We start from the raw sequence: 57,671 nt of genomic DNA on the forward strand, positions 1-57,671 counted from the left end.
GGGATCGGGCCAAAACCTGCTATTGTTGCGCTATTTTTGTACGCGCTGTTGCCGATTATCCGAAATACTTATACCGGCATTACCGAAGTAAATGCAACGGTAAAAGAAGCAGCGCGCGGCATGGGCATGAGCAGCTGGCAGATATTATTTAAGGTAGAACTGCCGTTGGCGATGCCGGTTTTGCTGGCTGGGATACGCACGGCAACGGTGATTAATGTTGGCGTGGCAACTTTGGCCGCTTTTATTGCGGCCGGTGGTTTGGGCGAATTTATTTTCGGCGGGATTTCCCTCAATAACAGCAACATGATTTTGGCCGGGGCGATTCCTGCGGCTTTACTGGCGATTATTTTAGATTTTTTACTTTCCAGAATCCAAAACCTCAGCCTAAAAAAAGTTAAAGTTTTTTTGTGGGCGGTCCCGGCGGCGATACTTCTTTTATCGGCTATTTATTGGATTCCTTCAACCCAAAAAAATAAATTGCTGGCTGGTTTTACGCCCGAATTTATGGGCAGAAGAGACGGAGATCTGGGTTTGCGACAGATTTATGGCCTGAAAATAAAAACCGTTGTCATCAGCGATGCCGTGATGTACAAAGCCGCTTACGAAAAAGAGCTGGACGTGATCAGCGGATACAGCACCGACGGCCGTTTAAAAGCGTACGATTTAACAATTCTGGAAGATGATAAACATATTTTCCCGCCCTATTATTGTGCGCCGGTGGTTCGGAAAGATGCGCTGCAAAAATTTCCGGAGTTGGAAAAAACCTTGAATTTATTATCCGGGGCAATCAATGATTCTGTGATGACGGATTTGAATTATAAAGTTGATCAGCTTAAGCAATCCCCGGAAAAAGTAGCGCATGATTTCCTGTTGCAAAAAAAGCTTTTTCGAAATCCTCAAAACGGAAATAATGGAACGGTTCGCATCGGTTCTAAAATTTTTGGCGAGCAATACATTTTGGCAGCCATGTATGCGGATTTGATAAAAGGTTATACCGATTACGCAGTTTCCACAAAAACCGGTTTGGGCGGCACAAAAATCTGTTTTGATGCGCTGACGAACAATCAGATTGATTTTTACCCGGAATATACAGGCACAGGATTGCTGGTTATTTTACAATCGTCCCAGAAAATAACCGATTCGATTGGTGGCAGCAAACTCAAAGTTTATAATTTTGTTAAAAATGCGTTTGAACAGCAATATGCGTTAAAATGGTTAAAGCCGGTTGGTTTTAACAACGCTTATGCGCTGATGATGAGAAATAAACAAGCACATGAGCTACATATTAGAACCATCTCTGATCTTAGAAAATACCTCGACGGGAAATGAATTACTTGACCGCTATATAACCGTTCGCAATCGCTCAAAACAAATCTGCGCGCCGCTGCAAACAGAAGATTATGTGGTGCAGCCCGTTGCAGATGTTAGTCCGCCGAAATGGCATCTGGGCCACACGACATGGTTTTTTGAAACGTTTATTTTGAAACCTAATGTAATTGGTTATCAGGATTTTAATGCTGAATACAATTATGTTTTCAACAGTTATTATGAAAGCGTTGGCGTTAGGGTAATCCGTACCAACCGCGGCAATTTAAGTCGGCCAACCGTTCAGGATATTTATGCTTACCGCGATTATGTGGATGCCGCAATGGAAAATCTGCTGCGTTGCGAAGTTTCTGCGGAATTGCATGAACTGCTGGTTTTAGGTTTTTACCACGAAGAACAGCATCAGGAATTGTTGTGGACAGATATCAAATATATTTTAGGCCATAATCCGTTGCTGCCTGCTTATGCCGAAAATTATCCCGGTAAAAACAGTATGCCTAAAAACGATGCTGTTTTTATCCCTATAAAATCAGGATTATATGAAATCGGCCATCAGGGTGAAGGATTTTATTTTGATAATGAATTGGGAAGACACGCGGTTTATTTGCCGGATTTTGAGATTAGTTCTGAGCCGGTAACTAATCAGGAATATTTAGAATTTATCCAGGATGGCGGCTATCAAAACTTCCGTTTCTGGCATGCCGAAGGCTGGGATTGGGTAAAAAACAACGAAATTAAAGCACCCTTATACTGGCATTTTATAGATGGTGAATGGTGCAATTATACGTTGGGCGGCATCAAAAAAATCGATTTGCAAGAACCGGTTTGCCATGTAAGTTATTATGAAGCATCTGCTTACGCCAGTTGGAAAGGCTTACGTTTGCCAACCGAATTTGAGTGGGAAGTGGCTTCGGAAAAACTGAATTGGGGCAGCGTTTGGGAATGGACAAATAGTGCATACTTACCTTATCCCGGCTTTGTTACCGCGCCGGGTGCAATTGGCGAATATAATGGCAAATTTATGGTAAACCAGATGGTTTTGCGCGGAGCGTCAGTGGTTACTTCGCCGAATCATAGCCGCAAAACTTACCGCAATTTTTTCCAAACCAGCGCGCGCTGGCAATATATCGGAATCCGTTTAGCCAAATAACTTATGGACACAAACATTTATATAAAAGACGTAACATTTATAATAACTGAAACAGAAGAAGAATCCGTTGAAAGGGAGTTGAAAGCTTCTTTTAGCCAGAATATTTTAGCCGGATTAATGGCCTCGCCTAAAAAACTGCAATCAAAATATTTTTATGATGCGGCAGGCGATCGGCTTTTTCAGGACATTATGCAAGCTCCGGAATATTATCTCACCAATTGTGAAATGGAGATATTTTCGGAACAAACAAAAGAAATTGTAAAAACACTGACTGCCTGTTTTAATAGTTTTGATCTGATAGAACTCGGTGCCGGTGATGCCACCAAATCTGTTTTTTTGCTGAAGGAACTGTTGGCTCAAAAAGTTGATTTTACCTACCTGCCGATCGATATTTCCACAAATGTTATCGAGCAATTGCTTTATAAATTACCAAAACAACTGCCCGGTTTGCAAATGCACGGTTTAAACGGCGATTATTTTGATATGCTAAAAGAAGCATCGCGGCTTTCCGGCCGCCCAAAAGTGGTTTTGTTTATGGGATCGAACATCGGAAATATGCCCGTAAAAGAAGCATTTGTTTTTTGTGTCGAATTGAGAAAAGCGTTATCGCCCGGCGATTTGGCGATCATTGGTTTCGATCTGAAAAAAAACCCAAAAACGATCCTGGCCGCATATAATGATGCGGCCGGGATCACCAAAAACTTCAACCTAAACCTTTTAAAACGCATAAACCGCGAATTGGATGCTGATTTTAACCTTGATCAGTTTGACCATTATCCGCTTTACGATCCGCAAACGGGTGCCTGTAAAAGCTTTTTGGTGAGTTTGGTTCAACAGGAAATCCGCATAGGTTCAACCAAAATTATGTTTGAAGAAAACGAATGGATTGATATGGAAGTTTCCCAAAAGTATAACTTAGAGGAAATTGACCAAATGGCATTTTCAGGCGGATTTGAACCTGTTCGGCATTTTTTTGATGCTAAAAAATGGTTTGTGGATGCGGTTTGGAAATGCGTTTAGGTTAAGTTACAAAGCCTATTTTTTATCGTAACAATCTTTAAAACAATTTATTTGATGTAGATTGTAATCCGAATGAACTCTACAGCTTTAATTCAAAGGATTAATCAGATTGCGCCGCTTTCTCAAATGCTTGAGGATTTTATTGTTTCCAGTTTAAAAGAAGAAAAATTCTGCAAACACGATCTTCTTTTAAAAGAAGGACAGGTTGCACGACGGATTTACTTTATACAAACAGGTTTTTGTCGGTCGTATTATCTGCAAGACGGAAAAGAATACACAACTTGGTTTATGGGTGAAGCTGATATTATGATTTCCGTGTATAGTTTTTTCACACAGCAGCCTTCCGCAGAATTTATTGAAGTTTTAGAAGACGGAATATTCCTCTCCATGTCCTGGATACAATTGCAGAAAATTTATGCTGATTTTCCTGAATTTAACCTTTTTGGCCGCATCATCACCGAGCATTACTACATTAAAAGTGAAGAAAGGGCAATTGCTTTGCGCACTTTGTCAGCCACAGAACGTTATTTATCGCTGATCAAAAGTAATCCGACTATTCTCCAAAAAGCAGCTTTAGGGCAAATTGCTTCCCATTTAGGTATGAGTTTGGAAACTTTAAGCCGAATTAGGGCGAAGCGTATTTTTTGACTTTTGTCAAATTTATTGTAATTTTTATTTGGTCATTTTAAGTCATCATATTAAACTTAAAATAGATCATGAAAAAAACTTACTTATCCTTAAGGCATATATTTGCCATTATGCTTTTACTTACAACTTTTGTTATCAGTTGTCGTAAAGAAACGGTTCAAAAACCAGTAAACACAGAACAAAACGCTACAAAATCATTAAGTGTTGCTAATGCCAAAGCGTATCTCGACAGTGCCCTTAAAACAGACGCTACAACCATTAAGCTCTCCAGTACAGACGGCGGTTCCAGCCTTGCAACGTTTAACGGTTTTCTGTTTTGGGGCAAGGCCAAAGCGTTTTTAAACAGCCGGTTTGAAGTGGTAGAAGTACCAGTAGCACTGGACTATAGGATAACAAACTTCTACAAACTTGGAGGCGACACTTCTGCCTATGATATGGATACCGCCGTTGCCAAAGCTGCTTTTACACGGGCCTTGATCTATCGGGACAGCAGCAAGAAGATAATCGACAAACGCATCATTACATATATCCCCGACAAAAGTTATTTGGCAAAAAACCCTGACCCCTCAAATAATAACTGGCTAAACGGGATGGACAAAAAGTTTAGCGGCTACATCGAATACCGTAACTGGGACAACGAAGTAAACATGGTAATACGGATATCTGGCGGCAAGCCAAGGCACCTGTACAATGTAACAGTTCAGTCCAACGCACCTGGTATTCTTAAACCACAAGGCTTAAAAACAAATTCTACCATGTCCTGCGTTATATTTAGGGTTCCGGATTTGGTGATAGTTTGTTCTAATTCTGGTAGTTGGTGCAGCGAACCGCGTTTTAATGGCACCTATAGTTATTTCCAAGTATGCCAGAATATGGACGATGATGATGAACAATTTGGAAAAAACAGGCCGCCAATCCCACCAAATGCAGAACGTGTAAGTGATAATGGCAGTGGAGGCGGTGGAAGTAGTAGTTCTTCAAGCCCTACTGTTTCAAATGGAGATATTGCTAACTCTATCTATGTTGATAATGGTAAACTTCCGATTGATCCTAAAAAACGCGTTAACTGTTTTACAGATGGCAAACCAGCAAGTCAATATAAAATGACTATTTATGTTGACCAACCCCTGCAAGGAAGTAATGAGCCAATTTCAATTACTAAGTATAGTGGAGAAACTTATAAAACACCAAATGGTACTTTGTATAATGTTGGACATACATTTGTTGGTTTTACTAAAATAAATACGGATAGGACATCAGTTACACAAGTAATGGGCTTTTATCCTGGTGGTGGGGTTAGTATTCGTCCCGATGGGGTTGTAAAAGACGATGGAGGTCATGGTTATTCGATAAGTTATACTTCTACGGTAAGTGCAGTAGAGTTTAATGCAGCATTACAGCTTGTAGTGGACAACGAAAGTTTAGCACATTATCAACTATCTACAGTTGGTGGAATAAATGAATATAATTGTACTGATGCCGCAATACATTGGATGTGGGAAGCAAATGTTAATGTTCCATCTGGTACACCTAATGGAAGTTTAAATACATCACCGGGCCAGTATGGTCAAGATTTGCGCTCTGTGTCTGGAACAAATACCACACCTGGATATGCTCCTAATAGCCACGGGGATTGTAACTAAAATTTACACTATAAATTATTATGAAAGGTCTAATTCTATTATTAATTGTCTTATCATTTATTGTAGGTATTCCCACCAATCTTGGTTGGTTTGGATTGTTTAGTAGTGAGTTTTTAGGTCCAATATCAGAAATCACAGGTAAAGTGATTGCGCCTGAACGAATGATTGCTTGGTTCATATTGTTAATGTCACATTTAAGCTTGGTGTCTTTGGTGTTCCTTGTTAATAAGCCTTACTTTAATACTTTATTATATTTTGTTCCACCAACTTTCTTTATAATATTTGGCCTTTTTGACTTTTTTGCCTGGTTCTTTTTGATACCTTTTGTTATTGTATGGATCATCTCGCTTTTTAAACAAGGCAGAAGATCAAGTTTAGCATTAAAGTAAAAAATGAAAGTGTTAGTTTTTTTAATGATAATGTTTTCAACAATAACAGGTGCAACAGGAAATTTAGGATTTATATCTTTATACAATATTGAATTTATAGGTCCGATTGCAATTTTAAAATCAGGAAATTATAATTTATCAACGTTAGTTTTGTGGATAGTTCTTGTCTTATCACACCTTGCTCTAATAAGCTTAATTTTCTTGACAAAATCGAATTACTTTAAAGCACTTTTGGTTTGGGTTCCTTTAATGTTTTTAGTAATTTTTATTGTGTTTATCTTTTGGTCATTCTTTTTACTCACCCCTTTTATAATTGTTTGGTTGATTGCTTTATTTAAACAAAGTAGAAAAGAGGTGAAGCTTAAACTATCAATTTAAATCAAACATTTCTCTCGTTTTTGATGTAATTACCGTTAATTAAAAAAACTAGAATGAGCGCACAAGCAAACATCGAAACCCAGAAAAAATTCGGTGAAGCCGTAAATACTGGCCAATTAGAGTTATTACGTGATTTAATTTCTTCGGATTCTGTAGATCACGATCCGTCGCCAAACCAGGGAACCGGCCCGGAAGGTTATATCAGGTTTTTTACGATGATGCGCAGCGCGTTCCCGGACATGAAGGTAACGGTAGAAACTTTGCTGGCAGATGAAGATAAAGTCGCTTTTGCTTACACGCTCACCGGTACGCATCAGGGAACTTTTATGACGGTGGAACCAACCGGAAAAACCATTAAAGCGCGCGGTATGCAGATCAGCAAGTTTGAAAACGGCAAAATGACCGAACGTTGGGGAAGCTCGGACGAATTGGGTATCCTGAAACAATTGGGCGTACAACTGAAAGAAATTTAACCTGAAAATATTTCATGCAAAAATCCCGGAAGCAACATCCGGGATTTTTTTGTGCCAAATTTTTCGTTTTCAAAAGGTTTCATCAAACAACAAAGCTTAACTTTAAGTTATCAATCACTTATAAAATATTTATGGAAATAAATGATTTTTCCCGCAGAAAATTCCTCCGGCAGTTGAGTATCGGTGCCGGGGCAATTAGTTTAGGCTCAGCACTTTCCTCTTTTGAAATGCTTCTTTTAGCACCTAAAAAACTGGGTATTGCATTGGTTGGTTTAGGAAATTATGCCGGCGGACAATTAGCACCTGCTTTGCTTCAAACTAAAAACTGCTATTTGGCCGGTTTGGTAACGGGCACTCCGGAAAAAGCAAAAAACTGGTCGGCAAAATATAACATTCCGCAGAAAAATATTTACAACTACGAGAACTTTGATTCCATCGCCCAAAACCCGGATATTGATATTGTTTACGTAGTGCTGCCGGTTTCGATGCACAAAGAGTTTACTATCCGTGCAGCAAAAGCGGGTAAACATGTGATCTGCGAAAAACCAATGGCCTTAAACGCTGCCGATTGCCGGGAAATGATTGCTGCCTGCAAAAAGGAAAACCGGATGCTTTCCATCGGTTATCGTTTGCATTTTGAACCGCATAATCTGGAAGTGTTGCGGTTGGGCCAGAAACAGATTCTGGGAAAAACAACGCAGTTAGATACGGCAAACGGCTTTGTTTACGGCGGCGACCCAAATGCCTGGCGGTTAAAAAAAGCAATGGCAGGCGGGGGCGGATTGATGGATATGGGCATTTATGCCATACAGGGCGCGCGTTACACATTGGGGCAAGAGCCGCTGTTTGTAAAAGCAACGCAGGAAAAAACAAAGCCCGAATTGTTTAAAGATGTGGACGAAACCGTTTTCTGGGAACTGGAGTTTCCGGGCAAATTTGTAACTCAGGGAAAATCAAGCTATAACAACAACTGGGGTTCGTTAAAAGCGAAAACGGAAAAAGGTTTTTTTGAACTGGAACCCGCTTATGGTTATAGCGGAATTGAAGGCAGGACATCTAACGGGCCGATGAATTTGCCAAACATCAACCAGCAGGCGGCACAGATGGACGATTTTGCAAATTGTATCAACACCAAAATACCAACACGCGTGCCTGGCGAAGAAGGTTTGAAAGATATGCTGGTTGTTGATGCCATTTACCGCAGCCTGGATTCGGGCAAAAAAGAAAAGATCGGATCAGTTTGATGCTTCTTTTATCGCCCATTTTTTGAGCACAGAATCTTTTTGTACAGGTTTTAACTGATAATTATATTGGTACAAAGCACCTTCCCAATCGCCGTAAGCCGGGTTTGGCAGCACAATAAATTTTTTGCCAAATTCGGCTTGATGAGTTTTGGCATTTTGGAGCCGGTCTTCATAAGTTTTCCGTTCAAACATCGCCGAAAAATCATTCAAATTATCACCCAAAAACAACACAACATCATAATTTTGAAGCACTTGATCTCTGCGGATTTCTTTACTGGAAGTGTTTTGTTTCAGCAGCAAATGCGTATCATCTGCATTTGGCAAATTAAATTTTTGCAGATTTTTTAGCGTTCCGGCACGTTCATCTTCATCGCGATTGGTGATGTAAAAAATTGCTACATTTTTTGAAGCCGCGTATTTCAAAAAAGCCGCCGCCCCGGCAATTGTATCAGCTTCTGCTTTGGCCGTCCATAGTTTCCAGGTTTTCAGGTCGAAATCTTTTCCTGCCAACGCTTCGGCCATATCGTGCGGACTATTATCTAAGACGGTTTCATCAATATCCGTAACAATCGCTTTAGGTTTTGCAGAAGCTGTTTTCAATGCTTCATCCAACCGAAATTGCGCCAAATTATAAGCCTGAAAACACAACGCTTTATATTCTGCCGAACGCTGCATCCAAATATTGGCCATAATTTTACCGTTTGTGTTGATTGGATTTGCCGTTGCAATGCTTCTTTTATCGGGTAAAATTTGGTGTTTTTGCAAAGAACAGGCACTTAGCAGCAAAATCAAAAATGGAAAAAAGTTCTTTTTCATATTCAAAAAAATCCGCCATAAAAATAGCCATAAAAGAAGCATTCCAAATTTATTGATCTTCCGAAAACAATTGTTATTATAGCATTGTGAACAACGATTTAATCCTCCAAAAACCGCTCAAAATATTACAGGCTTCGGCCGGTTCCGGCAAAACGTTTAGCTTAACGGCGCATTATTTAACGCTTTTGTTTGATAACGAAGTGAAATACCGCGAAGTGCTGGCCGTAACGTTTACCAACAAAGCCACCGAAGAAATGAAAAGCCGCATTTTAAGCGTGTTGCGTTCGTTGGCTTTAGGTGATGAAAGTGCAGCTGTTTTTAGGGGCATAATTTTGCAGGCGCATCCGCAATTAAATCTGGAAATGTTGCAGGAGCGGGCGCACCAGATTTACCGCCGGATTTTGCACGATTACAGCCGGTTTGCCATCAATACCATAGACGGTTTTGTGCAGCAGGTGATCCGCAGTTTTGCGTTTGAACTGGGTTTGGATGCCGGTTACAAGCTGGAAATGAACCTGGACAAAGTCAAACAATCGCTGGCCGATAAACTGAACGAGCGGCTGGACGAAAAACCCGAACTGCTGCAATGGATCATCAGTTTGGCGCTGGACCGGGTAGGAGACAACAAAAGCTGGAACTATCGCCGCGAACTGCTGGATTTGACCAGCGAGGTTTTTAAAGAACGTTTCCAGCCTTTTGAAAACGCGCTGAAAGAACTGGATCCGGTCACGCTTTTTCAGGATTTGATGAAGCTGACGCGCGCGCGGATTGCGTATTTTGAAGAAGCTTTTAAGGTTGCTGCGGAAGATGCTTTGCAGGTTTGGGAAAAATCCGGCGTGCAATTGGATGGACTGAAAGGGAAATCCCGACATCCGTTTTCCAAACTGCATAAACTTGCTGCCGGTGACCATGCTGTTTTTACCGACCTAAAAAAGGTAATTGATAACCCGGAAGAATATCAAAAAGGTGGAAATTTAACCGCTTCGGCTGCAAATTTATACAATCAGCTTAATCCGGTTTTGCAGGATTTGCAGGATTTTTTCTCCGCAGAAACCGGCAAATACGAAATGGCCAAAGCCATTAACACCAACTTGTATTATTTGCGGCTGATGCAGGAAATGGCTTCCTTATTAACCGATTATCGCGAAGAAAACCAGGCAATGCTCATCAGCGATGCGCAGTTTTTGCTGAAAGGGATTACAGCCGATCAGCAGGAAAACCCTTCTTTTATCTGGGAAAAAATGGGCAACCGCTACAAAAATTTTCTGTTTGACGAGTTTCAGGACACTTCATCCTTTCAATGGGATAACTTTTTGCCGCTGCTGCAAAATACCATCAGCGAAGCCAACGGAAAAATGTTCGACAATTTGATTGTGGGCGATGTAAAGCAATCCATTTACCGCTGGCGCAACGGCGATTGGCGCATTTTGCTGCACAAAGCCAAAGCAGATATCGGCGCAAATAATGTGCTGAGTGATTCGCTGGAGGAAAACTACCGGAGCGCGGCCAATATCATCGATTTTAACAATCATCTGTTTCAGGAAATCCCGAAGCTTTTACAAACGCTGATTAACGATAAAGTTTTGCAGGACGGCAGTGAAACATTGTATGAAGATTGGTGGAAAGCGATCGGTTTGGACCACATTATTCCGGATGCTTATCTGCAAAGTTTTCAAAAAAAAGCACCGGGCACATTGCCCGGCGGTTCTGTGGAAGTGCTGTTTTTACCGGTGGAAAATAATGCAAAAAGAGCATCGCAGGTTCGGGACGATGCCTTGAACCATTTGTCAGAAAAGCTGAATCAATGGATCAGTTCGGGCAGATATGAAGCCGGACAAATTTGTGTTTTAGTGAGAAGCAACCGTGAAGCGAGAGATGTGATCGGGCATTTAATGGCCGATCAGCAGGCGAGGAAAATCGATCAGGAAACATTTGGCGAAGCTTTTGGTGCTTACGAAGTGCTTTCAGGCGAGGCATTGCTCATCAACAATAATTCTGCCGTCAAACTTTTGGTGAGTACGCTGCAACTGATGGTTACGCAGAACGAGCAATCGGTTTTGTACAAAGGTTTGTGCCTGCAACTGTACTTTAAGCAATTGGGGAAAAGTGTGCCGCCGCAAGCCTGGATCAACTTAAAAGATACGCCGGTTGGCAAAATGCAAAACCTGCTTCCGCCGGATTTATGCCGAAATTTTTACGCTTGGCAGCAATTGCCGCTCAACGAACTGGCCGAGCAACTGATTACCGTATATAATTTGGATACCCAAAAACAGCATTTGCCGTATCTTTTTGCCTTTCGGGACATGCTGGCGCGCTTTACAACACAAGGCGAGTTGGGCATTACACGTTTTTTAGATTGGTGGGACGAAGAAGGAAAACTAAAAACCCTGCCTTCTGGTTCTCAAAATGATGCCGTACAGGTGATGACGATCCATAAATCCAAAGGGCTTGCTTTTGATGTTGTGATGCTGCCGTTTTGCAGTTGGGATTTGGATGGCATGACGAACGGTATTTTTTGGGTAAATACGCAGGGAACGCCTTACGAAATGCTACAATCTGTTCCCGTAAATTATAAAAAATCACTGGGCAAATCGGATTTTTCTAAAGCTTATTTTGAAGAATTGCTTTTTAATTTGATGGATGCGCTGAACATGCTTTACGTGGCCACCACGCGCACAAGAAATCATTTATACATCGCCGCGCCCGGGCAAGGAAAAAATGATTGTAAAACAAGCATTATAGGCGATTTGATACTGGAAGCTTTAAAAATTCCGATTGTTGGTTTGAATGCTTCTTTTACCGGTGATAATTTTGTTTTGGATGAACCTGTTGCCCAAAAAACATCGGTAAAAACAGCATCCGAAGAAAAAATCCAGCTGGAAAAATATCCTGTTTCGCAGCGGCTGAGCCAGGCACTGGCCAGCAAAAAAGTGTGGAGCAAGCTGGATTTATTAAGCGGAGACGCAGCACAGCATAAAGGCATTATTTTGCACGAATTGCTTGCCCGAACAATGGATTTGGCCAAATTGCCAAAAGTGATCAACGAAATGCAGCAGGAAGGTTTGATCCGCGAAGCAGAAAAAGAAGAAGTTAGAATAAATGCGCAGAGTGTGCTGCAAAATCAGGAATTAAAAAAACTGTTTAGCAAACCATATCAGGACCTTTCGGAACAAACGATTATTGACAGCAAAGGCGAAAGTTACCGGCCGGACAAGGTTTTAATCGGGAATGGTGAAGTAACTATTTTGGATTTTAAATTCACTTCCGATCAGCGGCCCGAGCATCGAACCCAAGTAAAAGCGTACGGCAAATTGCTTACCCAAATGGGCTATCCAAACGTAAGCAGCTATTTATATTATGGTTTTTTGCAGGAGCTGGTAGCGCTTTAAAAGTAACGGTTTAATCCAAAATGATCTGGCGTTTAATGGATTCTTCCAGCGAAATAAACGTTTCTGTGCGCTGGATGCCTTCTACACTTTGAATTTGCTCGTTCAAAATCTCGCGCAAATGCGTAGTGTCGCGGCAAATAATTTTAGCAAAAATACTCCAGCTGCCAGTAGTGTAATGCAGTTCAACAATTTCGTTTACAGTCTGCAGCTGCTTTACGGCATTGTTGTACTGCGAACCTTTTTCCAGAAAAATACCCAAAAAAGCGCAAATATCATAACCTAATTTTTGTGGGTTGATTTCCAAATTGGCACCTTTAATAATGCCCAGTTCCTCCAGTTTCTTCATCCGAACGTGTATAGTGCCGCCCGAAACAATCAGTTCTTTCGCAATCTCGGTGTAAGGCGTTGTTGCGTTTTTCATCAGGATAGACAGAATTTGAATATCAAGATTATCAATTTCTGAATTATGAGGTTTTTTCAAAGGCATATATTTTCAAATATGTAACGTTTAGCAAGTATAATTTAATTTTAGATAAAAATAAAATTATTTTGTTGAAATATTTGCAAGAAAATGAATCATACCTTAGATTTGTACCAGCAAACAGATAAAACGTTCTTTAATTGCTGAAAAAACAAATTGTAGGATGGTGAAATTTGGCAGACACACCTCCTTGTCCCGGTGGCGAAGATTCTGGGAAACCATGGCAACATGATAACCACTTCGTGAAGGTTCGACCCCTTCTCCTACAGCCCTTCTCATAATTTAGGTTTATAATTGGTTAGTAAAAGCCCCCTGCCCATCAGGGGGCTTTGCTGTTTTACAACAATTTTATGCCGATAAAAGAAGTATGATATTTTGAAAAGAGTGGAGATTTTGGAGCGAAGATTTGTACGCTTTGACATTTCGACCCAAAGGGAGAAATCTCCATTGAATGATGTAAGGTTTTTCGTTCGCTTTAAAGAAGATTTCTCCCTGCGGACCAGGATGACAACCTGATTTTATACCGATAAAAACAGCATCCGTTTATTTGCAATATTTTGCCAGCATCGCGTCCGCTTTATCGCTGCCAATGTTGCGCACAAAGTTCCAGTCTTCACAAGCACCTTCGCGGTCGCCCTGTTTCAGCTTTTTGTTTGCCTGGTCAAGCACTTCATCGGCATAATCATCATCCAGGCCCAGCTGCTTTTTTAACGCTAAAATCTCTGCTTCTTTAGCAGCATCTGCTTTGCCCAGATATTTATTTTTGTAATAATTGGTTACGGCATCCACCAAAGCCTCGCGCTCTTTGTAAGCATTGATTGCCTGCTCCATATCGCTGCGGTTCCTGATATTGCACCTGGAATCGCTCAAATTAAAATTTACCGGCAAAACCAGCGTGGTGCTTAAATCATGGTCTGGCGGCAAAATCCATTTCCCGGCCGTCATTTTTACCAAACGCACGGCTTCGTCATCCAAATCAACCCCAAAACCTTTTTGCACTTTTACATTCACCGGTTTATTGTTTTGATCAATGTTGAAACTTACCTGCACCGTGCCCGAAATACAGTTTTGTCTGGAGTAATCCGGATAAATTAAATTTTGCGACAAAAAATTATTGAGTGCGCCCGGCCCGCCTTTAAATTGCGGCTGGTCCTCGGCCACAAACGCCGAAATCAGCGATTGGAAAATTATAAATAAATACAACATGTTTTTTGGTTTCTGTATGATAGGATAACGAAAAAACCGCCTGATCGTTGTACTTAAAAACGTAAAATTAAATTTGGGTCAGGAATGTTTTGCCGATATTTTTCCTCTTCAGAAAGTTTGCAAACGCCCGGATAATCGCCTGTTTTTCCTTCCAGATCAAACATCAATTGATAATGTAAATGCGGCGGCCAGCTGCCGTTTTCATCAGGAATGCCAAATTCGGCAATTTTTTCGTTTTGTTGGATTGTTTTTCCGGGAAACAAATTTTCCAGCGATTTCCGGTTTAAGTGTCCGTAAAGTGCAAAGAAATTCAGGCCGTAAAAACAGTGTTCTAAAATGATCGTCGCACCGTAATCTCCAAAATGATCATTATCCTGAAAGCTGTGGATTTTGCCGCTAAAAGGCGCATAAACCGGCGTGCCTGCTTCGCCCCAGATATCTACGCCCAAATGCAAACGGCGCGGCTCGTCTGAAGTATTAAAATGCGGACTTCGGGCGTACAAAGTGCGGTTTTCAAAGTAACCGCCAATGCCAAATTTGCAATGGTTTTGCCTGAGAACGGTTTCGACCCAAGCCGAAAAAGCAGCCGTATCAGCTACTGTTTTTACAGCTAAATTTTTGTTGGCCGCAGTAAAATCAAACGGAAACAGTTGTTCTTCCTGCGGATCAAAATCAACAACTTTGCCAATTTCCTGCGCATGGTTTTGCAGGATATTGGCAAAGTGCCGATGCTTTTCGTTCAGCATAAAACCTTAATTTTCGTTTTCGTCTTTATGGATTTTGTCGAAAATTTTATCCATCCGATCTACATAATCGCTGGTGTCGTCCACAAAAAACTCCAGTTGCGGGATCACGCGGACCTGATCTTTAATCTGTTTGCCCAGTTTGTAACGGATTTCCGACGAATGTAACTTGATCGTTTGTAAAGCCTGCTCGTTGTTGGTGCCGTTAAAAAAACTCAGGAAAACGCGCGCAATGGCCAAATCCGGCGTGGCGCGCACTTTAGTAATCGTGATTAAAGTATTGGGCAGAAAATTCATTCCTTCCCGCTGAAAAATAGCTGCCAGGTCCTGCTGGAGCACGCCGGCAAACTTTTGTTGTCTTTTAGATTCCATTTTTAAAATGTTTTTGTTGGGAAGGTTTTATCAGTTAACGCAAATTAAAGGTAATACTGTTTTTATCACACTAAAAAAAGTACAGTAAAAACAGCATTGCACAAACTAGTACAACAACTGATCGTAAGGATAACGCTCTGTATGAATGGCTTTTACGCGTTCATACAGCAGTTTCCTGAAATCTTCCAGGTTTTCTTTGTTTAAAGCGGAAATAAATATCGCCGGACTATTATTTCTGGCCATCCAGCTTTGCTCAAATTCTTCCAAAGTCAGCTTTACTTCTGGTTCTTCCGGGTTGATGATTTCCGGGTGATAAGCATCGATCTTGTTAAAAACAGTGATGATTTTTTTATCAATGGCACCCAGATCTTTCAAAGTTTCGGTAACAGTTGCAATCTGATCTTCAAAATTCGGATGCGAAATATCAACTACGTGAATTAAAATATCGGCTTCGCGCACTTCATCCAAAGTTGATTTAAAACATTCGATCAAATGATGCGGGAGCTTGCGGATAAACCCAACTGTATCAGAAAGTAAAAAAGGCAGATTCTCGATTACCACTTTCCGCACTGTTGTATCCAGCGTGGCGAATAATTTATTTTCCGCAAAAACCTCAGATTTAGCAACCATGTTCATGATCGTGGATTTTCCCACATTGGTGTATCCAACCAAAGCCACCCGAACCAAAGCCACGCGGTTTTTACGCTGCGTTTCGTTCTGGCGGTCTATATGTTTCAGCTTTTCTTTTAATAAAGAGATTTTGTTGAGGATCAAACGCCTGTCCGTTTCAATCTGGCTTTCGCCCGGGCCACGCATCCCGATACCGCCTTTTTGCCGTTCTAAGTGCGTCCACAATCGGGTCAGCCTTGGCAGCAAATATTGCAATTGTGCCAGTTCTACCTGCGCTTTTGCCTGCGCTGTTTGCGCGCGGCCGGCAAAAATATCTAGGATTAGATTGCTTCGATCTAAAATTTTCACCTGCAGTTCTGTCTCAATGTTCCGCATTTGCGATGGCGTCAGTTCGTCATCAAAAACCACTATATCGATTTCTTCGGAAACGACATAAGCTTTTATTTCTTCCAGTTTTCCAGTGCCCACAAAAGTGGCGCGTTCCGGCCGTTGCATCTTTTGGGTGAAAGTTTTAACGGTTAAACCGCCGGCAGTATCTACCAGAAATTCAAGCTCTTCCAGGTATTCGCGCTCTTGTTCTTCCGTTTCGTGCGGCGTGATGATGCCTACCAAAACGGCTTTTTCCTGCTTCTCGGCAGTATCATAAAATTTTGGTTTCATTGTTGAGTTATGCTTCTTTTATCGGTATAAATCTGGAAGCATGATTGTTTGTTAGTAAAGTATTTATTTAAAGATACTGTTTTTATGAGAGAAAATAAACTAAATTTAAGGTATGAGTATTAATGATTTGAAAGACCGGCTTCATTACAAAATCGACCAGCTAAATGATGAAAAAATCTTGGAGGCAATTAACACTTTAATTTCTGCAGATAAAACCTTGTTTGTGATTCCTGAAGAATGGAAAAAGGGCATCCAGCAAGGTCGCGAAGATATTAAAGCAGGAAAAGTTTATACTTTAAATGATTTTGAAAAGAAGTATGAAAAATGGCTGGGAGAGTAATTTTATCTGCCAAAGCTTATGCTGATATTGATCGTATTGTAGAATTTAATAACAATAGGAACAAATCAGATATCTATTCAAAAAAGTTTATTAAAAGCCTTTATCAACAACTTAAAATTTTAGAAAACCATAAAACAGTTGGTATAAAAATAGTTGAAGAAAATATTTATGTATTCATCTGGGATCAGTATTATATATTCTATAATTTAACAGGACATGATAATGTAGAAATCAGTTCCATCTATCATCAAAAAGAAAATGTTTCCCGTTAAATCTTTCCTACAAACTCCTTCATTGCCATTCCCGGATCAGCTTCTTTCATAAAAGTTTCGCCAATCAAAAAACCGTTAAAACCAGCTTCTTTTAACTGTCGAATCGTTTCCGGATTACTAATCGCACTTTCCGAAATCTTCAAAAACTCATTCGGGATGGATTTTATAAGGGTAAAAGAAGTATCTACCGAAACCGTAAAATCGGCCAGGTTGCGGTTGTTTACACCGATGGCATCTACTTGCGGGTCCAAGCTGCGTTCCAGTTCTTCCAGGTTGTGCACTTCCAGCAAAACACTCAAACCTAAACTTTTGGCCAATGCGGCCATTTTTTTGATTTCCTGCGGAGATAAAATCGCGGCGATCAGCAAAATAACATCTGCGCCCAAAGCTTTGGCTTCAATGATCTGATATTCGTCAACCATAAAATCTTTGCGCAAAACCGGGATTTGATTGGATTTTCGGGCTTGTATCAAATCCATTTTTTTGCCCATAAAAAAAGCACGGTCAGTTAAAACCGACAAAGCCGAAGCTCCCGCCGCCGCATAACCTTGCGTAACCGTTTTAACTTTTACCTGATTGTTGATGATGCCTTTTGATGGAGATTTCCGCTTAAATTCTGCAATAATGCCACTTTTGGAAGGATGCAGTAAAAACTCGCGGAAAGAAAGCGGCGTGCGGTCAAAAAATTCGGCTTCTTCCAGTTTGGAATAAGATGTTTTGGTTTTTGCGGCTTGTACTTCTGTTTTTTTTCGGGCAACAATCCGGTCTAAAATCGTAATCATAGTAAAATATTTTCTGCAGAAAAGCTTACAGTTTGATAAAATGATTGGCCACCAAATCCGGGTTTGTTACATTTTCGGTGCCCATTAACCAATTGTGCATCATTTGTTTACCGTGTTCGGTCAGTACGGATTCAGGGTGAAACTGCACACCGCGGACATCATAGTTTTTGTGCCGCATCGCCATAATGGAATTGTCGTTTTCATCGATTGCCGTGATTTGAAGTTCATCCGGAAAACCTTTTTCTGCAACCACCCACGAATGATAGCGGCCAACGTTGAAGGTTTCCGGCAAGCCAAAAAATAGCTTTTCTTCCAAATCGATCACTTTTATCGGCGTTGATAAACCGTGCATCGGCCTGCTAAGGTTTAAAAGCTGTCCGCCAAAAACTTCGGCAATGGCCTGCTGACCTAAGCAAACGCCGAAAATGCTTTTTTTAGGGGCATATTTTTCGATCACTTTCAGCAACAAACCGGCTTCGGAAGGAATGCCCGGCCCGGGTGAAAGGATGATTTTGTCAAATTGTTCCACGTCTTCCAGCCGAAACTGGTCGTTGCGCCAAACTTCGCATTCCAGCCCTAATTCATTCACTAAATGAACCAGATTATAAGTGAAAGAATCGTAATTATCAATGATTAAAATTTTTGGATTGGTCATGATGCTTCTTTTATCGGGTTAAATTTCGGCTGCGGTTTCGAGGGCTTTGCGCAAGGCCGCTACTTTATTGTTTACTTCGTTCAGTTCGCTCACCGGCACAGAATCGGCCACAATACCAGCTCCGGCCTGGTAATGTAAAACATTTGCTTTACTTAAAAAAGAGCGGATAATAATAGCATGGTTAAAATCTCCGTTGAAACCCAGAAAACCGATGGCACCGCTGTAAAAACTGCGTTTGCCTTTTTCGTAAGCATCGATCAGTTCCATTGCCCGGAATTTTGGTGCACCGCTTAACGTGCCGGCCGGATAAGTATCTGCAACCACTTTAAAAGTTGGCACATTCGGTTTGATTTTGCCCGAAACTTTGGAAACCAGATGGATCAAATGCGAATAATATTGCACTTCTTTAAAAGCCTTTACTTCTACGTGGGTACAATGTCGGCTCAAATCATTTCTGGCCAAATCAACCAGCATTACGTGTTCTGCAGATTCTTTTGGATCGTTTTCCAGCGCGCGGGCCAGTTGCGCATCTTTTTCATCGTCGCCGGTGCGTTTAAAAGTCCCGGCAATCGGATAAATCGTGGCAATCCTGTTTTTGATGGTAATCTGTGCTTCCGGCGACGAGCCAAAAATCTTGAAGTTGCCATAATCAAAATAAAACAAATACGGCGAAGGATTGATGGAGCGCAAGGCACGGTAAACATTAAATTCATCGCCCTGAAACGGCTGCGAAAAATTGCGCGAAGGCACGATCTGGAAAACATCGCCCCGCAAAATATGCTGTTTCATTTTATCAACAATGGCGATAAATTCTTCGTCTTTTAAGTTAGAAGTTTCTTCCCCATTTAAGTTGAAGTGATATTCAGGGAAGTTTTTATTTTGAATGAGGTATTGGATGCGCTCCAGACCGGAAGACTGCGGATTGTTTTCAGGTTGATTTTCAAAAATGTGCAGCTCGTTTTTAAAATGATCTACCGCAATAATATACCGGTAAACGAAGTATTGCATGGTTGGTATGCCGCGATAATCTTCCTCAGTTTTAAGTTTGATGGTTTCAAAATGCTCCACCATTTCATGCGAAAAATAGCCAAACAAACCGTTTGATGCAATTTTAAGCGGCATTTCAGTTGTTTCAAACTGCTGCAAAAAAGCCTCTACCTGGTTTACAACATCAAATGTTCCGGCTGCAAACTCCTGCTGCGTACCGTCAGGGTATTGGTTTGTCAGCACGCCGTTTTGTAAAATCATCCCCGCAATCGGTTCGCAGCAAATATAGCTTGTGCTGTTTTCACGGCTGTGATAATCAGAACTTTCCAGTAGTAAACTATTTTGGAAAACATCGCGCAGTTTAAGGTAAATACTTACCGGTGTGGCCGTATCGGCTAAAAGTTTTTTGTAAGTAGTGGTTAGATTGTAGTTCATGGCTTGATATTAAAAAAACCCGGCACGTGTTAACGGCCGGGTTTATATCAGGTTTATAATTGATTAGGTTAGAAAAATCAAAAACACCATCCGGCTTCCCTTTTAGGAAGGTTTTGCCAGCTGTTTTTATGTTTTTGATCAATCATTATCTAACAAATATTAGAAAGAAAAATGAATCCGCAAATTTTTTTGAAAATATTTACTGATTTGACATGTTTAGTACGCCTCTCCCGCTTAAAATAAGTGTAACAACGACAATTATTATGGCTAAAAAGTAGAAAATAAATACGTTAAAATGCTTTTTTTCCGGAGACGCAACACGTTTGGATCGCGCATAGCCAACCGTAATCAAGGCAATGGCAATTAGCATCATACTGATGTGTTCTACCGTCCAATACCGGGTAGTCGCATTTTTCATTGTTGCTTTAGAAAACTGCACCAACGGACTAATAAAGTACAAAATCAACCCGATAAGCAGTTGCGTGTGGGCAGAGATCAGTGCAAAAAGATTGAGTTTGCGGTTACCTTCCGTATAAGGTTTTTTACCGATCCAGCCTAAAAGTGATTGAACAATTGCCCCAAGCACCAAAATCAGCACGATATACCGCAAACCGGAATGAAAATATTTGAAAAAAAGGTACATAAAAGAAGTATAGTTGTTTTGCACGAATATACAGGTAATTTAAAACAGGCAGAACAAGATTGATTTTTGTGATGATTAAACCCTGTTTAAATTTTATTGAAAATTATTTGGATGCTTCTTTTATCACCTAAAATTTGGCTTTGATAAAATGTTTTCGTCGGTAACAAATCCAAACAAAATTTATACGTTTACTTATGAGGAAGCACGCAAAATAATGCGGACCAATCATTAAATCAGCTAATTTTATACGATAAAAGAAGCATCGGTATTATTTAAAAAATCTGATTTGTGCTTAAAAAACATTTTTGCCTGAAATGGGGTAAAAACCTGCACTAAATATTTAAGGAAAACTTGTGAAAAAGGTTAGAACCCCGCTACTTTATGATTTTTCAGTTAGATGAGCGTCTGATTTTTCCAGACCCAAATTTGGCCGAACCGGATGGTTTGCTGGCGATAGGAGGGGATTTAACGCCTGCAAGGTTAATGCTTGCTTACGAAAACGGGATTTTCCCCTGGTACAGCTACAACGAGCCGATTTTATGGTATTCGCCGCACACGCGCTTTGTTCTTTTTCCGCAGGAATTAAAAATATCAAAAAGTATGCGGCAGGTGATTCACGCAAACACTTTTCAGGTCACTTTTAACCGGGATTTTCCGGCCGTGATCCATGCTTGTGCAACCGTACGCCGCGAAGGGCAGGCCGGCACCTGGATTACGCCGGAAATGGAAAATGCTTATCTCGAACTGTATCGAAAAGGCATCGCACATTCTATAGAAGTTTGGCAAAACGGAGCGTTAGCTGGCGGTTTGTACGGTATAAAAACGGGCCGTGTTTTCTGCGGGGAAAGTATGTTTAGCAAGGTCAGCAACGCATCTAAAGTGGCATTGATCGCTTTATGTCAGCAAAAAAACCATGAGCTGATCGATTGCCAGATGCACACCGGACATTTGGAATCAATGGGCGCCAGAATGATCAGCCGGGAAGAATTTGAAACTTTTCTGGCATAAAAAAAGCTTTCCTGATTATAGGAAAGCTTTTTTTAGCATACTTTTTTTAAAGCTGACTGGTGATTTCCGTAGAAAGCGGTTTTACACTTGAGCGGTAACGATGTACTAATTTTCCGTTCTCATCAATCAAAAACTTTTCAAAATTCCACTGGATTTCTCCTGTAAAATCAGGGTTTTCCGCAGTAGTTAAAAACTTAAACAAAGGGGAAATATCATCACCTTTTACGCTGACTTTTTCGCTTAACGGGAAGGTAACGCCGTAATTTTTCTGACAAAATTCTTTGATGGCCAGATTGGCACCGGGTTCTTGGCCGCCAAAGTTATTGGCCGGAAAGCCAATCACCACTACTTTGTCTTTATATTGATCGGCAAGTTTCTGCAGTTCAGCGTATTGCGGTGTAAAACCACATTTAGAAGCTGTATTTACAATCAGCAGCTTTTTGCCTTTGTAAGCGGCCAGGTTAAAGTTTTTTCCGTCGATGGTTTTTAGCTTAAAATCGTACACCGAACCAGGTGCCGTAAAAAGTAAAGCCATTATAATTACAAATGATTTGATCATGTTTTTTTCGGCAAATATAAACTATTTTATAAAGTCATGAATCCGCGACAAGTAAAAATTTTCCTTCCCGGTCATCAGCTTTTTGTCTTTGGGGGATTTGTCTTTATAACCGCACAAGTGCAGCGCGCCGTGTATCATCACCCGATAAAGTTCCTGTAAAAAGGCAAGCTGATAAGTCGAAGCATTCTCGGCCACTCTTTCTATCGAAATAAATATATCGCTGACGATCTCTTTTTCTGTATCAGCATTATCGAACGTGATGATATCCGTATAGGTATCGTGCCGCAAATAATCCTGATTAATTTTCAGCAGATAAGCATCAGGACAAAAAATGTAGTTTACTTCTTTTAGCACATAATTTTCGGCAGCGATCGTAGCTTCAATCCAACTGCGTAAATACTTTTTGTTTTTTAGTTTGAAATCAATTTCCTCTGTAAAAAAATTAATTTTAGAGGACATTGATCAGATTTTAAAATGAAGTTCAACCTCGTTTCCATGTGCGTTAAAAATAAACTGATCTGCCAGATGTTTAATAATGAAAACGCCGCGACCGGTCAGCTTTTCCAAATTTTCCGGAGCGGTTGGGTCTGGGATATTGTTGTAATCAAAGCCCGGGCCTTCATCGGCAATCGTCCAGATAATTTTTTTCTGGTCTTTTACTTCCGCGTTTATATATACTTTTTTATTAGGGTCTGATTGGTTTCCGTGAACTATTGCGTTGATTAATGCTTCATTTAAACAAGTCATCATATTGGCAAAAGTATCTTCACTCACATGATAACGTTCTGAAATTTCTTCAACCAAGCTTTCCAGGCGGGCTATACTTTCCATTACAGAAGGCAGTTGGAGCGTATATAATTCGCCGTCTGATACTTTTACTGGCTGCACCATTATTATTTGTGATTAATTGCGTTAAAGTAAGTCTTTATTTTTGATTTATAAAAAATGTTTACATCGGGCGGTATGGTAATAAGCTGTTCTGTTTGCTTGTTTTTTAATTGCTCGTAACGCTGCAATGCCTTCTGATAACCCGGAGCGGTGGTTTTGCCGGCTTGGCTTTCCCGCTTTTGGTCCTGATCCCGTTCCTGAGCAGCTTTTTCAGCTTCCAACAACCGTGTTTGTATTTTTTGTTGCCTGATTAACGTTTCCGTTTCAATTTTCTTATTTACGAGATCGGTTTCCGTTTGTTCCATTTGTTTGGTAATCTCGTTAAGGTTACCTAACCCGCTTTTACCGCCTTTGTTTTCTTCCCGGTTTATGTTTTGCAGTGCCCTGCGTATCATTTCCTGCTGGCGCGCCATCTTGGCCAGCTGCTTGCTCATGCCAGGTTGTTGTTGGCCTGATTGATTTGGTTTTCCTTGGCCTTGCTGTCCTTGCTGCTGCATTTGCTGCCTTGCTTTCTGCATATTTTTGTTCAGTTCCTGCTGCATCCGGCTCAATTGCTGCATCGATGGCTGCTTCTTTTTGCCGCTGCCAGGTTTGGCGTTTTTCATCATGTTTTGCAGCTGGTTCAAAACCTCGTTCAGCATTAAAGCCAGGTTGTTCATAGAAGTCATGGCAAATTGTTGCGCGCGGTTAGCTTCATTGGTCCGTCTTTCGCCTAAATAATTAATAGCCTGATCGATGTTGTTGTTGATCGCCGTAATTTCCTTGTTCACGGTAGATTCTATTTGTGGTACACGTTTGCTCAAGGCAAATAAACTGTCTTCTACCGTTTTCAGGTTGTCTTTTATGTTTTGCTGCTGCTGCGTTTGGTTTACGTAATCCGGATCGTTTGCATTGAGTTGCTTAAAAGTCTGCATTACTTTTTCCTGGTCAAAAGAACTCGTGACCAAACTTTTCAAAATCGCCCGAAGCTGCTGTGCGTTCAGTTCCGTTTCTTTTTCTTCGCCTTGCTGCTGCGACTGCTTCATTTTGTTGCTCATTTTCTGCATGGCATCGGCCGCTTGTTTCTGCGATTTTGCTGCTTTTTGCTGCTCGTTTTTGCTCAGTTCTTCCGAGCTTTTGTCCATTTCCTCGTCAGCGTTTTTTTGCTCGTCTTTCGGCGTTTCAAAATCGTTCTTTTTTTCTAATTGCTCATTTTTTTGTTCGAGTTCTTTCAATGCTTTTTTTACGTCCTGAAATTCCTTTTTTATTGCGTCTTGTTCTTGTTTAAGCTGATTATTGTCCTGCTTCTTTTGTGCACTCTTTTCTGCCAAAGCCTGTTGTTTGTCGGCCAGTTTATCCAGTTGATTGATATTCTGGTTCAGTTTCTGGTCAAACTCCAATTGCTTGTACAATTCCAGCATCCGGTCCAGTTCTTTCTGCAAAGATTTATTGTCCAGCTGCATTTTGTTCACATCTTCCCGCGCCTCATCTTTCTGGTTTTGCTGCAGCATTTGCTCCAGGTTTTTCAGCAGCTCTTTGGTCTTTTCGTCCAAAACATTTTTAAACAAATCATTAATCTGTTTCTGTTTTTCCAGGATTTCCTGATTTTGCTGCTTCGTTTCCTGGCGGTTAAACAGGTTTTTTTCGTTTTCCTGCTGCATATCTTTTACCAAATCTTCCAGTTCGTGGCGTTTTTGCAGCAAATCTTCCACCTGCTTTTTCTCATCAAAAGAAAGCGTTTTTTTATCAAGCAATAACCGGTTCAGCTTTTGCGCATCGCGTTCTACCTGTGCCGAAAGTTTGATGGCCGATTGCATTTTGTTTTTTACCGATTGTGTGCCGGCGTCCAATTGTTTATTCTGCTCGGTTTCCGTTGGAATGTGCAACGTTTGCTCCGGCGTTTTGCTGTGTTTCGCACCGTTTACGCCATCATTATCAGCTACATCAAAATAATAAACCACTTCGTCGCCGGGGTTTAACGATGCTTCTTTTATCGACCAAAAATAGAAGAACGTGGCCGATGTTTGGCCCAAATCAGCTTTAACCGGCAAACTGTAGTTTTTATTTTTCTGCGGAGAAGCTGTACTGCGGACAGAATAATGAAAAGTCAGGCTTGAAAACCCATAATCGTCCTGGATTTTTCCGTTGAAATAAAATGCTTTGGCACTGATCGAATCCGCTTTTTGCTCCGCAGAAATTACCGGAGGCAAATCCGGCACTACTGAAATCCGGTAAGCGGCAGAATCTGCAGAAGAAACAAAATTGTTGATCGGTTTTACGGCATACGAACCTGATTTCAGCAACTTTTCCTGATAGCTAAAAGTCTCATTATCAGCTTTAAGCAAGGTATTTTTTTGGTTAACGGAAAACAAAACTTCGCTGGTGTTTTCGGTATGAACTTGCCATTGCGCCAAAGTTCCTTCAGGCAAAGTCAGATCACCGGCGTTATTTACGTTTTCTGCGGATTTATGCAGATAAGCCGGATAAATAAGCTTCACATCCAGATGCAGCAGCGAAGGTTTTGGGTTCACTTTAATCTCAAATTCCTCCGAAGAAAAATCATTTCCAACCAAACGGAAACGGATATTTTGCTGGATGTTAGAAAAAGTATGGTAAAAAGAGCTCAGGTTTTCTTTGTCGAGTTTAAAACTGTTTTTGCCGGATTCGAGGTAAACGCTTTCCGGGAATTCATTTCCGCTCAACCTCAAATTCAGCTTAAAATCTTCGCCCTGAACTACTGAAAGAGAACGGTTTAAAATATGCCAGTAAAAAGGGGCTTTCGGTGCAAAATACTGGTTGTGTTTGATGATGCGTTCCGTGCCGTCGTGAATGATGGAAGGTGCCACAAATGCAACCATTATGATTAAAACCAGCGGGATCAAAACCCATTTTAAAAACTTTTTATTTTCGTTGATTTTAACCGCTGCGGAAAAACTGACCGGTTTCAGTTCGGCAATTTTTTGGTTGATGCTGGCCTCGATCAAATTTTTGTGTTCAGGGTTTTGATCGGCGATTTTTTTTAGTTGTAGCGTGTTCAGCAGCTTGTCCTGCACGTTCTGGAAATATTTGCCGATAATTTCTGCGGCCTGATCATGCGAAATCAATCGCCCCAAACGAAAATAAGCCAGCAAAGAAGGCGCAACCAGCCAGCCAAAAAGCGACAGGTTGAGCAAAATAAACCCGTAAAAAATAACCGAACGGAAAAACGTGTTGAAATGGCCGTAATACTCGGAAAAAGTGATCACCAAATAGCTGAAAAACAGTGCTGCGCCCAAAAAAATGAACCCGCGGAGCAACTTGTTTAAGTAATACTTCCGGATAAATTCATCCATTTTGGCAAGCAGTAAATCGTAATTGCTACCGGATTGCATCATACTTCAACTCAAAAATAAAAAAATAAGCTGTACCTAAAAGCATTCGGGCAGATATTATGATGCTTCTTTTACCACTAAAATTTATGGCTGCGGGTTGAAACTTTACTGGAGGCAACATCGTATTTGGGGTATAAGCCGATCCGAAACATACGACACGCTCAGAAAAAATAGCGGTAGAAATTGCTGATTGTCAGCAATTAATCTTTAAATTCGATCACCAATTATTTTAAACCTAAACAAAGTCAATCCTGAATATTTAATCGTTGACTGCGTAAACCGGATCCAATATTAATCAGTTTATGGCAAAACAGATACACTGCAAAACGTTGCTGGGGCATCAAAACCTGGATTTTTCGATAGAATGCCTGCAAAGTTTTCTGCAACACTCCGGCGATGGGATTTTGCTGGAGATTTTTGAAGACGGCAGCATTACGGATGAAGATGAGGCCAGGCTTTTATCCGGACTTAAAAATAGCGTGGTTGTTAGAAAAGCCAGGCGCGATGAAAAGTTAAAACCGCTTCTGGCCGATTTTCCGGCCTGCAAAGCGTATCGCGACAGCACCAATTATGCACAGAAAATTTTTGATGTGATGCTGTTTGATGACCGGGACGTGTTTTATATCGACAGTGATATTTATTTCCTGAAAAAATTTGTTTTGCCTGCGATGGACGAAATGCCGGTTTTTATGTGGGACACGCAAAATGCTTACTCTTTCACGCCGCTTGATCTGCTTAAAATCAACATCCCGATTTTTCCGAACGTAAACACAGGCTTGTTTTACTTCCCCAAAAACCTGTTTAGTTTGGCTTTTATAGAAGCTTTGCTAAACGATGGCGTGATTAGCCGCGGCGTTAAAAAAGGCATTCCGTGGCTGGAGCAAACCATCTGGAGTTTTTTGGCCGCCAAAAGCCGCAGCATCAGTTATTTTAACTGTAAACAGGTTATTATGGCCGATTTTGTGTTGAGAAACGATGCCGATACGGTGGCCATCCATTTGGTATATTACTTCAGGACTTATATTAAACAGTTGCGTTTGTTGCAGCCCGAAAGCAATACGGCAACACAAATTATCCTCGAACAGCATTCGGCTTATTTAAAAAAAGCGGATTTTGCAGTAGAAAAAATAATCCGTAAAATAAAACGCCTGGTTTAAGCCTGGATTTTGGGCATACTTCTTTTAGCACCTAAAAATTGCCATCCGCTTAGGATGGTTTTTTATTGATAATCATGCTCGTCATTTTAAAAAACAGCAGCAGTTTAATTTTTTTGCAGCCGGGCTTTTATCGTTCCACAAGATTTTTACAAATTCACCCTTTCAAAAAAACTATCTTAAAAGTTTTTTAACTTAGGTGAAATTCGATACTTCTTTTATGCATAAAAAATTACAAGTGGCCTGCCTTGCATTTTTGCTGGCTGCTGCACCGGCTGCGTTTGCACAAAATGTGGCGCAAAAAACTATTGCAGGCGTTTCTTACTTTTCTGATCCGGCCATTTCGCCAGACGGAAGCGAGATTGCTTTTACTTCCGGCGGCGATATCTGGACGGTTGCGGCGGTCGGCGGTGATGCGCATTTGCTGATTTCTGATCCGGCTTATGATTCCAGGCCGATTTATTCTCCGGATGGAAACTATCTGGCCTTCACTTCGACCCGGACCGGAAATGGCGACATTTATATTTTCAACTTAAAAACAAACGGACTGAAACGCCTTACTTTTGATGATGGCAATGAAAGCCTGAGTGCTTGGTCGCCGGACGGAAAGTACGTTTATTATGCTTCTACCAGCCGGGACATTTCGGGCATGAGCGATATTTACCGCGTAAAAACAGCAGGCGGCACGCCCATGCCCGTAAGCCAGAACCGGTATATGAACGAGTTTTTTGCCATGCCTTCCCCGGATGGAAAAACGATTGCCCTGGCGGCGCGCGGCATTGCCAATGCGCAGTGGTGGCGCAACGGCAGCAGCCATCTGGACCAATCCGAAATCTGGCTGATGAAAGATAACGGAACGCCATCGTACCAAAAAATTACCGCTGGCGGCGCGAAAGAACTGTGGCCGATGTGGAGCAAAGACGGCCAATCGATCTATTACGTTTCCGACCGCAGCGGCACCGAAAATTTATGGGTAAAAACAGTATCCGGCACACCCAAACAATTAACGCATTTTACCAAAGGCCGCGTGCTTTGGCCAACCATGTCATCCAACGGCAAAACACTGGTTTTTGAACGCGATTTTAATATCTGGAAATACGAACTGGCATCGGGCAAAGCTTCCGAAGTAAACATTGTTCGCCGTGGCTCGCCTGCCAGTCCGGGCGTAGATCATCAGCGGTTTACCTCACAGTTTCGTAATATGGTTTTATCTCCCGATGGAAAAAAAATAGCTTTTACGGCGCATGGTGATGTTTTTGTGGCTTCGGCCAAGGAAGGCGGCGATGCTTTGCGCGTAACCAAAACCAGCGGCAATGAATCTCAACTGGCCTGGCTGCCCAACAGCAATGTGCTGATTTACGTTTCTGACCGGGAAGATGCCGCGCATTTGTACCAGTACAATTTTATCACGGCAAAAGAAGCACAGCTGACCAAAAGCGGCCTCGATGATGGCGGCCCGGTGATTTCGCCCAACGGCAAGCAGGTGGCTTTTATCCGTAACGGAAAAGAATTAATGGTGATGGATTTAACTTCCCGGCAGGAAAAAACGGTTGCAAAAGGCTACCTTGACCGGCCGCCGTTTTCATCTTCGGGCAGCGTTTGCTGGTCGCCGGACGGAAAATGGCTGGCTTATGCATCTTACGGGACGAAAACTTTCCGCAACATCAGCGTGGTTCCGGCGGCTGGCGGCGAAGCAAAACCGGTTAGTTTTTTGGCGAATACTTTTGGCGGAAACGTAAACTGGAGTGCCGATGGTAAATACATATTGTTCAACACCACGCAGCGGACGGAAAATACCAACATTGCCCGCATTGATTTGGTGCCGCAGCGGCCAAAATTCAGGGAAGATCAGTTTCAGCAGCTTTTTACAGAGCAAAATACTTCGCCTGCAAGTCCGGTTAACCCAACCGCGCCCCGGCCCGCAACTGTAAAAACGCCCGCGCTGCCCGATACCACTAAAAAAACAGGGGTAAAAACAGCATCTGCAAAAACCGGACCTGCTATACCGGAAATCAAAATAATAACAGAAGGCATACGCCAGCGGTTAAACCTGCTGCCGCTGGGCGTAAGTGTGAGCGATCAGGAAATCAGCAAAGATGGTAAAGTGCTGTTAGTCACCGCTTCTGCCGCAGGGCAAACCAATTTATACACGTATCCGCTGGATGATTTATCCGCAGAAAGGGCCGTTTTAAAACAACTCACTTCTACGCCGGGCTACAAATCCGATGCACAGTTTTCTGCAGATGGGCGCGAAGTTTATTTTATGGAGCAGGGCCGGATCATGATGGTTTCGGTAGATTCTAAAACAGTTAAGCCAATTTCGGTTGCTGCGGAAATGGACATCGATTTCAACACAGAAAAAAATGAGGTTTTTGAGGAGGCGTGGGAAGCACTGAACAAGGGTTATTACGATGACCATTTCCACGGAACAAACTGGAACGAAGTGCGCCGTGAATATGCGCCTTTGGTGGCCGGCAGCAGCACGCCCGAAGAATTGCGCCGCATTTTAAATTTGATGGTGGGCGAGTTAAACTCTTCTCATTCAGGTGTTTCCGGGCCGCCAAATCCTGGCCAGTTTGCCACCGGGCGTTTGGGTTTGTATTTTGACCGTGCGGTTTATGAAGATAAAGGCCGCTTTAAAATTACCGAAATAGTTCCGCTAAGTGCGGCAGATTTATCCGGAAACATCCACGTAGGCGATTATTTAACGGCGGTTGATGATCAGCCCATCAAACCAAATGACGACCTGAACCAGTTGCTGGAAAATAAAGTTGGCCGCCGGGTTACGTTAAGCATTACTTCGGCAACAAGTGCCACGCCGCAAAAAATTACGGTTCGGCCAACCAACCAGGCTACAGAAAAAGGCTTGCTTTACCGCGGCTGGGTGCAGCAGCAGCGCGATTATGTAAATAAAATAAGCAATGGCCGTTTAGGTTATGTGCATCTGGTGGATATGTCTGAACAGGCTTTAAACCAGCTTTACTTAGATCTGGATGCCGAAAATCAATCCAAACAAGGTGTTGTGGTTGATATCCGCAACAATAATGGCGGTTTTGTAAATGCTTATGCTCTGGACGTGCTCAGCCGAAAGCCATATTTGACCATGACAGGAAGAGGAATGCCTTCCGGACCGGCGCGTACACAATTAGGGCAACGGACTTTGGAACTGCCAACGATTTTGGTGACCAACCAGCATTCGTTATCGGATGCGGAAGATTTTACGGAAGGTTACCGCACCATGAAGTTGGGCAAAGTAGTAGGCGAACCCACCGGCGGCTGGATTATTTTTACAAGTGCTGTTACTTTGATTGACGGCTCTTCTGTCCGCCTGCCTTTTAGCAAGATTGAAGACCACGAAGGCAAGGATATGGAGCTGCACCCGCGTGCAGTTGATATTCCGGTTTCCAGGGCTTTGGGCGAAGGAAATGTTAAAGATTCTCAATTGGACGCAGCGGCAAAGGAATTGCTGCTGGAGGTTGGAATGAAGAAATCGAGGTAAAGGAATTGACAGGTTTAAAGGGCTTGTTTAAATTTTTATCATAAAATTTATAACACTTCTTTTATGCCTGTAAATTCTGTTTCGGTACAAAAAGTACAATAGGCCAATGTTTTTTAGGTGATAAAAGAAGCATAGAAAGTTTATTCCAGATACTCGGATATGCTTGGGATTGACAACAATGCTTCTTTTACCCTATAAAATTGGTATCTGCATCAATTCAACCCAATCAAAAACAATTGCCTGCCATTTTTAGGGTGATAAAAGAAGCATGGAAAATATATGGAACAAATTTTTAAACAGCCCTTAATGTTGCATTAATTTAAATTTCATTTTCTCCATAAAAGCTTCTTTGTAATTGTTGCCAAGAGGGATCCTTTCTGTTCTGCCTTTTAAAATTAAACTGCCATTTTCAATTGCCATGATTTGTTTGATAGCTACAATATATGATTTTTGAACGCGGATGAACTGAAAAGCGGGCAAACGCACTTCTAACTCTTTTATGGTTAGGTAAACTAATGTTTTTTGAGTTCCCCGATGAAAAAAAATGTAATTGCTCATAGCTTCAATATAATCAATATCATCCAGGTCGATCTTTATCATTTTTCCTTTTTGCTCGGTTTTAACAAATATGTAATCATTTGGTATTAAACCGTTGCCGGAGTCGCCGCTCGCGCTTGTTTCGTTGGTAAACCGCTGCACGGCTTTCACAAACCTATTGAAAGGTATTGGTTTCAAAAGGTAATCCAAAGCATGGAGTTCATAACTGGAGACAGCAAATTCGGAAAAAGCGGTACAAAATATAACTTTGGTTTCCGGGTTTAACATTTGCATTACATCAATCCCATTCATCTCATCCATTTGTATATCCAGGAAAACAAGCGCAGCTTTATGTTTTTTTATCAGTTCCATCCCTAATATGGGGCTGGTTGCGGTGCCCATTAACTCAAGGTTTGGCATTTTTTTTATAAAACCTTCAATCACGTTAATAGCAGGCTGTTCATCATCAATGATCACACATTTTATCATTGCGTTAATTGTTTATGGTTAATTCAAATGTATAGAACTCGTCTTCATTAATAGCTTTTATTTCATACTTATCTTTAAAAAACACATCAAGCCGTTTGCTTAAATTGGTAATGCCGATATGGTGCGATGTCAGTTCTATATTGTTTTTTCTCTTTTTATTTCTGCAGAAAAAATAGATATGCCCTGGTTGCAGCTCAATCTTTATTTGTAATGGGTTTTCCAGGTCTTTAAGGTCTCCGTATTTAAAAGCATTTTCCACAATACTGATTATAGACAGCGGCAGCAGCATCTGGTCGGCCATTTCACCTTCAAGCGTATATTCTACCGCTTTACTGTTGCCAAACCGGAGATAATTAATGTCTATCAATGTTTGTAAGTGCGATAGTTCTTTTTGAATTGAAACTTTTCCGTTTTCATGTTCCAGGCTTTCTAAGGCATACCGCATCATGTGCGAAAGTTTGAGTATGTTTTCTGCCAGTTCATCAGAGTAATTTAATGCCTGGGAATATAATACATTGAGGGTGTTATGAAGAAAATGCGGGTTTATCTGTGCACGCAGAAAAGCATATTCAAATTGTAATTTTTCCTGTTGTGACTTGAGTTCCTGCTGGGTCAGGAAGGCATTTTGCAGCTCATGTTGCTTTTTTTGTTGTTCTAAAACAAATTTCTCTTCCTGTAAATCCCTCAATTCCCTTTCGTTTTTAAGTAAGTTTTTGATCACAGTGTACAGAAGTGCGTAAACAGTAAATCTTATATAGCCAAAAATAGCTGTTCGGATAAACACTTTTAAGTCATCTGCCTTGTCATAAAGAGTCACATCATATAATGGCAAAAGATGATAGATATAATAATAACCGGCTGACGATAGTATTATAAAAAAAGAAAAAAAAGCTATCAATCCGTAAATAGCACCTTTTTTCACAAACAATTTAAAAGAATACAGACTGGTATAAAATGCCAAACCGAAAGGCGTGATATAGAAAAGGATTTCTATCACCTTTATTTCCTTGTTGGTGATATAATTAATAAAAAATATGTAAAGCGCATACAGGGCCCATGCTAAAACATGCCAGGGCAAACTAAAAGGGTTGTTTCGTTTATTAGCAGCAATACTTACCATTTACACTTATTAACTACATCAATCGTTAGTTAATAAAAATAGGCATAGTATCTTATATTTTACTTAAAAGCTGTTCAAATTTCCATTAGCTTCTTTAACAAGCTTAAGATGAATAATCACAATGCTTCTTTTATGCCATAAATTTTGGTGTGCCGGTTTTTTTCGGATAAAAAAATTTAAGCAGCTTTTTAAAACTAGGTCAAGTTATACAATGATCTCTTAATAAACTCAGGATGGATGCCAATGCTTCTTTTACCTTATAAAAATTGCTGTCGGCATCAATCTAAATAAACCCCCAAATATATGCTTGCCAATTTTAGGGTGATAAAAGAAGCATCAAAAATAAATTTAACCAGTTTTAAACATTGATAAATACTTGATTATTATACAATTGCTGAAACAGGTTATTGTTATTAAGTTCGATTTTTTCTACCGGCTGCGTTGCTGATTTAAACAGCACTTTATAAGTAAGCGGATCAATCGGGTAAGAATTGTAGGTTTTTTTATCAAACAAAAATAATTCTGTACCGATATTGAAAAACCCGAATTTGTCTTTGTTCAACAAAAACTGTTCGGCCAGCGGCTGTTGTTCTTCCTTATAAATAAATTCTTTTGAATTGATCATGGTATGCAAATAGATCCAACATTCCCACTGCCCGGGATGCAGTTTCAGGATAGGGACAAACATATCATATAACTTTTGCGTGGTTTCTTCTGCAAAATCGGTTCTGCTCTGTTTTTTGTCAGGATAAATAGGGCTGAAAAATTTAAGCCTGATATCTTCCAGCGATTTCCGGTAACAAACTGCGTTAATGATGGGCACACCAGCCAGGTGAGAAAGATAGGCGATGCCTTTCCTTGCGTAAATGGATTGCTTTAAAAAATTGATCTTGCACCTGTTCTCATTTTTTACACTATCGTCGCCGGCACCGGTATTGCCGTCAATATATAACAATAGGCTTTTTCCTTTTTTTAATTCCCTCAACATTTTCAGCGCGGCATTCGGTAACTGGGCGGAGATAATGTTTAGTTCGTTATTTGTACCATTTTGATAAACATCAGAAAACATCTTGTCGAAGGAGGAACCCTCGCCAGTTGAAATATGATTTGCGACAACTAAAGTATAAGGTATATTATTAGAGGCCAGGAAATGGTTGATAACCCGGTTTGAGCCCATATGAAAAGTACAGAAAATAGCAGGTTTAGAATCCAGCAGGTTGAAAAATTGCCTGCTCAAACCTTCATAACTTACAGCATCTATGATGCCAGCGTATTGCTGTTCCAAGATGCTCAAATCTTTATTCAATAGAATGTGCCTGAAAATATCTTCATGTTCTGTAACCTTTACCTCGGGCATAAAGTTCAGCATGTTTGCACTAACGAAGTTCTGGGTCCGGTTAAGCAGGTCATCATCCAGTATATTTAGGTTGTGTAATGTGCTTTCAACTATTTTATTTCTTCGTTCTGTAAATTCTGCTTGGTTCATGGTATAAAAATTTGAAAGTGATGAGGATTTGACTCAGCAATAAATAAGTCGTAATGATCAGCGTAACTGTGCTGATGATATCTCTAAATGTTATTTGCGTGAACATCAGGTTTTCACTAAATAACGAATGATGCAAAATTGTAAAGTTGGCAATGATATACTGTAGCAAAAGAATATATACATACACCCAGAACAAGATGTTCAATAAAGAATAAATAATCAATGGCTTTGGGGTTTCGCGAAACACATGTTTCGGCTCCCGGAGCATTTCCATAATGAATTGCCTTGCCTTGTTCTGCAGGTTCGGGATGTTAAAATAATCGCTAAATAACCAATATCCGTCATAGCGAAAAAACGGGATCAAAGAAGTAATCACACTAATTGTGTTTGCCAGGATCAGGGTGAAAACGATTACTTTAAAAGTATCAACATAAAAAAAAGCGATCAGGAATACGTTGATAAGCAGTTGAAAATAAATTCCGGCTATGTTTACGGTATTTCTTTCTTCTTTTTTTAGTGCCCAAATGTCGGTTACGTTTGTGTAGAAAACTGGAAAAACAAAGTAAAAGCCAAATCCGATCTCTTTTGGACGCACGCCAAACCTGTAAGAAGCGGAAGCGTGGCCTATTTCATGAACCAAGATAATCAGGACGAACAAAGTATAAACGATCACTAAATGAGTAACGGACATCAGCCCTAATGAAGACTGATAAATAGTGCCGAATGACAGCAAGTGATGTGCATAAAAGAAATAAAAAGTGATGGCCAAAGCAGCAAGTGAAAAAAAGGTAAAGGTCTTTTTATAAAACAGAAGGGATAATACTTTATAAACTGCCTGCAGCTGTCCCTCTTTTAAAACTACTATTTTGCCTTTTATATATTTGTTGGTTGTTGTAAACGAGCTGCTTTCCTTTTTAGATATTTTTGTAAGCGTTGAATTAATTGATGTCTCAACAAAAGAAACTGTAAAATCAGCAGTTTTGTACAAATTGTTCATATCTACTGCAATCAAACCATAATCCGGCTTTGATTTATAGCTGAAAAGCATGTGGTATAAAACCTCAGTGATTTTATAGATCCCGCCATAGTTATCCAGTAACAGGTATCTTCGCCCGGCAGTTTCGTCTATTGTTTTTAACTCGTACATGGTTGGTTAATTAGCCAGTTAATTATTGTTGGAGCATTGATTTTATTTTGGTCAGGATTGAATCCGCATAAATTCTTGGCCCATTAATGTGTGCCCCTTTTATCTGGTAAAATTCTTTGGGCGTATTTGCATCTTTATATAATAATTGCCCCATATAAAATGGAACTTCCTCATCTTCGGTACTGTGGATAATAAGGCATGGCTTACGATATTTTTTTATGGAAGCTTTTGCGCTGTAATCTTCTTTAACCAGTAACCGGCCTATAAACCCAAGCCCCGTTGATTTCCTAACGGTGTAAGCCGCCATGTCTTTTGGTGATGAAAACGCGCCTTCCATTACCAATCCGGCTATTTTATCGGGTTTATCGGCTGCAATTACGGCAGCAAGATGGCCGCCTAATGACTGGCCATAGATCACCAGCTTCGTATTTTTAACGTCTGCCCTGCCGGTGATATAGTTAAGTGCAGCCAATGCATCCGCCCGAACATTTTGCATGGTTGCTTCGCCGGCAGAAAAGCCAAACCCGCTGTAATCAAACATAAATACCTGTACACCATCCTTTACAACAGGGACAATGGCTTGGTATTGGCTGACCAATGAACCTTCATTACCGTGAAAATGGAGCAGTGTTATGTTTATTTTACCACTGTCGGCAGGTTTTATCAGCCAGCCGTTAAGTAAAATCCCGTTTCTGTTTTTGAATAGCACGCTCTCTACTACAAAAGGTTTTTGAACGGGCGCATTATTAATATTGGTAAATTCAGGCTGAAAATAGGCACCTGAAAAATGAATAATGGTGGTATCCTTGCTGTCAAAGTCCACAACTTTTATCCTGGTTGTTTTTGCAGGAAATTTATTAGGGTGCAAAAACACCTTGTTAAAACTACAGGATAACAATAAGGTAGCAATAAACAACAAAATAATATTTCTCATAATCATTGCCAATTCTCAGATGCAGGCAAAAACATCACTTGGTTTATATTTTCAAAGCTTTATTAAAGTGCAGGTTATAAATTAAAGAAAGCGTAATGCTTCTTTTATCACTATAAATTTGTATTTGACACAAATATTGGAGCCTAAGAAACCTGATGATTTTTAGGTAATAAAAGAAGCATAGAAATAAATTGAAGAAATTTCAAGTAGGCTCTTAGTGCCTGTTTGAATTTCTGTCATAAAAATTTACAATACTTCTTTTATGCCAATAAATTTTGTTTTTGGGCTACTTCAATACAAAAAGTACAATGAACCAATGGTTTTTAGGTGGTAAAAGAAGCATACAAAATATACTGAACAAATATTTAAACAAGCTCTAAACAGTTAAAAAATATCCGGGAATAATTTTATCCCCGGACGATAGAAGGGATTTGCCTAAAACTCAATATCTATAACGCGGTGAAATTTTGAGGCGGCAGCAGCCAGTTCTAATCTTGATTCCATTTCTTCGATACAAATGGCTTCTGCAAACAGGTTTTCGTTTTGTGTTGACATGGTTTTAAGTTTTTAATGGTTAAAAAATATCCGGGAATAACGCTATTCCCGGACAAAAGCGGATTTTGACTAAGATTCGATCTCTATGTCTACTTTCACTTTAGAAGCGGCAGCAGCCAGTTCCAATCTTGATTCCATTTTTTCGATGCAGATGGCTTCTGCAAACAGGTTTTCGTTTTGTGTTGACATGGTTTTAAGTTTTTAATGGTTAAAAAAGTAACCGGAAATGCCCTATCCCCGGACAAAAGCGGATTTTGACTAAGATTCGATCTCTATGTCTACTTTCACTTTAGAAGCGGCAGCAGCCAGTTCCAATCTTGATTCCATTTTTTCGATGCAGATGGCTTCTGCAAACAGGTTTTCGTTTTGTGTTGACATGATAATTTAGTTATTGATTTTGATTGCCTACTCTGGTAAAGGTTTTCGGCGTCCCCTTTTGGATTCTTGGCCAAAGAATATTTTTAATAGTTAATTTATTACAGGGCTGATAGTATAGCCTGATTTACTTAATAAGTTTAATATAGAGGTCGAATCATTTCCTATATCTACAACATCCAGCGTAACCAGGGTTGATTGAGTTTTAATGGTGTTTTCTATTCTTGACATGATTAGGCGCATCCTGTACATTTCGGCATCCGCAGCCACGTATCTCGGCTTAAAAAGGCCGCTTGATGTTAGCAATTTTTTTAAACCGGCCACATTCTCCTGTTTGTAAAAGCCGGCCTTGGCATCAATATCCATTATTACCCTGTTTTTGTTATTAACCATATAATTGATGACACTTTCCCAATAGCTATTTGGAAATTTATCATAAAGTGTATTCAAAGTTTCGTCTATGCTTAATAGTTCCTTAACCGGTATGTTGTGTTTTGAACCATAATTTCTTATCACGTCGTCGATCTTTTCAGCATTGGGCACGTTACACTGATAGGTTTTTGTCATCAAAAACATGTAGATGTACCAAAGTTTATATTGGTTAAGGTATATTTCAGGGATCCCTTCGTCCTCTGCTACCGTTATTAGTTTCTCGTATGTGTTTTTTGAAAGCGATTTTTCGGCAGACTGATTGTTGTTTTTCAACCCGTTGGCTTTTTCTGCAACACCTGCAAAAGCTTTGCTGTTCAGCCCTGTTTCCTGAGCAATCAGTTTCACTTTGTTCAAAACATTAAGCACTTTGTCGCTCAGCTTTATTTTTGGTTCACAGGTTTTGGTTGTGGTCAAAAGGATATAAGATTCCTGCTGCAAACCTTTGCCACTTATTTTCCATAACAAAGTTTGTGCATCGGCTGCATTTTGTGCCTTTACCATTGAAAAAAGCATTAGGAACACGGATGTAAAGGCTATTTTTGTTGTTCTCATGTTGGTGTGATTGTAATTCTATTTATTGATTGTTATTCACCCGTTGCTTAATGTCATCTGACGTTGAAATGGCTGCTTGCTTTCTTGCCTTTATATTCCTGTTCCCAAATTTCCAGCTGATTGCCATGTTAAAAAATCTTGTCTCCGCTTTATTAACCACATTCATCATTACGCCCTGATAATTTATTTTCTGATCCTGTTTATCCGTATTGAAAATATCCTGAACGGCGAGCTTAATATTGGCCCGGTTTTTAAAGATGCCCTTGCTGATCCCGGTGCCGGTAGTAAAATTCCGTGCTGCCTTGTATATGCCTGAAGTGTAAGGTCCCCGGTAATTGGCATTTAGCTCAGCCGCCCAGTTATTATTAAACTTGAAAGTATTTTCTGTCTGAAATAAGTAAGACCAGGAAGCATTATTATTTTGCCCTGATAGGGAAGAAGTAGCCGTATTGTATTTTAGAAAGCCGGTGCCGCCGCTGATATAAATGTTCCACCAAGCGGTTACAGGATGGGTAAAATCAGCATAAACATAAAATAAATCAGAGCTTCTCAAATTGTCAAAAGTGGAGATCACCTGTTTATCATTCCCTTTTAAGTAAACTGGTGCCAATGCGTTGGTACCATGTGTATAACTCGAGCCGAAAACAAGCGATTGCTTATAGCTGTAGGAAACTTCCAGGTTATGATCTATCTCCGGTTGTATATTTGAGTTTCCCTGATAATAGGCATACTGACTTTGGTATATTACAAAAGGGTTGACAATATTGAACCCAAATCTTTGGATACTCTTCCTGTAACTTATATCCAACACATTGTCCAAGTTTCTGACAAATTCAAAACTGATGTTCGGAAAAATGTTCAGGTAATTTTTTTTGTTAACAGTATTGGTATTTACTAAATCGCCACTAACGTTTGTTTGTTCAGCCCGAACCCCCAGGACAAGATTGAATTGCTTTATGGTTTTGTTTAAATTTATGTAGGCGGCATTTACATTTTCTTTATAGATGAAAGTGTTAGTCTTACCATTATCCGTCATCCAATCACTGCCAACCAGTTGCTGCCATGATATGTCATTTTCAGAAACGGTGAACTGACTTTTAACACCTGCTTCAATTTTTCCTATTGAAGAGGGCTGTGAGTAATCAGCTGAAAATGAATAAGTATGGATATGTGCCGGCGAATTGTCCCTTAAAAAATAAGTCGGTTGATTCGGGTTGCCCTGGCGATCAAAATAATCGGTTGCAAAGTTATCCTGCCATTTTTTATTATAATTAAAATAGTCTGCGTTTATCGTCAGCGATTTTCCTGAACTATCCAATATACCCTTGTAATATACATTTATCGCTGGATTAAGAACTTTCGCACTGCCATTGGTATGAACAACTGAGGAAGAATCATTTTCTGTAGCATGTACCAGGTTTGAAACCGTAGTGGCCGTTTTGCTTCTATAATTGGTATAACCTTTAAACCCGATACCAAAAGAATTATGTTTGTTTACGTCATAATCAAATCCTAATCTATAAGCATTATTATTCCTGCTGCGTATTTCGTACTCATGCTGAAGGATATTGGAACTGGCATCAATTTCTCTGTTAAACTTATTATCATAATACTGTTTGGTGTGCTGAAAATCATAAGCACCATAAAAATTTAGTTTTTCGCTTCTGTAATTAAGGTTCAACCCATTGTTATACTTCAAAAACCTGCCTGTGCCAAGCCCCAAAGTTAAACTTCCGTTTAAACCATAGTTTTTATTTTTAGCCAGTTTTATATTGATGATACTTCCGGCCTGTGCATCGTACCTGGCAGAAGGGTTTGGTAATATTTCAATTTTATCTATACTGCCGGCAGGCATGGAGGATAGCATCTCTTTCAATTCTTCATCACTTAAATGGGTGGGTTTATCATCTATCAAAACATTTACAGACTTTGTTCTGAAGGAAAGCACATTATTTTGCTCCACAACGCCCGGTGCTTTTAGTAAAATATCATACGCATTACTCCCGGCAGACAGCGGGCTTTGGGCAACATTCAGCGTGATTTTACCACCGCCGAGGGTTATAAATGGCTTTGCTACTTTCGCACTGATGACAACACTTTTAAGTGATTTTATTTGCAGGCACATATATACTTCCAATTCGACAGATTGTTGTTTATCTCCTATCGTAATCTGGCTTTTGGTGAAGGTATTGTAGCCCACATATAATACTTTTAACTGATACTTGCCCGGCTGAAGATGGCTGATTGTAAAGTTCCCTTTATCCGAGGAAATTGTATTTACACTTACCGAAGTAAGCATATTAGTAACCACAATCGTTGCATGGGGCAGGCCTTGTCTGGTTAATGAGTCTTTTACTGACCCGGTTAGCGTTGCTGCTTTTTGCCGGGCATTACCTGTACGAACAAGTAATAAGCAGGTTAAAGTAACAAGTATAAAGGTCATCAGTAGCTTCATTTTTTGTTTTGCTCAATAAATATCCTTCTATCAGCAGCAACAAAAAAAACTATTATACGAAACCGTATTTCCTCAATGCAAAGTGGTCAATACGATCCTTTTTTATAAGTTTTACAGAATGCAAGAGCCTGTTTAACTTACCAAACCGGCGTAAGATTTATAACAATCACTGCTTAAATTTATAGGAAATGAGCAAGGACAGGAAGCTGCATCCGCCCGGTTGATGTTGCTGTTTCCAAGGCTTTGGGCAAAGGAAGTTTAAAGAATCCTCAACTGGATGTTGCGGCGAAGGAATTGCTGTTGGAAAGGGGAACTAAGAAATCGAAGCAGGTTTTATTATCGGTTAAACTTTCAAAATGCTTCTTTTACCGGCCTAAATTTAAGGTGGTAAAAGAAGCATTGCTTACTTTTTTACATGATGCTGCTGCGGCAAAACTTTTACATCACGTTCCACTTCTTTCTGCTCGATGTGCACGGCATATTCGGCAGGTTCAATTTTCTCGCCATAATCATCTGCATAAACTTTGGTAAACTCGGCACCGAAATATAAAATGGCCGAAGTATAATATATCCACACCAAAATAACGATTAATGAACCGGCCGCGCCATAAGTAGAACCTGTGCCGGTGGTTTGGATGTAAATACCAATTAAATATTTGCCCAGCATAAACAAAAGGGCGGTAAAAAAAGCACCAGTACGCACATCGCGCCAGGCAATTTTTACATCGGGCAAAAACTTAAAAATAATACCGAAAAGTACCGAAATCACAATGAAGGTGATACCAATATTAATGAGGTTGAAAATCTGCACGGTAACTTCCGGGAAATAACGTGTGATGTGACTGCTCAAAGCCAGTACCAAAGCGTTAACGATTAGCGATGCGATGAGCAAAAACCCTAAGCCAATAATCATCGAAAAAGAGATCAGCCGGTTGGTCAGCATTTTTACCCAGCCTTTTTTAGGTTTTGCTTTTACGCGCCAGATAATATTGAGAGACTCCTGGATCTCCATAAAAATACTTGTTGCACCGATAATTAAGGTAACTACACTGGTCACAACTGCAATTGTGGTTTTGCCAGACAGGGAAATACTTTTGATCATGTTCTGGATCTGGATGGCCGCAGCACTTCCCACATACGATTTAATTTGCGGGTAGATATTGTTTTGGATCGCATCATGGCCCAAAAAAACACTGGTCAGCGAAATAACCAACATCAATAGCGGTGCCAGTGCGAAAACGGTATAATAAGCCAATGCTGCGCTAAATTTCAGCCCTTTATCATCTAAAAAACAGTTGAATGTTGTCAGCAAAATTTTGCCAATACGTTTTAAATATTTTAGGGCAAAGTATTTTTTAAACATAAAATTTAGGTGATAAAAACAGCATCACAATTTTTACAGATTAGAAACGATCAGCAAATCCAAATCTTTACTCGGGATGTTAAACCGTTCGCCAAAAACCGGGCTTGTTAAATGGCCCTGATAAATGTAAACTGCGTTGCGCACACCTGCTTTTTCCCAGATCACGTTTTTGAGGCCGCCATGTTCGCCGATGTCAAGTAAAATCGGTGTAAAAATATTGGTTAAAGCATAAGTGGCCGTTCGCGCTACGCGGGAAGCAATGTTGGGCACGCAATAATGGATGACATCGTATTTCCGAAAAACCGGGTTGGTGTGGTTGGTTACTTCGGAAGTTTCAAAACAGCCTCCCTGATCGATGCTCACATCAATTACAACTGAATTGGGCTTCATGTGGCTTACCGTTTCTTCGGAAACCAAACAAGGGCTGCGGCTGGCTTTGGCCCGCATGGCACCAATGGCCACATCGCAGGTGGTAATGGCTTTTTCCAATACAATCGGCTGGATAACGGAGGTAAAAACCCGGCTGCCAATGTTGTTTTGCAGGCGGCGCAATTTGTAGATCGACGGATCAAAAACCTTCACTTCGGCACCTAAAGCAATGGCGGTCCTGGCGGCATATTCGCCTACCGTTCCGGCTCCCAGGATCACAATTTCGGTTGGCGGCACACCGGTAATGCCGCCCAGCATCAGGCCTTTGCCGTTAAAAACATTACTTAAATATTCGGCAGCTATCAAGATAGAAGTTGCGCCCACAATCTCGCTCATGGCGCGTACAACGCTTAATGTGCCGCCTTCGTCCTGCAGGTTTTCAAAACAAAGCGCGGTTATTTTTTTGCTGATCAAAGCATGTAAATATTCGGCTTTGATGGTAGAAGTTTGCAAGGCAGACAGGAGCGTTTGGTTCATTTTCATCATCCCGATTTCGGCCAGCGTTGGCGGTGCAATTTTCAGGATGATATCGGCCTGGTAAACCTGCGCTGTATCGTAAACAATCTGTGCGCCTTGTTCGCTGTAATTATTATCGGTAAAATTGGCACCCATCCCGGCGTTGGATTCCAGGATGACAGTGTGGCCGTTGTTTACTAATGTGGCAACCGAAAGCGGCGTAATGGCAATGCGGTTCTCCTGAAAAGAGGTTTCCTTCGGGATACCGATGTAAAGCTTGTTTTTTTTATTTCTCACTTCCAGCATCGATTCCTGCGGCTGCATCATGGCCTGCTTTGCGATGTCGGAAAATCCGCTTAAAATCCCTGAACTCATATTTTTCCCAATTTCCGGTTGCTGAAATTAAGCAAATATAAGTTGAAATAGAGATTAATCTTTCGTGATCGTTAATTTTCGCTGCCGATCAGGCTGCACTTCAATACGGATTCGGATAAAATTTTCGGGCAGTAAATCCGGGATTTGTTCTGGCCATTCGATCAAACAATATTCGCCGGAATACAAGTATTCTTCCACGCCCAGGTCCAACGCTTCGGTTTGGTTTTTAAGGCGATAGAAATCAAAGTGATAAATAATTCCTTCGGGATAATGATATTCGTTAACGATGGAAAAAGTAGGACTGGAAACTGTATCCGCCACTCCTAAAGCCTCACAAAAAACCTTGATAAAAGTAGTTTTCCCGGCACCCATTTCGCCGTAAAAGAGGAGAATTTTATCTTTTTCCCCTAAAAAATCAATCAATTGCCAGGCCGCGTTTGGTAATTGATCGATATCAGCTGTAATAATTTCCATCTACCGATAAATATAATCGCCGCAAAAATATTCAAATGATACTGTTTTTATAATGGTAAAAACAGTATCATTTATTTGTTTATCTCGGCCCGTAAGTGGCTATCGGCACAATCATTTCTTCCATGCTGATGCCGCCGTGCTGGAAAGTTTCGTTATAAAAGTTTACGAAATGGTTAAAATTATTAGGGTAAACGAAGTATTTGTCTTCCTTGGCAAACACAAAACTGGAGCTGACGTGCAGTTTCGGCAGCATCGCATCGTGCGGGTTGCGGATATGGAAAACCTCTTTGGCGTTGTAATTCAGGTTTTTACCTTGTTTATAACGTAAGTTGGTGTTGGTGTTGCGGTCGCCTATAATTTTGCTTGGGTTTTTTACACGGATCGTTCCGTGATCAGTGGTAATCACCACTTTAACCTGTTTTTGTGCCAGGTATTTCAGCAGGTCAAACAACGGCGAATGCTCAAACCAGGAAAGCGTTAACGAGCGGTAAGCAGCATCACCGTTGGCCAGTTCGCGGATCATCTGCATATCCGTGCGTGCGTGCGAAAGCATGTCCACAAAGTTGTAAACCACCACGTTCAGCTCGTTCTGCATTAGGTTGCTGATAGAATCGTTCAATGCACGGCCTTCGTCAATATTTAAAATTTTATGGTACGAAAACTTACAGTCTTTGCGCAATGTCCGCTTGATCTGATCGCCCAGAAACTGCTCTTCAAACAGGTTTTTACCGCCTTCATCTTCATCATTCTGCCACATTTCAGGATAACGTTTTTCCATGTCCAGCGGCATCAAACCAGAAAAAATGGCGTTGCGGGCATATTGTGTGGCGGTTGGCAAAATGCTGAAATAGGTATCTTCTTCCTCCAGCCTGAAATATTCTGAAATAATTGGGTGGATAATGCGGTACTGATCATAACGTAAATTGTCAATCAGGATAAAAAACGTAGGCGAAGTTGTATTTAATTGTGAAAAAACCTTCTTTTTGAACAGCTGATGAGAGAGCATTGGTGCCGTATCCTGGTTTTTGATCCAGTTGAGGTAGTTTTTTTCGATAAACTTGGAAAACTGCGTATTGGCTTCTGCCTTTTGCAAAGTCAGGATGTCGTGCATTCCGGCATCTTCCAGTTTTTCAAGCTCCAACTCCCAATAAATCAGCTTTTTGTAAACATCAACCCATTCCTGGTAGCTTAAATTATCGTTCAGCGTCATGCCAAGCGTACGGAAATCCTGCTGATAACCCATAGTGGTTTTGGCGGTAACCAAACGCTTGTTTTCGGTCAGTTTTTTGATAGTGAGCAAAATCTGTTTTGGGTTGACCGGTTTGATCAGGTAATCATCAATTTTAGAGCCGATGGCATCTTCCATCAAATGCTCTTCCTCGCTTTTGGTGATCATCACAATCGGCACATCGGCGTTGATGTTCTTAATCTCCGTTAGTGTTTCCAAACCGGTTAAGCCCGGCATATTTTCATCCAAAAAAACAAGATCGATATTATTATTTTTGAAGAGGTCGACCGCGTCTGTCCCGTTGGTGGCGGTTTTGATCTGATAGCCTTTTTCGCTTAAAAATAGTATGTGCGGTTTCAGAAAGTCAATTTCGTCATCAGCCCATAAAATGGTGGTATCCTGCATGATAATTATTTATTTAAAATTTAAACCTGTATGACAACGTTTTGTTGCCGTAGTGACATAAATTAACAAAATTTAACACAAAAAAAGGAAGCAGATCAGACAAACTTTTACTAAATCGCACCCTTTCAGCCCGCTTTATTTTGAACAAAAAAAAGATAATCAATGATCCTGTTTACGGATTTATCAGCATACCAACCGAACTTATTTTTGATCTGGTAGAACACCGTTATTTCCAGCGGCTGCGCTACATCAAACAGTTGGGGATGACACATTTAGTGTATCCCGGTGCGCTGCATACGCGTTTTCATCATGCGCTGGGCGCACTTCATTTAATGGGTTTGGCGGTAGAAACACTGCGCGGCAAAGGCACCGAAATTTCTGCGGAGGAAGAAGAAGCCGTAGAGATTGCCATTTTGCTGCACGATATCGGCCACGGCCCGTTTTCGCACGCGCTCGAAAATACCCTGGTAAAAGGAGTATCGCATGAAATGATTTCCAGCTTGCTGATGGACCGGCTGAACGTGGAGTTTAACGGGCAGTTGACACTGGCGATCCGGATTTTTAATGATACTTATCCACGCCATTTTCTGCATCAGCTGGTTTCCGGACAGCTGGACATTGACCGGCTGGATTACCTGAACCGTGATAGTTTTTTTACCGGCGTTTCGGAAGGTGTGATCAGTTTTGACCGCATCATCAAAATGCTGAATGTTGTGGACGATTATATTGTGGTTGAGGAAAAAGGCATTTACTCGGTAGAGAAATTTTTAATTGCGCGAAGGCTGATGTACTGGCAGGTTTATCTGCATAAAACCGTAATTGCCGCAGAAATGCTGCTGGTAAAAATACTGGAACGGGGCCGATTGCTGGCTTTAAACAAGTTTGAGCTTTTTGCCACGCCGCCCCTGGCGCATTTCCTCCAAAAAAGTGTGGTAAAAGAAGCATTCGTAACTGATCCGCGCCATCTGGACGCCTTTGTAAACCTGGACGATACGGATATTTTATCTGCCGTAAAAGTTTGGGTAAACCATTCGGATTTTATCCTGTCTGATCTCTGCTCGCGATTTATCAACCGAAATTTGTACCGGGTAGAACTGACCAACATGCCGCCGGACCTGGAACTGACCGTCAGACTGAAGCATCAGGCCATCCAAAAACTGGATTTGCTGGATGAAGAAGATGCCGGCTACTATGTTTTTACAGACCGTGTGGTAAACGATGCATATAAAGTGGGCGACGAAAACATCAGGATTTTGCTGAAAAGCGGCGAAGTGCAGGATATTGCCGATGCAAGTGACAATTCAAACTTAATTTCACTTTCTAAGCGGGTAGTAAAGTATGTTTTGTGCGTGATTAAAGATGTATAACCATTAAATACAGCATTTTTAATAATTTGCTGCTTTGAGATTTAGAATTAAATTTGCCCGATGCAATTAACCGCACTTGAGATCAGCTTATTGCTGAACGGAACCATTGAAGGCAAGCCTGAAGTTACGGTTAATCAGCTGGCCAAGATTGAAGAAGCCGAAGCCGGAAGTTTATCTTTCCTGGCCAATCCAAAATACGAGCAATATTTATATACTACGCAGGCTTCCATACTGATTATTGATCAGGGGCAGGTTTTAACAGAGCCTGTAAATGCTACCTTAATCCGGGTAGAAAACCCTTACATCGCTATTTCTGTTTTGCTTGATAAGTATAACCAAAGCAAACTGGCCAAACCGGGTATTGAGCAGCCAAGTTTTGTCCATCCAACGGCAAAACTGGGCAAAGACGTTTATATCGGTGCTTTTTCTTACATCGGCGCAAATGTGGTTTTGGGGGATAACTGCCGCATCTACCCAAATTCATACGTGGCTGCGGATGTGGTTTTAGGAAACAACGTTACTGTTTTTGCCGGTGTAAAAATTTATTTTGATTGCAAAATCGGAAATGATGTTACGCTGCATTCCGGTGTTATTATTGGTGGTGATGGCTTTGGTTTCGCGCCGCAGGGTGATGGGACTTATCAAAAAGTGGCCCAGATTGGCAACGTGATTATTGAGGATGATGTGGAAATTGGTGCCAACACCACTATTGATCGTGCCACAATGGGTTCAACCATCATCCGCAGGGGTGTAAAATTAGATAATCTGATCCAGATTGCACACAACGTAGAAATTGGCAGCAATACGGTTGTGGCCGCACAAACTGGTATTTCCGGCAGTACCAAAATTGGTGAAAATGTGGTGCTGGGCGGCCAGGTTGGCGTAGTTGGGCATATCCAGATTGCCAAAGGTTCGCAGGTGCAGGCGCAATCCGGCATCAGCAGAACCATTAAAGAAGAAAATAAAAAATGGGCCGGTGCGCCCGCAACCAATTATCAGGACCACATGCGCTCGCAGATCAGGGTGAACCGCTTGCCCGAACTGGAAAAAAAAATACAAGAGCTGGAAAAAAAACTGGCCGATTTGCAGCAACCTCCCGAACTATACAGGAAGCCTCGGTAATAAGATTTGATAAATATGAACACAAAACAACGAACGATTAAAGCTGAAGTTTCTGTTTCCGGAACAGGGTTGCACACAGGTGAAAAAGTAACGCTGACTTTTCGTCCGGCCCCAGAAAACCACGGCTTTAAGTTCAGGAGGATAGATGTTGAAGGCCAGCCAATAATTGATGCTGATGTAGATAACGTAACCGATACTTCCCGAGGCACCACCATCACCCAAAACGGTGCTTCAGTAAATACAGTTGAGCACGTTCTGGCTTCTTTGGTTGGCTTAGAGCTGGACAATATACTGATTGATCTGGACGGGCCGGAAACACCGATTATGGATGGCAGTTCCCTGCAGTTTATAGATGCTTTGGTGGAAGTTGGTTTTAAAGAGCAGGACGCTGACCGGGAATATTTCAGTATTCCGTACAACATTCACTATTCTGAACCAGACCGTAAAGTAGATATGGTGGCCATGCCGCTGGATGATTACCGATTTACCTGCATGGTGGATTATAATTCGCCGGTGCTGGGCAGCCAGCACGCCAGTATTTCTACCATTACCGAGTTTCGCCGGGAAATTGCTTCCTGCCGTACTTTTTGTTTTTTGCACGAGTTGGAATCGTTGCTGAAGCATAACCTGATAAAAGGCGGCGATATCAACAATGCCATTGTGGTAGTTGACCGGGACGTGAACCAGGAAGAATTGCAGCATCTGGCTACATTGTTTAACCGTAAAGATATTGATGTGGCCCCGCAGGGGATTTTGAACAATATCGAATTGCGCCATCAAAATGAACCTGCCCGCCACAAATTGCTGGACATGATTGGGGATTTGGCTTTAGTTGGTGTTCCGCTGAAAGGCCACATTATGGCCGCCCGCCCCGGCCATGCGGCCAATATCGCCTTCGCCAGAAAAATAAAAGCACTTATCAAAAAAGAGCGTAGTAAAAAAAGCTTCTATCATTACAACCCAAATGCAAAACCGGTTTATGATACGGTACAGATCATGAATATTTTGCCGCACCGGCCACCAATGTTGCTGATAGACCGGATTATGGAGCTGACCAAAACACACGTGGTTGGTGTAAAAGCGGTTACCATGAACGAGCCTTTTTTTGCAGGCCATTTTCCGGGCGCGCCTGTAATGCCGGGTGTTTTGCAGATTGAAGCCATGGCGCAAACCGGTGGCATTTTAGTGCTGAACACCGTGCCCGATCCGGAAAACTGGTTAACGCTGTTTTTAAAGATCGAAAATGCGCGTTTTAAAGATAAAGTTTTGCCGGGCGATACCGTTGTTTTCCAATGTGATTTGCTGGCACCAATCCGCCGCGGCATTGCACAGATGAAAGGTGTGGGCACAGTTGGCGAAAAAGTAGTGGTGGAAGCCGAATTGATGGCACAGATTGTTAGATATAAAAACGCATGACGCAGCCCTTAGCCTATATTCATCCGGGTGCCAAAATTGCAGATCAAGTTGTGATTGAGCCTTTTGCAACCATTTATGGCGATGTGGAAATTGGCGAAGGCACCTGGATTGGCTCCAACGTAACCATTATGGATGGTGCTCGCATTGGCAAAAACTGCCGCATTTTCCCGGGTGCTGTCATTTCTGCCATTCCGCAGGATTTAAAATTTGACGGAGAAAAAACCACGGTTGAAATTGGCAACAACACGACCATCCGCGAGTGTGCCACCATCAACCGAGGCACAAAAGACCGCTGGAAAACCGTTGTGGGCGATAATTGCCTGATTATGGCTTATTGCCATGTTGGCCACGATTGCCAGATTGGCAACAACTGCATTTTTTCCAACAATACCACTTTGGCGGGCCATGTTACCATCGATGATTATGTGGTTTTGGCCGGAATGGTGGCCGTCCATCAATTTTGCCAGATTGGCGCGCACGCTTTTGTTACCGGTGGTTCCCTGGTGCGGAAAGATGTTCCGCCGTATGTAAAAGCTGCCCGCGAGCCGCTTTCTTACGTCGGAATTAACTCAGTTGGCTTGCGCAGAAGAGGTTATTCTTCAGAACAGATCAACGAAATCCAAGATATTTACCGGACGATTTTCGTAAAAAAACACAACCTCAGCAATGCTTTATACATGATTGAGGCGGAACGACGGCCAACAGAAATCCGCGATGAAATCTTGGATTTTATCCGAAATTCCAACCGCGGCATTATGAAAGGTTTTGGCAATCCTTCCTCTTTTTAGAACCAGAAACGATACTAAATGGAAATTGTGCTTGAAAATTTAGGGCGGCGTTTTAACCGCGACTGGATTTTCAGGAACATCAATTGCACTTTTTCCCAACCCGAAACCTACGCTATTTTGGGCATCAACGGTTCGGGCAAAAGCACTTTATTGCAGGTTTTGAACGGCAGTTTATCGCCCTCGGCCGGAACGATATGCTTCTTTTACCGGCATAAAATTGTTGAGGTTGAGCAGGTTTACCAGCACATAAGTTTGGCCGCGCCTTATCTGGAGCTGATTGAAGAATTTAGTTTATCGGAAGTGATCGATTTCCATTTTCAGTTTAAAAAATATGCCAGCGGAATGGACCGAAATAAAATCATCACGCTGCTGCAGATGGAGGCCAGCAAAAACAAGGCAATCCGTTATTTTTCTTCCGGGATGAAGCAGCGCGTAAAACTGGCTCTGGCTTTTTGTGCCGATACGCCGTTGCTGATGCTGGACGAACCAACCGCAAACCTGGACACGCAAGGGATTGACTGGTATTTGCAACTGATCGAAAGATTTGCGCAAAACCGCCTGACCATCATCTGCTCTAACCAGGAACACGAATATGGTTTCTGCAAAAACCGGCTAAATATTTTGGATTACAAACAGAAACCCTGATGCTGTTTTTATCGGTATAAATTCATCAACCCCAATTAAGCTTTTGTTTGTTTCGGGCTGATTGCTAATTTTGTCGCTCTCAAAAAAACTGATTTATGGCCAAGGCATCTGATATAAAAAATGGAAACATCCTGCGTTTTAACGGCGAATTGATACAGGTAGAAGAATTTATCCACCGCACGCCCGGCAATTTGCGCGCTTTTTATCAGGCCAGGATGCGCAACGTAAAAACCGGCAAACTGGTGGAATATCGTTTCCGTACAGATGAAGAAGTAGAAATTGCCCGGGTAGAAACTACTGATTATCAATATCTTTATGAAGATGGAAATGATTTGGTGGTGATGGACAATGCCACTTTTGAGCAGTTTAACATTCCTAAGTTTTTGTTCGGGCCGGCCGTAAAGTTTTTAAAAGAAGGAGCCAACGTGATTGTTGCTTTTGAAAGTGATGAGCCGATTATGGCCAAAGCACCAGCCTCCGCAGAACTGGAAATTACTTATACCGAGCCGGCCGTAAAAGGCGATACCTCGACCGGCGCGTTAAAAAATGCCACGGTAGAAACCGGTGCCGAAATAAAAGTGCCGTTGTTTATCAATTTGGGCGATAAAGTGAAAGTTGATACCGCAACGGGAAGTTATGTAGAACGCGTAAAATAAGCGATGCTGTTTTTGCCGGTATAAAAAAGGTGTGCAGGTTTTTTGTACGCCTTTTTTGCTTCAACAAAAATTTGCTGCAAATAAATTATTTATTGTATGAATAAAGCCGGACTCCGCAAAATTTATCTGGAAAAACGGTTGCAGCTTTCGGAAGCGGAACATCAAACCTTAAATCAGCAACTGTTGCAGCAGTTTATGCAGCTTGATTTTGGCGGGATTAAAGCCGTTCATATTTTTTTGCCGATGCTTCAATACAAAGAACCCGACACCAGATTACTGCTAAACTTCCTGCAAAAAAAGCATCCGCAAATTAAACGTGTTTTCCCGAAAGCAGATTTTCAGCATAAAACCTTGACCGGTTTTTTGGATGATGCAGATTTAATCATTGCCGAAAATAAATACGGTATCCCGGAGCCGGTTAGCGGAAACCAATTTTATATCGATAAAAACAGCATGGTGATGGTACCTTTGCTCGCTTTTGATGAGCAAGGCAACCGCGTGGGTTACGGCGGCGGTTTTTACGATCGTTTTTTGGCAGATTGTGAAGCAGGAACGCGCTTTATCGGTATTTCATTGTTCGGGCCGGTTTTTAAAATCGATGATGCAGCTGATTTCGACGTTAAACTTCACCAATGTATCACACCGAAAAAAAACTGGGGTTTTTGACAGGATGAGGATTTTGTGTTTTGACCTGTGCCGAAATTTAACGGAAGATTGTTGTTTCAGCTTCTTTTATACATATAAACCTTGCATTTGCACATAATTTCAACATAAAAACCTAAACCGTACAATGTTTTTTAGGTGATAAAAGAAGCATCTAATATTATTTGATATGCCAAAAATTGGTAATGCTTCTTTTATCGGTATAAAATGGGTGCTTTTGTCAAATCGCTATAAAAAATAGAAAAAAATACCAATTTTGGGGTGATAAAAGAAGCATCATCATCAACCCAAATAAAACCCGGACAACATCTTCCCAAATCTGCTACAACATGAAAAGTATCAAATTTTACCTCGCTTTTGCTATTGCTTTAAGCTTTGTTTTTAATTGTTTAGATGCGTTTGCACAAATCAACTCAAAACAAAAAACAGCTTTTCAAACCAGCAGCCCCTGGCGGCCGGAAATTGATGTACGGTCAGATATTGCGATTGTTTACGGTACAAATGACCGTCCGGGGATGACCTTTGAAGAGCGTGTAAAAACTTGGCGGGACCATGGTTACGAGGTGAACTTCATGACCGGCATTGCCTGGGGCGAGTATTTTGATTACTTTTTGGGCAAATGGGACGGCAAGAACCACCTTGGCGTTGGCCAGGTAACCATCAAAGGCGATACGATTATGCACGGTAAAAACATGCCTTACGTTGTACCGGTACAATCGTTTATCGATTATATGGAAACGGCTGTTGTAAAAAGGGTGATCGATGCCGACATCAGCACCATATTTTTGGAAGAGCCGGAATTTTGGGCACGCGCCGGTTATAGCGCGCCGTTTAAAGAAGAATGGCAAAAATATTACGGCTTCCCCTGGAAACCGCAGGACGCATCAGCAGAAAATACCTATCTGTCGAGCAAACTAAAATATCATTTATATTTTGATGCCATAAAACAAGTATCTGCCTACGCCAAAGCTTACGGCCAAAGCAAAGGCAAGGAAGTTAAGGTTTTTATACCGACGCATTCCCTGGTCAATTATTCCTCCTGGCAAATTGTAAGTCCAGAAGCAAGCTTGGCATCGTTGCCGAGTATTGATGGTTACATCGCCCAGGTTTGGACGGGCACGGCACGCGAGCCGACTTATTTTAATGGTGAAAAAAAAGAACGGGTTTTCGAAAATGCTTTCCTGGAGTATGGCTCGGTTGTTTCCATGACCGCGCCGACCAAGCGAAAAGTATTTTTACTGACAGACCCAATCGAAGACCGTGTACACGATTGGAGCGATTACAAACGCAACTATCAGGCAACTTTTACCGCCAAACTTTTATACCCGATGGTTGCCGATTATGAAGTAATGCCCTGGCCGGAACGCATTTATACACACCCTTATCCTGTTCTTGGCAGCAACGAAAAAACGCTGATCCCAAGGTTTTATTCAACCCAAATGCAGGTTATGGTCAATGCGCTGAACAGTATGCCAAAATCAAACAACAAGGTATCGGGCGTAAATGGTATTGGCGTTTTGATGGGCAATACCTTGATGTTTCAGCGATTTCCAACCCATGCCGGATATGAAGACCCGCAATTTTCCAATTTTTACGGGCAAACATTTCCGTTGTTAAAACGCGGCGTGCCCGTGCAAACCGTGCACATGGAAAACCTTGGTTATGCGGCTTCTTTAAAAGACATCAAGGTTTTGGTGATGAGCTACTCGAACATGAAACCTGTATCTGCCGAAGTGCATACCGAATTGGCCAATTGGGTAAAAAAAGGCGGCGTGTTGATTTACTGCGGAAAGGACGACGACCCTTACCAATCCGTAATGGAATGGTGGGACACCAATGGAAACAAATTTACCGCCCCATCGCAGCACTTGTTTAAATTACTGGGCATCAACCCAACAAAAAATAACCAACATTTTAAAGTTGGCAAAGGTGCGGTTTATGTTTCGAGGCAAAACCCAAAAGACTTTGTAATGCAGCCAAACAACGACAATGTGTTTGTTGATTTGGTGAAGCAGGGTTATGAGGATGATGCCAAAGCAGGAAAATTGTCGTTTAAAAACAGCTTGTACCTGGAGCGCGGGCCATACGATGTTGTTGCCGTACTGGATGAAAACAGCGACAGCAAACCATACCAAATAAAAGGGCCGGTTATCGATTTGTTCGACCCGCAATTGCCGGTGCTTGCCCAAAAAAGCGTGAACCCTGGCGAGCAATCGTTGTTATATGTGGTAAACCGTGTCCCTGATAAAACAAAACCGCAGGTTTTAGCTTCCGCATCGCGGATTTATAACGAGGAGCGGACGGCCAACAAATACAGCTTTGTGTGTAAAAGTCCGATAAACACTACCAATTCCATGCGCGTATTGTTGCCTGCAAAACCGAAAAATGTTTCGATTACCAACAATAAAGGCGAAAAGGTCAATGAAGTAAAAACCTCTTGGAACGCATCTTCAAAAACATGCTACCTAAGCTTTGATAATAATCCTGACGGCATAAAAGTCGATATTACCTGGTAATGTTTATTTGAAACTTTCTGATCCGATTTAAGATTGTCCGATGCTTCTTTTATCACATAAAAATATATATTGCAATAATTCTTTTGTGCGGGATAATTTTTCAAACATCAATTTTTATTTTTTAAAAAGAGGCATCGTGGTTTATTAAATTTAACAGGTCCTTATCCCCAAAATGAAACTGAAACCCTTGATTTCCATGATGCTGTTTTTACCAGGCAATTTTTTGTTTGCGCAGCAACCCGATCTGGTAAAATATGTAAACACCTTGCAGGGTACAAATTCCAAACAGGAGCTGACGCATGGAAATACTTATCCAACCACCGCTTTGCCTTTTGCCATGCACACCTGGACACCACAAACCGGCAAAAACGGCGACGGCTGGAAATATCAATATTTTAAAGATCATATCCGCGGCTTTCAGCAATCGCACCAATGCAGTTCGTGGACGCGGGATTACGCTGTTTTTTCTTTGATGCCCGAAACTGGAAATTTGGTAGTGAACGAAAATGAGCGGGAAGTTAAATTTAGCCACAGCAACGAAACCGCAAAACCAAATTATTATAAAGTTAAGTTTGACAATCAGATCGTTACCGAAATTTCCCCTTCAGAACGCGGCGCACACCTGCGTTTTACTTTCCCCAAAGGGAAAAAAAGTTACCTGATTTTAGACGGTTATACGAGGCTTAGCGGCGTAAAAATCTATTCGAAAGAAAACAAAATCACCGGCTGGGTAAACAATGGGGAAGGTTTTAAAGCAGGCTGGAAAAGTTTTCTTGTGCTGAGGTTTGATCAGCCGATCAAGTCTTTTGGAACCTGGGACAATAAAACCAACACCGTCCACGCAGATTCTGTTGCGGCAGAAGGTTTGGGCAAAGGCGCTTATGTTGAGTTCAAGTCCGGCGAAAAAGTACAGGTAAAAACAGCATCGTCCTACATCAGCGTAGAACAAGCCGAATTAAACTTAACAAGAGAATTAGGCGCAGATAAAACGCTGGAACAAACCAAGGCAAAAGCGGCAGCGGTTTGGAACAAATCACTGGGGAAAGTTTTGGTGGAAGGCGGAAGCGAGGAAGATAAAGCCACTTTCTATTCCTGCTTTTTCAGGGCGAGTTTGTTTTCAAGAAAGTTTTATGAGTTGGACAAAGACGATAAACCCTATTATTTCAGCCCTTACGATGGTAAAATTCATTCGGGCTACATGTTTACCGACACCGGTTTTTGGGACACTTTTCGCGCCCAATTTCCTTTGAACACTATTTTGCAAACCGAAATGCAAGGCAGATATATGCAGGCTTTGCTGGCTGCTTACGAACAATGCGGCTGGCTGCCGTCGTGGTCTTTCCCAAGTGAGGCCGGAAGTATGATCGGCAACCATGCCATTTCTTTACTCGCCGATGCCTGGGCAAAAGGCATCCGCACTTTTGATCCGAAGGAAGCTTTAAAAGCTTATCTGCATGAAGCCATAAACAAAGGGCCATGGGGGCCGTCAAACGGGAGGGACGGATGGAAAGAATACTATGAACTGGGCTACGTGCCCTATCCAAAATACCGGGAAGCTACTGCCAAAACCTTAGAATATGCTTATGACGATTTTTGCGGATATAAGCTAGCCAAAATGACGGGCAATGATTTTTATGCAAACATTTTTGTCAGGCAGATTTATAATTACCGGAATGTGTACAACCCGAAAAACAAGTTTATGGAGGGAAAAAATGCCGAAGGGCAATGGAAACCAAACTTTGACCCTGACGAATGGGGCGGCCCTTTTACAGAAGGAAATGCCTGGCACTGGCAATGGTCGGTTTTTCATGACATTCAGGGTTTGATCAATTTGATGGGCGGCGACCAAAACTTCACCGCCAAACTGGATTCTGTTTTTACAGAACCAAACCGGGTAAATACGGGCTCTTATGGCGGGATGATCCACGAAATGACGGAAATGGTGGTGGCCAACATGGGGCAATATGCACATGGCAACCAGCCGATACAGCACATGCCATATCTGTACAATTATGCCGGCCAGCCCTGGAAATCCCAGTTTCATGTACGTGATATTATGTACAAACTCTACAATTCATCAGAAAACGGCTATCCCGGTGATGAAGACCAGGGCCAAACTTCTTCCTGGTATGTACTGAGCGCACTTGGATTTTATAGCGTTACCCCAGGCACTGATGAATATGTAATGGGCAGCCCGATGTTCAAAAAAACAACGATCACGCTGGAAAACGGCAAAAAATTTATCATTGACGCACCGGCAAACTCCAGGGAAAACGTTTACATCAAAACGGCCAGTTTAAACGGAAAACCTTTTGACCGGGATTTTTTAAAGCACAGTGAAATAACCAACGGCGGGATTTTAAAACTGGAAATGAACAACAAACCGGCTGTAAACCGTGGCATTGCCGAGGAAGACAAACCTTTTTCGGTATCGCAGCCAATGCTTCTTTTATCACCTAAAAATCGTTAAAAATCAAGTTCGAGTAGCACAGGACAATGATCAGAATGCTTGGCTTCCGGCAAAATATATGCCTTTTTCAGGTGAG

Annotated in this window: 50 protein-coding genes (2 of these 50 cut by a window edge); 24 read left to right on the top strand and 26 right to left on the bottom strand. The window is 41.3% G+C overall.

All coding sequences use genetic code 11. The annotated features are described in order from the left end of the window. The 9 genes from ACOFKR_RS01495 to ACOFKR_RS01535 form a co-directional block, all read left to right on the top strand. On the top strand, window positions 1-1,329 hold the 3' portion of the coding sequence (locus ACOFKR_RS01495; RefSeq protein WP_419802262.1) for an ABC transporter permease/substrate-binding protein. The gene continues 240 nt to the left of window position 1, outside the view; the window shows 1,329 of its 1,569 coding nt (coding positions 241-1,569); its start codon lies off the left edge, out of view; it ends in the stop codon at window positions 1,327-1,329. Further along, the gene (gene egtB / locus ACOFKR_RS01500; RefSeq protein ID WP_419802263.1) at window positions 1,274-2,476 is read left to right on the top strand and encodes an ergothioneine biosynthesis protein EgtB; all 1,203 of its coding nucleotides are present in this window, start codon (window positions 1,274-1,276) and stop codon (window positions 2,474-2,476) included. The genes ACOFKR_RS01495 and egtB overlap by 56 nt, the downstream gene beginning before the upstream one ends. A 3-nt stretch (window positions 2,477-2,479) precedes the next feature. Then, window positions 2,480-3,496 carry an L-histidine N(alpha)-methyltransferase gene (egtD, locus tag ACOFKR_RS01505; RefSeq protein WP_419802264.1) on the top strand — a complete coding sequence of 339 codons (1,017 nt, stop codon included), beginning with the start codon at window positions 2,480-2,482 and terminating at the stop codon, window positions 3,494-3,496. A gap of 72 nt (window positions 3,497-3,568) precedes the next feature. Then, entirely contained in the window at window positions 3,569-4,144 is a 576-nt protein-coding gene (locus tag ACOFKR_RS01510; RefSeq protein WP_419802265.1) for a Crp/Fnr family transcriptional regulator, read from the top strand. 68 nt (window positions 4,145-4,212) lie between these two features. Next, entirely contained in the window at window positions 4,213-5,787 is a 1,575-nt protein-coding gene (locus tag ACOFKR_RS01515; RefSeq protein WP_419802266.1) for a hypothetical protein, read from the top strand. A 20-nt stretch (window positions 5,788-5,807) separates the two neighbouring features. After that, a complete protein-coding gene (locus ACOFKR_RS01520) occupies window positions 5,808-6,176 on the top strand; it encodes a hypothetical protein (RefSeq protein ID WP_419802267.1) in 369 nt (122 codons plus the stop codon). Window positions 6,177-6,179: 3 nt separating this feature from the next. Continuing rightward, entirely contained in the window at window positions 6,180-6,554 is a 375-nt protein-coding gene (locus ACOFKR_RS01525; RefSeq protein WP_419802268.1) for a hypothetical protein, read from the top strand. A gap of 53 nt (window positions 6,555-6,607) precedes the next feature. Further along, on the top strand, window positions 6,608-7,027 hold the full coding sequence (locus tag ACOFKR_RS01530; protein WP_419802269.1) for an ester cyclase: 420 nt from the start codon (window positions 6,608-6,610) through the stop codon (window positions 7,025-7,027). A 131-nt stretch (window positions 7,028-7,158) separates the two neighbouring features. Beyond that, window positions 7,159-8,271, top strand: a complete 1,113-nt coding sequence (locus ACOFKR_RS01535) for a Gfo/Idh/MocA family protein (protein WP_419802270.1) — start codon at window positions 7,159-7,161, stop codon at window positions 8,269-8,271. Here the strand turns inward: ACOFKR_RS01535 and ACOFKR_RS01540 are convergent. Then, a complete protein-coding gene (locus tag ACOFKR_RS01540; protein WP_419802271.1) occupies window positions 8,263-9,087 on the bottom strand; it encodes a 5'-nucleotidase, lipoprotein e(P4) family in 825 nt (274 codons plus the stop codon). The two genes, ACOFKR_RS01535 and ACOFKR_RS01540, sit on opposite strands and share 9 nt — an antisense overlap. Window positions 9,088-9,173: 86 nt before the next feature. Between ACOFKR_RS01540 and ACOFKR_RS01545 the strand changes: the two genes are divergently transcribed. Beyond that, window positions 9,174-12,476: a UvrD-helicase domain-containing protein gene (locus ACOFKR_RS01545; protein WP_419802272.1), complete on the top strand. Its 3,303-nt coding sequence runs from the start codon at window positions 9,174-9,176 to the stop codon at window positions 12,474-12,476. Between the two features lie 10 nt (window positions 12,477-12,486). Here ACOFKR_RS01545 and ACOFKR_RS01550 read toward each other — a convergent pair whose 3' ends face one another. The 5 genes from ACOFKR_RS01550 to hflX form a co-directional block, all read right to left on the bottom strand. Continuing rightward, window positions 12,487-12,963 (bottom strand): Lrp/AsnC ligand binding domain-containing protein, encoded by a 477-nt coding sequence (locus ACOFKR_RS01550; RefSeq protein WP_419802273.1) that lies wholly within the window; start codon window positions 12,961-12,963, stop codon window positions 12,487-12,489. Between the two features lie 537 nt (window positions 12,964-13,500). Further along, window positions 13,501-14,163: a TonB family protein gene (locus tag ACOFKR_RS01555; protein WP_419802274.1), complete on the bottom strand. Its 663-nt coding sequence runs from the start codon at window positions 14,161-14,163 to the stop codon at window positions 13,501-13,503. 53 nt (window positions 14,164-14,216) lie between these two features. Beyond that, window positions 14,217-14,909, bottom strand: coding sequence for a peptidoglycan DD-metalloendopeptidase family protein (locus ACOFKR_RS01560; protein WP_419802275.1), 693 nt, complete (start codon window positions 14,907-14,909; stop codon window positions 14,217-14,219). Window positions 14,910-14,915: 6 nt separating this feature from the next. Further along, on the bottom strand, window positions 14,916-15,278 hold the full coding sequence (gene rbfA / locus ACOFKR_RS01565) for a 30S ribosome-binding factor RbfA (RefSeq protein ID WP_419802276.1): 363 nt from the start codon (window positions 15,276-15,278) through the stop codon (window positions 14,916-14,918). A gap of 105 nt (window positions 15,279-15,383) precedes the next feature. Further along, a complete protein-coding gene (hflX, locus tag ACOFKR_RS01570) occupies window positions 15,384-16,568 on the bottom strand; it encodes a GTPase HflX (RefSeq protein ID WP_419802277.1) in 1,185 nt (394 codons plus the stop codon). 112 nt (window positions 16,569-16,680) lie between these two features. On the opposite strand from hflX, the gene ACOFKR_RS01575 reads away from it, so the two are divergent. Both ACOFKR_RS01575 and ACOFKR_RS01580 read left to right on the top strand, forming a co-directional pair. After that, window positions 16,681-16,908: a hypothetical protein gene (locus tag ACOFKR_RS01575; protein WP_419802278.1), complete on the top strand. Its 228-nt coding sequence runs from the start codon at window positions 16,681-16,683 to the stop codon at window positions 16,906-16,908. Then, window positions 16,893-17,180 carry a type II toxin-antitoxin system RelE/ParE family toxin gene (locus ACOFKR_RS01580; protein WP_419802279.1) on the top strand — a complete coding sequence of 96 codons (288 nt, stop codon included), beginning with the start codon at window positions 16,893-16,895 and terminating at the stop codon, window positions 17,178-17,180. The genes ACOFKR_RS01575 and ACOFKR_RS01580 overlap by 16 nt, the downstream gene beginning before the upstream one ends. Here ACOFKR_RS01580 and trpC read toward each other — a convergent pair. From trpC to ACOFKR_RS01600, 4 genes are all read right to left on the bottom strand, one after another. Next, a complete protein-coding gene (gene trpC, locus ACOFKR_RS01585; protein WP_419803602.1) occupies window positions 17,177-17,959 on the bottom strand; it encodes an indole-3-glycerol phosphate synthase TrpC in 783 nt (260 codons plus the stop codon). The genes ACOFKR_RS01580 and trpC overlap by 4 nt on opposite strands. A gap of 28 nt (window positions 17,960-17,987) precedes the next feature. Further along, window positions 17,988-18,617 (bottom strand): anthranilate synthase component II, encoded by a 630-nt coding sequence (locus tag ACOFKR_RS01590; RefSeq protein ID WP_419802280.1) that lies wholly within the window; start codon window positions 18,615-18,617, stop codon window positions 17,988-17,990. 18 nt (window positions 18,618-18,635) lie between these two features. Then, a complete protein-coding gene (locus ACOFKR_RS01595; RefSeq protein WP_419802281.1) occupies window positions 18,636-20,039 on the bottom strand; it encodes an anthranilate synthase component I family protein in 1,404 nt (467 codons plus the stop codon). Window positions 20,040-20,238: 199 nt separating this feature from the next. Further along, window positions 20,239-20,682, bottom strand: a complete 444-nt coding sequence (locus tag ACOFKR_RS01600) for a cytochrome B (protein WP_419802282.1) — start codon at window positions 20,680-20,682, stop codon at window positions 20,239-20,241. A 381-nt stretch (window positions 20,683-21,063) separates the two neighbouring features. On the opposite strand from ACOFKR_RS01600, the gene aat reads away from it, so the two are divergent. Further along, on the top strand, window positions 21,064-21,690 hold the full coding sequence (aat, locus tag ACOFKR_RS01605; protein WP_419802283.1) for a leucyl/phenylalanyl-tRNA--protein transferase: 627 nt from the start codon (window positions 21,064-21,066) through the stop codon (window positions 21,688-21,690). A gap of 46 nt (window positions 21,691-21,736) precedes the next feature. Here the strand turns inward: aat and ACOFKR_RS01610 are convergent, their stop codons facing one another. From ACOFKR_RS01610 to ACOFKR_RS01625, 4 genes are read right to left on the bottom strand one after another with little or no spacing between them, the layout of a single operon-like run. After that, window positions 21,737-22,249: a glutathione peroxidase gene (locus ACOFKR_RS01610; protein ID WP_419802284.1), complete on the bottom strand. Its 513-nt coding sequence runs from the start codon at window positions 22,247-22,249 to the stop codon at window positions 21,737-21,739. 21 nt (window positions 22,250-22,270) lie between these two features. Further along, the gene (gene ybeY, locus ACOFKR_RS01615; protein ID WP_419802285.1) at window positions 22,271-22,708 is read right to left on the bottom strand and encodes an rRNA maturation RNase YbeY; all 438 of its coding nucleotides are present in this window, start codon (window positions 22,706-22,708) and stop codon (window positions 22,271-22,273) included. Between the two features lie 3 nt (window positions 22,709-22,711). Continuing rightward, window positions 22,712-23,140, bottom strand: a complete 429-nt coding sequence (locus ACOFKR_RS01620) for an ATP-binding protein (RefSeq protein ID WP_419802286.1) — start codon at window positions 23,138-23,140, stop codon at window positions 22,712-22,714. Between the two features lie 2 nt (window positions 23,141-23,142). After that, window positions 23,143-26,490, bottom strand: a complete 3,348-nt coding sequence (locus tag ACOFKR_RS01625) for a DUF4175 family protein (protein ID WP_419802287.1) — start codon at window positions 26,488-26,490, stop codon at window positions 23,143-23,145. Window positions 26,491-26,789: 299 nt separating this feature from the next. Between ACOFKR_RS01625 and ACOFKR_RS01630 the strand changes: the two genes are divergently transcribed. Beyond that, the gene (locus ACOFKR_RS01630; RefSeq protein ID WP_419802288.1) at window positions 26,790-27,644 is read left to right on the top strand and encodes a hypothetical protein; all 855 of its coding nucleotides are present in this window, start codon (window positions 26,790-26,792) and stop codon (window positions 27,642-27,644) included. Window positions 27,645-27,861: 217 nt separating this feature from the next. After that, complete coding sequence (locus ACOFKR_RS01635; protein WP_419802289.1) at window positions 27,862-31,140, top strand: S41 family peptidase; 3,279 nt, start codon at window positions 27,862-27,864, stop codon at window positions 31,138-31,140. 303 nt (window positions 31,141-31,443) lie between these two features. On the opposite strand, the gene ACOFKR_RS01640 is transcribed toward ACOFKR_RS01635, so the two are convergent. The 11 genes from ACOFKR_RS01640 to ACOFKR_RS01690 form a co-directional block, all read right to left on the bottom strand. Continuing rightward, a complete protein-coding gene (locus tag ACOFKR_RS01640; RefSeq protein WP_419802290.1) occupies window positions 31,444-32,166 on the bottom strand; it encodes a LytR/AlgR family response regulator transcription factor in 723 nt (240 codons plus the stop codon). Between the two features lie 4 nt (window positions 32,167-32,170). Further along, window positions 32,171-32,887, bottom strand: coding sequence for a sensor histidine kinase (locus ACOFKR_RS01645; RefSeq protein ID WP_419802291.1), 717 nt, complete (start codon window positions 32,885-32,887; stop codon window positions 32,171-32,173). Window positions 32,888-33,644: 757 nt separating this feature from the next. Further along, window positions 33,645-34,772 (bottom strand): hypothetical protein, encoded by a 1,128-nt coding sequence (locus ACOFKR_RS01650; protein ID WP_419802292.1) that lies wholly within the window; start codon window positions 34,770-34,772, stop codon window positions 33,645-33,647. Beyond that, window positions 34,738-35,919, bottom strand: a complete 1,182-nt coding sequence (locus ACOFKR_RS01655; protein WP_419802293.1) for a hypothetical protein — start codon at window positions 35,917-35,919, stop codon at window positions 34,738-34,740. Before ACOFKR_RS01655 ends, ACOFKR_RS01650 begins: the two co-directional genes overlap by 35 nt. Window positions 35,920-35,941: 22 nt before the next feature. Then, window positions 35,942-36,787, bottom strand: coding sequence for an alpha/beta hydrolase (locus ACOFKR_RS01660; RefSeq protein ID WP_419802294.1), 846 nt, complete (start codon window positions 36,785-36,787; stop codon window positions 35,942-35,944). A gap of 1,089 nt (window positions 36,788-37,876) precedes the next feature. Further along, window positions 37,877-38,716, bottom strand: coding sequence for a TraB/GumN family protein (locus tag ACOFKR_RS01665; RefSeq protein ID WP_419802295.1), 840 nt, complete (start codon window positions 38,714-38,716; stop codon window positions 37,877-37,879). Window positions 38,717-38,789: 73 nt separating this feature from the next. Next, on the bottom strand, window positions 38,790-41,210 hold the full coding sequence (locus ACOFKR_RS01670) for an outer membrane beta-barrel protein (RefSeq protein ID WP_419802296.1): 2,421 nt from the start codon (window positions 41,208-41,210) through the stop codon (window positions 38,790-38,792). 415 nt (window positions 41,211-41,625) lie between these two features. Continuing rightward, the gene (locus ACOFKR_RS01675) at window positions 41,626-42,585 is read right to left on the bottom strand and encodes a YihY/virulence factor BrkB family protein (RefSeq protein WP_419802297.1); all 960 of its coding nucleotides are present in this window, start codon (window positions 42,583-42,585) and stop codon (window positions 41,626-41,628) included. Window positions 42,586-42,618: 33 nt separating this feature from the next. Beyond that, window positions 42,619-43,845 (bottom strand): alanine dehydrogenase, encoded by a 1,227-nt coding sequence (locus tag ACOFKR_RS01680; protein WP_419802298.1) that lies wholly within the window; start codon window positions 43,843-43,845, stop codon window positions 42,619-42,621. A gap of 54 nt (window positions 43,846-43,899) precedes the next feature. Then, window positions 43,900-44,319, bottom strand: coding sequence for a tRNA (adenosine(37)-N6)-threonylcarbamoyltransferase complex ATPase subunit type 1 TsaE (gene tsaE, locus ACOFKR_RS01685; protein WP_419802299.1), 420 nt, complete (start codon window positions 44,317-44,319; stop codon window positions 43,900-43,902). Window positions 44,320-44,398: 79 nt separating this feature from the next. Continuing rightward, window positions 44,399-45,952, bottom strand: a complete 1,554-nt coding sequence (locus ACOFKR_RS01690) for a PglZ domain-containing protein (RefSeq protein ID WP_419802300.1) — start codon at window positions 45,950-45,952, stop codon at window positions 44,399-44,401. A gap of 140 nt (window positions 45,953-46,092) precedes the next feature. On the opposite strand from ACOFKR_RS01690, the gene ACOFKR_RS01695 reads away from it, so the two are divergent. The 9 genes from ACOFKR_RS01695 (at window position 46,093) to ACOFKR_RS01735 (ending at window position 57,595) form a co-directional block, all read left to right on the top strand. Further along, entirely contained in the window at window positions 46,093-47,319 is a 1,227-nt protein-coding gene (locus ACOFKR_RS01695) for an HD domain-containing protein (RefSeq protein ID WP_419802301.1), read from the top strand. Window positions 47,320-47,379: 60 nt separating this feature from the next. Then, window positions 47,380-48,441, top strand: coding sequence for a UDP-3-O-(3-hydroxymyristoyl)glucosamine N-acyltransferase (lpxD, locus tag ACOFKR_RS01700; RefSeq protein ID WP_419802302.1), 1,062 nt, complete (start codon window positions 47,380-47,382; stop codon window positions 48,439-48,441). A 15-nt stretch (window positions 48,442-48,456) separates the two neighbouring features. Further along, complete coding sequence (locus ACOFKR_RS01705; RefSeq protein ID WP_419802303.1) at window positions 48,457-49,857, top strand: bifunctional UDP-3-O-[3-hydroxymyristoyl] N-acetylglucosamine deacetylase/3-hydroxyacyl-ACP dehydratase; 1,401 nt, start codon at window positions 48,457-48,459, stop codon at window positions 49,855-49,857. After that, entirely contained in the window at window positions 49,854-50,645 is a 792-nt protein-coding gene (lpxA, locus tag ACOFKR_RS01710) for an acyl-ACP--UDP-N-acetylglucosamine O-acyltransferase (protein ID WP_419802304.1), read from the top strand. The genes ACOFKR_RS01705 and lpxA overlap by 4 nt, the downstream gene beginning before the upstream one ends. Before the next feature lie 18 nt (window positions 50,646-50,663). Then, the gene (locus ACOFKR_RS01715) at window positions 50,664-51,290 is read left to right on the top strand and encodes an ABC transporter ATP-binding protein (protein ID WP_419802305.1); all 627 of its coding nucleotides are present in this window, start codon (window positions 50,664-50,666) and stop codon (window positions 51,288-51,290) included. Window positions 51,291-51,385: 95 nt separating this feature from the next. After that, window positions 51,386-51,946, top strand: a complete 561-nt coding sequence (gene efp / locus ACOFKR_RS01720; protein WP_419802306.1) for an elongation factor P — start codon at window positions 51,386-51,388, stop codon at window positions 51,944-51,946. 96 nt (window positions 51,947-52,042) lie between these two features. Continuing rightward, window positions 52,043-52,612, top strand: coding sequence for a 5-formyltetrahydrofolate cyclo-ligase (locus ACOFKR_RS01725; protein WP_419802307.1), 570 nt, complete (start codon window positions 52,043-52,045; stop codon window positions 52,610-52,612). A gap of 326 nt (window positions 52,613-52,938) precedes the next feature. After that, a complete protein-coding gene (locus ACOFKR_RS01730) occupies window positions 52,939-55,125 on the top strand; it encodes a hypothetical protein (RefSeq protein WP_419802308.1) in 2,187 nt (728 codons plus the stop codon). Window positions 55,126-55,297: 172 nt separating this feature from the next. Next, on the top strand, window positions 55,298-57,595 hold the full coding sequence (locus ACOFKR_RS01735; RefSeq protein ID WP_419802309.1) for a GH92 family glycosyl hydrolase: 2,298 nt from the start codon (window positions 55,298-55,300) through the stop codon (window positions 57,593-57,595). Here ACOFKR_RS01735 and ACOFKR_RS01740 read toward each other — a convergent pair. Continuing rightward, window positions 57,592-57,671, bottom strand: the 3' end of a protein-coding gene (locus ACOFKR_RS01740) for an exodeoxyribonuclease III (RefSeq protein ID WP_419802310.1). Its footprint extends 691 nt past the window's final position; the window shows 80 of its 771 coding nt (coding positions 692-771); its start codon lies off the right edge, out of view; it ends in the stop codon at window positions 57,592-57,594. The genes ACOFKR_RS01735 and ACOFKR_RS01740 overlap by 4 nt on opposite strands.

It is taken from the genome of Mucilaginibacter sp., from assembly GCF_965201005.1.
GTDB lineage: Bacteria > Bacteroidota > Bacteroidia > Sphingobacteriales > Sphingobacteriaceae > Mucilaginibacter_A.

Coding starts and splice junctions, on each gene's coding strand:
- egtB (WP_419802263.1), top strand. CDS start 1,274: ATGAGCTACATATTAGAACCATCTCTGATCTTAGAAAATACCTCGACG.
- egtD (WP_419802264.1), top strand. CDS start 2,480: ATGGACACAAACATTTATATAAAAGACGTAACATTTATAATAACTGAA.
- ACOFKR_RS01510 (WP_419802265.1), top strand. CDS start 3,569: ATGAACTCTACAGCTTTAATTCAAAGGATTAATCAGATTGCGCCGCTT.
- ACOFKR_RS01515 (WP_419802266.1), top strand. CDS start 4,213: ATGAAAAAAACTTACTTATCCTTAAGGCATATATTTGCCATTATGCTT.
- ACOFKR_RS01520 (WP_419802267.1), top strand. CDS start 5,808: ATGAAAGGTCTAATTCTATTATTAATTGTCTTATCATTTATTGTAGGT.
- ACOFKR_RS01525 (WP_419802268.1), top strand. CDS start 6,180: ATGAAAGTGTTAGTTTTTTTAATGATAATGTTTTCAACAATAACAGGT.
- ACOFKR_RS01530 (WP_419802269.1), top strand. CDS start 6,608: ATGAGCGCACAAGCAAACATCGAAACCCAGAAAAAATTCGGTGAAGCC.
- ACOFKR_RS01535 (WP_419802270.1), top strand. CDS start 7,159: ATGGAAATAAATGATTTTTCCCGCAGAAAATTCCTCCGGCAGTTGAGT.
- ACOFKR_RS01540 (WP_419802271.1), bottom strand. CDS start 9,087: ATGAAAAAGAACTTTTTTCCATTTTTGATTTTGCTGCTAAGTGCCTGT.
- ACOFKR_RS01550 (WP_419802273.1), bottom strand. CDS start 12,963: ATGCCTTTGAAAAAACCTCATAATTCAGAAATTGATAATCTTGATATT.
- ACOFKR_RS01555 (WP_419802274.1), bottom strand. CDS start 14,163: ATGTTGTATTTATTTATAATTTTCCAATCGCTGATTTCGGCGTTTGTG.
- ACOFKR_RS01560 (WP_419802275.1), bottom strand. CDS start 14,909: ATGCTGAACGAAAAGCATCGGCACTTTGCCAATATCCTGCAAAACCAT.
- rbfA (WP_419802276.1), bottom strand. CDS start 15,278: ATGGAATCTAAAAGACAACAAAAGTTTGCCGGCGTGCTCCAGCAGGAC.
- hflX (WP_419802277.1), bottom strand. CDS start 16,568: ATGAAACCAAAATTTTATGATACTGCCGAGAAGCAGGAAAAAGCCGTT.
- ACOFKR_RS01575 (WP_419802278.1), top strand. CDS start 16,681: ATGAGTATTAATGATTTGAAAGACCGGCTTCATTACAAAATCGACCAG.
- ACOFKR_RS01580 (WP_419802279.1), top strand. CDS start 16,893: ATGGCTGGGAGAGTAATTTTATCTGCCAAAGCTTATGCTGATATTGAT.
- ACOFKR_RS01590 (WP_419802280.1), bottom strand. CDS start 18,617: ATGACCAATCCAAAAATTTTAATCATTGATAATTACGATTCTTTCACT.
- ACOFKR_RS01595 (WP_419802281.1), bottom strand. CDS start 20,039: ATGAACTACAATCTAACCACTACTTACAAAAAACTTTTAGCCGATACG.
- ACOFKR_RS01600 (WP_419802282.1), bottom strand. CDS start 20,682: ATGTACCTTTTTTTCAAATATTTTCATTCCGGTTTGCGGTATATCGTG.
- aat (WP_419802283.1), top strand. CDS start 21,064: ATGATTTTTCAGTTAGATGAGCGTCTGATTTTTCCAGACCCAAATTTG.
- ACOFKR_RS01610 (WP_419802284.1), bottom strand. CDS start 22,249: ATGATCAAATCATTTGTAATTATAATGGCTTTACTTTTTACGGCACCT.
- ybeY (WP_419802285.1), bottom strand. CDS start 22,708: ATGTCCTCTAAAATTAATTTTTTTACAGAGGAAATTGATTTCAAACTA.
- ACOFKR_RS01620 (WP_419802286.1), bottom strand. CDS start 23,140: ATGGTGCAGCCAGTAAAAGTATCAGACGGCGAATTATATACGCTCCAA.
- ACOFKR_RS01625 (WP_419802287.1), bottom strand. CDS start 26,490: ATGATGCAATCCGGTAGCAATTACGATTTACTGCTTGCCAAAATGGAT.
- ACOFKR_RS01630 (WP_419802288.1), top strand. CDS start 26,790: ATGGCAAAACAGATACACTGCAAAACGTTGCTGGGGCATCAAAACCTG.
- ACOFKR_RS01635 (WP_419802289.1), top strand. CDS start 27,862: ATGCATAAAAAATTACAAGTGGCCTGCCTTGCATTTTTGCTGGCTGCT.
- ACOFKR_RS01640 (WP_419802290.1), bottom strand. CDS start 32,166: ATGATAAAATGTGTGATCATTGATGATGAACAGCCTGCTATTAACGTG.
- ACOFKR_RS01650 (WP_419802292.1), bottom strand. CDS start 34,772: ATGAACCAAGCAGAATTTACAGAACGAAGAAATAAAATAGTTGAAAGC.
- ACOFKR_RS01655 (WP_419802293.1), bottom strand. CDS start 35,919: ATGTACGAGTTAAAAACAATAGACGAAACTGCCGGGCGAAGATACCTG.
- ACOFKR_RS01665 (WP_419802295.1), bottom strand. CDS start 38,716: ATGGTAAAGGCACAAAATGCAGCCGATGCACAAACTTTGTTATGGAAA.
- ACOFKR_RS01670 (WP_419802296.1), bottom strand. CDS start 41,210: ATGACCTTTATACTTGTTACTTTAACCTGCTTATTACTTGTTCGTACA.
- ACOFKR_RS01675 (WP_419802297.1), bottom strand. CDS start 42,585: ATGTTTAAAAAATACTTTGCCCTAAAATATTTAAAACGTATTGGCAAA.
- ACOFKR_RS01680 (WP_419802298.1), bottom strand. CDS start 43,845: ATGAGTTCAGGGATTTTAAGCGGATTTTCCGACATCGCAAAGCAGGCC.
- tsaE (WP_419802299.1), bottom strand. CDS start 44,319: ATGGAAATTATTACAGCTGATATCGATCAATTACCAAACGCGGCCTGG.
- ACOFKR_RS01690 (WP_419802300.1), bottom strand. CDS start 45,952: ATGCAGGATACCACCATTTTATGGGCTGATGACGAAATTGACTTTCTG.
- lpxD (WP_419802302.1), top strand. CDS start 47,380: ATGCAATTAACCGCACTTGAGATCAGCTTATTGCTGAACGGAACCATT.
- ACOFKR_RS01705 (WP_419802303.1), top strand. CDS start 48,457: ATGAACACAAAACAACGAACGATTAAAGCTGAAGTTTCTGTTTCCGGA.
- lpxA (WP_419802304.1), top strand. CDS start 49,854: ATGACGCAGCCCTTAGCCTATATTCATCCGGGTGCCAAAATTGCAGAT.
- ACOFKR_RS01715 (WP_419802305.1), top strand. CDS start 50,664: ATGGAAATTGTGCTTGAAAATTTAGGGCGGCGTTTTAACCGCGACTGG.
- efp (WP_419802306.1), top strand. CDS start 51,386: ATGGCCAAGGCATCTGATATAAAAAATGGAAACATCCTGCGTTTTAAC.
- ACOFKR_RS01725 (WP_419802307.1), top strand. CDS start 52,043: ATGAATAAAGCCGGACTCCGCAAAATTTATCTGGAAAAACGGTTGCAG.
- ACOFKR_RS01730 (WP_419802308.1), top strand. CDS start 52,939: ATGAAAAGTATCAAATTTTACCTCGCTTTTGCTATTGCTTTAAGCTTT.
- ACOFKR_RS01735 (WP_419802309.1), top strand. CDS start 55,298: ATGAAACTGAAACCCTTGATTTCCATGATGCTGTTTTTACCAGGCAAT.